Consider the following 56194-nt stretch of genomic DNA (forward strand, 5'->3'; position numbering starts at 1 on the left):
ATTGCCGCCGAACACCGCTGCGAATGCGGGCGATGCAACGGTGTCGGCATCGAAGCCGAGCGCATCCACCATCTCCGCCGAGTACGCCAGCAGGCGCGGCGCTGCGACCGGCGTCGGCAACACGGGCGACCACAGCGCTCTCTCCACCTGTCGACGGCGCCCACCGGCTTCGGCGTCACCCGGCAATGCGTGGACGAAGCGGTTGTCGAACCTCAGCGCATGCGCGAGCGGCACGGACGCCGGGGCGGTCCCGGTCATCGCCCCAGCTCGAACGGGCCGCCCGCTTCCAGCGCCCGCTGATAGGCCGGCCGCGCGTGGATGCGCTCGACGAAGCGGCGGATGTTCGGACCCACGCGATCGGCGGCGCGCACCACAGCCGCTTCCAGCGGAAAACTCATCTGGATATCGGCCGCGGTGAAGCGGTCGCTGGCGAACCACTGGTAGGCGCCGAGTTCGCGCTCGATGTATTGCAGATGCGTCGTCAACTGCGGGCCGACGAAACGCTGCATGGCCTTGTCGGCGATGCCGCGGGCGATCGGCTTGACGAAGAACGGCATCGGCGCAGTGCGCAGACGCCCGAACACCAGCGACAGCAGCAGCGGCGGCATCGCGGAACCTTCGGCGTAGTGCAGCCACTGGCGATAGCGCAGGCGCTCGTCCTCGTCGTCGGGGGCCGGCGACAGCGCATGATCGGTATCGAAACGCTCGACCAGCGCCTCGATGATCGCGCCCGACTCGACCAGGCGACGCCCGTCCATCTCGACCACCGGCGACTTGCCCAGCGGATGCACGTCGCGCAGCGCCTGCGGCGCCAGCATGGTCTTGGGATCGCGGGCGTAGCGTACCACTTCGTAGGGCTGGCCCAATTCTTCTAGCAGCCAGAGCACGCGCTGCGAGCGCGAGTTGTTCAGGTGGTGCACGCGGATCATGGGGGGCGGACTCGGAGCGGAATCGGGTCATGATGGGGGCGGTATCGCCCGGACCGAAGTGCGCTGGTGCACCGTCTTCCGCATCCGTTCCCGCAGGTGAACGCCAGCCATCGGCGTCGTGGAATCCCTTACCGCGCGACTGCGGCGTCGCGGGCCGCCCGCTACACTATGCGGTTCCCCGACCGGCTGCGCCGGCGCTAAGAGACCGAACCATGAGCGCCGAGTCGCCCATCACCGCTGCCGAGACCCCCAAGTTCACCGATCTCGCTCTGCCCGAGACCCTGCTGCGCGCGCTGACCGCCGTCGGTTACGAGTCGCCGTCGCCGATCCAGGCCGCGACCATTCCACCGCTGCTCGAAGGCCGCGATCTGCTGGGCCAGGCGCAGACCGGTACCGGCAAGACGGCCGCGTTCGCGCTGCCCGTGCTGGCGCGCATCGATCCCGCCCAGCGCAAGCCGCAGGCGCTGGTGCTCGCGCCGACGCGTGAACTGGCGATCCAGGTGGCCGAGGCGTTCCAGAAGTACGCGGCGTTCATGCCCGGCTTCCACGTGCTGCCGATCTACGGCGGCCAAGGCTACGCCCAGCAGCTGAGCGCGCTCAAGCGCGGCGTGCAGGTGATCGTCGGCACGCCCGGCCGCGTGATCGACCACCTCGAGCGCGGCTCGCTGGATCTGTCCGAACTGCGCGCCCTGGTGCTCGACGAAGCCGACGAGATGCTGCGCATGGGCTTTATCGACGACGTCGAGGCGGTGCTGAAGAAGACCCCGGACACGCGCCAGGTCGCGCTGTTCTCGGCGACGATGCCGAGCCAGATCAAGCGCATCGCCCAGACCTATCTGAAGAATCCCGTCGAGATCGCGATCAAGGCGACCACGACGACGGCCGCCAACATCCGCCAGCGCTACTGGATGGTGAGCGGCGTCAACAAGCTCGACGCGCTGACGCGCATCCTCGAGGCCGAGCCCTTCGACGCGATGATCATCTTCGCGCGCACCAAGCTGGCGACCGAGGAGCTGGCGCAGAAGCTCTCGGCGCGGGGCCTGTCGGCCGCGGCGATCAACGGCGATCTCGACCAGAAGCAGCGCGAGCGTGCGATCCAGAACCTCAAGGACGGCCGACTCGACGTGCTGGTGGCGACCGATGTCGCCGCGCGCGGCCTGGACGTCGACCGCATCAGCCACGTGCTGAACTACGACATTCCCTACGACACCGAGAGCTACGTGCACCGCATCGGCCGCACCGGCCGCGCCGGTCGCAGTGGCGAGGCGATCCTGTTCGTGGCCCCGCGCGAGCGCGGCATGCTCGGCGCGATCGAACGCGCGACGCGGCAGAAGATCGAGCAGATGCAGCTGCCGAGCGTCGAGACCGTCAACGAAGCGCGCGTGTCCAAGTTCCTCGAGAAGATCACCACCGCGCTGGGCAGCAGCGAGCTGGGCATGTTCCGCGAGCTGATCGAACGCTACGAGCGCGAGCACAATGTGCCCGCGGCCGAGATCGCCGCTGCGCTGGCCAAGGTGGTCCAGGGCGACACGCCGCTGCTGCTCGAGCCGCCGCGCAAGCCGGAGAAGCCCGCGTTCGAGCGCGAGTTCGTCGAACGTCCGGGTGGCCGCGAGGCCTCGCGTAGCGCGCGCGAGCCGCGTGAGCCCCGCGAACCGCGTGCGCCGCGCCCCGACACCGGTCCGCGTGATCCGGACGTCGGCATGGAGACTTTCCGCATCGAAGTCGGCTACGTGCACGGTGTGCAGCCGGGCAACATCGTCGGCGCGATCGCCAACGAAGCGGATCTTGAGAGCAAGTTCATCGGCCGCATCGACATCCGCGACGACTACAGCCTGGTCGACCTGCCGGAAGGCATGCCGCGCGAGCTGCTCGAGCACTTGAAGAAGGTGCGTGTCGGCGGCCAGCCGATCCGCATCCGCCGCGCCGAAGACGCCGACATGACCGCGGCCCCGCCGCGCGCCAAGCGTCCCTTCGGTGCGAAGCCGCCGGGTCACAAGCCCGGTGGTTTCAAGCCGGGCGGCCCGCGCAAGGGTCCGCCGCGTCGCGATCCGCGCTGAGGCGTCGCGGCGCCGTCAGGGCGTGAGGTTGTAAGACGTCAGTAGAGCTGCGCGTCGCCCCAGCGGACGCTGGGGCCCATTCCGATCTTTCACGACGAAGCTCGAGATCGAAGTGGAGTTCCCAGCGTGACCAGACGTGCCCGCTGGGATGAAGGACTGCGTTCTGCGTTGTTTCGCAGCGCGACCGTTCCGCTGTTTAGAATCGAAAGATGTCCCGCATCCTCGTCTTCCAGCACGTCGCGGCCGAACCGCTGGGCACGCTCGATCCGCTGATCCGCCGGCGCGGGCACCGCATCCGCTTCGTCAATTTCGAACGCGAGCCCGATGCGCAACCGAGCGTGGACCGCTATCGCGGTCTGGTCGTGCTCGGCGGGCCGATGAATGTCGAAGAGCGCGATGTGCGACCGCATCTGCTGACCGAGTTGCGTGCGATCGAACGCATGCTCGAACTCGGTCGTCCGGTGCTCGGCATCTGTCTGGGCGCGCAGTTGCTCGCGCATGTGCTCGGCGCGCCGGTCCGACGCATCGAACGCCCCGAGATCGGCTGGTATCCGCTGATGACCACCGATGCCGGCCGGCTCGATCCGGTGCTCGCACCGCTGGGCGCGACGTCGCCCGTGTTCCAGTGGCACGGCCGGCATTTCGAAGTGCCGTCGAGCGCCGTGCATCTCGCACGCACCGACAGCTGCGAGCAGCAGGCCTTCCGCTACGCCGACAATGCCTACGGCTTCCAGTTCCATCTGGAGATGGACCCGCCGCTGATCGAACGCTGGCTCGCGACGCCCGCCTATCGCGACGAGCTCGCGTCCTCCGGCCTGCCGCACGACGACGCCGCGATCCGCGCCCTCACGCAGACCCACATCGCCCCGATGCAGGCGCAGGCCGAAGCGGTATTCAACAATTTTCTCGATCTCGTCGGCCGTCCGGACAGGCGCTTCGTCTTGCCGTCCCGCGAATTCGGCTGAGGCATCCGGGCCAAGCAGGTCTTCCGTGGGAACGCGCTCCGACCCGACGCGATCAGCGGAGCTTGATCTCCGGCATCGGCATGTCAGGCAGACGCACGTCGGGGCCCAGCACGTGGAACAGTTCGCCCAACGTCGGCCAGCCGAACACCGGCGCGAGCCACCAGTAGGCGGCGATCACGATCAGCACCGTGACGATCAGCCGCAGCACCACACCGGCGACCTTGAAGGCCAGCCAGATACCGAGAATCACGAGAACGAAGCCGAGCCAGGTCATGCGGGCACGCCGTCGCGCAGCGGGTGCAGTTGCGGATCGAGCGCGACGCGGTTGTCGAAGACGAAGCAGCGTCCGTCGTAACCGAATCCGCCGACCTGCTCGAAGTAGCCGAGGATGCCGCCGTCGAGCTGCAGCACATTGCCCATGCCGTCGGCGCGCATCCACAGCGCGGCCTTCTCGCAACGGATGCCGCCGGTGCAGAAACTCACGACTGTCGCATCGCGCAGGTCGTTGCGATGCGGGGCGAGCGCGTCGGGCAGTTCGGTGAAGTTGTCGATCGGCAGCGTCAGCGCATCGGCGAAGGTGCCGAAGCCGAACTCCTCCCGGTTGCGCGTATCGAGCAGTACCAGGCGCTTGCCGGCATCGTCGTGACCCTGCGCGATCCAGCGTGCCAGCGTGTCCGGCGCCACATCCGGCGCGCGTGCAGGCGCGTCGAGCGGCAGGGCTTCTGGCCTGCGGAAGCTGATGATCTCCGGCTTGACCTTGACCTTGAGGCGGGCGAACGGCAGCGCTTCACTGCGGCTGCGCTTGACCTGCAGCGTCGCGAACCGCGCATCGCTGCGCACGGTGTCGACCAGCGTGTCGATGGCTTCGATGCTGCCGGCAAGGAAGAGATTGATGCCCTCGGGCGCGACCAGCACCGTCCCGCGCAGCCCACCCGCCTCTGCCAACGCATGCAGCCACGCGGCGACGGCGTCCGGATCGTCGAGGGCGACGAAATGGTAGGCGGCGAGGTTGTCGATCATGGGCGCAATTGTAGCGGGGCCGGCAGCAGACCTTTGCTCCGAAGCCCTCCCCCGCGTGCGAGGAGGGTCGGGTGGGGGCGAACCTTCAGATTAAGGCTCGCAACAGATACGCAAGGGCGTCTCACGAAACGGAAATGCGACGATCGCGGACTTCGCCCCCATCCCATCCGTCCCCCGCACGCGGGGCAAGGAGCCGTCCTGCGCATGTATCACCGCCTCGCGCAGAGACGGATCAACGCTCGTAGTTGTCCCGCACGAACCGGTCGAACAGCCGCACGCCATACGCCGACGCACCCGCTGGCGTCGTCGACAATTCGTTGCCGTCGCGCCAGGCCATGCCGGCGATGTCGAGGTGTGCCCACGGGCGACCGGCATCGACGAATTCGCCGATGAAGTGCGCCGCCGTGCCCGAGCCGGGACGGCCGCCGCCATTGCGCATGTCGGCGATCGGCGATTCCAGCAGCTTGCCGTAGCCCGGATGCATCGGCATGCGCCACACCGGCTCGCCGGCGGCGTTGCCGGCGCGTTCCAGCTGCGCGGCCAGGGCGTCGTCGCGGGTGAACAGGCCGGCGTAGTCGTTGCCCAGCGCGGTGACGATCGCACCGGTCAGCGTGGCGATGTCCACGATCACGCGCGGAGCGTCCTGGCGCTGCACGTACCAGAGTGCGTCGACCAGCACCATGCGGCCCTCGGCGTCGGTGCTGATGACTTCGTACGTCTTGCCGGCGGCGGTGCGGATCACGTCGCCCGGGCGCGTGGCCGACCCCGACGGCATGTTCTCCGCCAGCGCGGCCACCGCCACGGCATTGACCTTGGCGTTGCGGCCGGCGAGCGCGAGCACGGCGCCGGTCGCACTGGCGGCGCCGGTCATGTCGTACTTCATGCGCCACATGTTCTCGCTGGGCTTGATCGAGATGCCGCCCGAATCGAAGGTGATGCCCTTGCCGACGAACGCGACCGGCGCCTCGCCGCGCGTGCCACCGGCGTACCGCACCACCATCAGCCGCGGCGGCCGCACGCTGCCCTGCCCCACGGCGAGCAGGCTGCCCATGCCCAGGCGCTCCATCGCCGGCACGTCCAGCACTTCGATGCTGACGTTCGCCTTGCCCGCGAACGCTTCGCGCGTGCGGGCGACGAATTCTTCCGGCCCGAGCGCGTTGGCCGGCTCGGTGACCAGATCGCGGGCGAACTTCACGCCTTCGGCGACGGCCTTCCAGTCGCCGTCCCAGGCGCTCGCGGCGCCGGTGCCGGCCGGACTGCGCACGACCAGCGTGCCGGTGCCGGCCGCATCGTCGGGCGTGCCGGTGGTGCGGTACCGGTCGAAGCGGTATTCGCCCAGCGCTGCGCCGAATGCGAGCTGCGCAGCGGCACCCGCCTCGGCGCCCTCCCACAGCACGTCGACCTGCGGCGCCCTGCTGCGTGCGGCGAAGCGGCCGATCAGGCCACCGACATCCTCGATGCGTCGCGCATCCGGCGTGTCGCTGCCGGTCCCGACCAGCAGCACGCGATCGAAGCCGGCGATGCCCGGCAGATCGAGCTGGCTGTCGGCCTTCCCGCTGAAGCCCGCCGCGGTGATCGCACGCGTCAGCGCACCCTGGCTGCCGGCATCGATGCGCGCGAACGCGCCCGTGCGGGCCGTGCCCTCGGCAGCTTCCGGTACCGCCAGCACCAGCGTCCCACTGTCGGGCATCTCGCCCGCTTCGAAGCGGATCTCGCGCTGCGCGGCGGCAGGCAGGGCGGTGAGTGCGGCGATCAGGGCGATCGGGGCGGCGAACAGGGTGTGCGAGGACGTGCGGCGTGCGCGCATGGAATCTCCGGGCGATGGCTGGGGTCTGCCGCGCATGGACGCGGGCAACCGTCGACCTTAGCAAGCGTCACCGGACGCAGGCCGTGCCGATGGTCATGTACGTGCCGCGATTCGCCTGTTCATCGGGGCCGGTCGATGTCATGCAATGCATGCCGAGCCGCACGCACCCTGCGTTCGCTCTGCGAAGAAAAAAGGTGTGTAAAGCATGAGACATCCGGTATCGCGATCGCTTCAACAGCAACGCACGAACAAGGGACGACTACGTCTTCAGCGATCCGTCTTTCGCAAGATGGCTGCTCGCCCACATGTTGTCGACGAGATTCGGATAGCGACGACCCGCCTCGTCGGCACGCTGACGGGCGCACTTTTTCTGCGCGTCGGTCAGGGGTTCGCGCGCGGCGCGCGGTTTCGGATTCGGCCGCTTCCACGGCTTCGTCTTCGGCTTGGGATGCGCGCGATCGTTCGGCGTGGTCATGGGCTCGACTCTGGTTGCCCGCCCCCGCCCGGCGACATGACGCCGGCGCGGGCGGTAACGGACAGGCGCGCAGTTTCGCGTGGCAATCGTCGCCGCGGAGTGATGCGACCGCAGACAACCAGCGCGCCTCAGCGCGACAGCATGTAGCCAGGCACGGCCATGAGGCCGATCAGGAACACGATCGCGATCACGATCAGCACCACGCGCTTCGGATCGTTGCGCACGATGTCGCCGAACGTCTCGGCTGTGCCATCGCGCTCGGCCTGCGTCTGTGCGGCTTTTGCCTGCGCCTGGCGTTTCGCCTGGTATTCGGCCATCAGCGCCTTCGCGCGCGGCAGATCGTCGTTCTCCCGCAGCCAGATGCCGCCCAGCGAGATGCCGAACGGGCTCGGACGGGTCTGGTACCAGGGGATGCCGGCCTCGTCGAGAAACGCGCAGACATCTGCGGCTTCATCGTCGGGCACGTAACGCAGATTGAGCAGCAGTTTCGCCATGCGGCCATGATACCGGCACGGCGCCGCGCGGGCGCGTCAGCGCTTGGTCGTCACCGCGCGGCGCAGGTTGTGCCGGGCCTGCGCGTCGAGCCGTGCGTGGAAGCCGTCGTCGAGATAGATGCGCGGTCGGGCCAGCAGGGATTTCAGGAAACGCCGCCGGTTCACCGCATACAGCCAGCGCGGCACGTGGCGGTATTCGGCGGCGATGCCGCGATCGTAGGCGTCGAACGCGACATCGTCGGCAGCGAGAATCGCCATGTCGCAATCGAGGAAACGGCGCGCGTCGCCGGCCTGCGGATCGTCGGCGAAGTCGCCCGGCGACAGCTGTCCGTGACGCGCGGTCAGGCGGATGAGATGGGCGACGCGCGCCGTGTCGATGCCGGCATCGGGCAGCCAGCGCGTGATGGCATCGACCGCAAGATCCGCCGAACGCGCTTCGTTGTCGCCCGCGCGCGCGTCGTAGATCGCATCGTGATACAGGATTGCCAGCCGCACTTCGAGCGGCTGCGCCCAGCCGTCGCGCGCGGCGACCTCGTCGAAATGCCGCAGCAGCGTCTCGACGTGTCCGAAGTTGTGATACGCCCGCGGCGGCGTGGCGTAGGCCGATTCGAGCGCGGTCCGCATCTGTGCCGGTAATGGAAACACAGTGGTCTCTGGATTCGACATGACTTATCCCGCCTGCCAGGGACGCACGACCAGCAGCGCGCCGATGCCGACGAGCACGGCGCCGATCAGGCGCACCGCATCGACAGGACGCGGCTGCGCCAGTACGCCGTAGTGATCGAGCAGCAGCGAGCCGGCCAGTTGACCGGCGACGATCAGGCAGATCATCCCGGCCGCGCCGAGCCGCGGCACCAGCAGCGTGCCGCAGAACACGAACACCGCGCCGATCAGTCCGCCGCACCACAGCCAGGGCGGAAGACTCGTGAGCGTACGCATCGTCGGCAGCGGCGTGCGCGTGACCAGCAACACCAGCGCGAGCGCGAGCGTGCCGACCGCGAACGACAGGAACGACGCGAACAGTGCGCCCTGGGTCAGCGCGCCGACGCGTGCATTGAGCAGCGCCTGCAGCGGCAGCAGCATGCCCACGAGCACGGCCACGACGATGCTCAGCAGCAGCCAGTGATGCATGCGCGACTCCGCAGGGGGATGGCGCCCCAGTCTACCGCCCGGCCGGCAGATCGCCCGGCGCGCCGTCGCGCGGCAGCGTCCACAGCGCGATGAAACTCAGCACCGCCGCGCCGGCGAGATACCAGCCCACCGACGCCAGACCATACCGCTCGCCCAGCCAGGTCGCGATGTACGGCGCCAGCGAGGCACCGAAGATGCCGGCCAGATTGAATGCCAGCGAGGCGCCGGTGTAGCGCACCGCGGTCGGGAACTGCTCGGCCAGCAGCGTGCCCACCGGGCCGTAGGTCAGGCCCATGAGCCCGAGGCCGATCATCAGAAAGGCCAGCGTCGCGATGTGGCTGTCGGCGACGAACAGCGGCGCGAAGCACAGGCCGAACACGACGATGCCGGCGCTCGCGAGCAGCATCGCGCGGCGGCGGCCGAAGCGGTCGGCATACAGCGCGGAAATCGGGATCGTCGCCGCGAAGCAGACCACGCCGGCGAGCTGCAGCATCAGGAAATGCTCGCGCGAATAGCCGAGCTGCGACGTCCCCCAGCTCAGCGCGAACACCGTCATCAGATAGAACAGCACGAAGGTCGCCAGTGCGAGCAGCGTGCCCGCGACGACGCCGCGCCACTGGTTGACCAGCACTTCGCGCATCGGCAGGCGCACGCGCGCGCCCTTGTCGAGCACCTTCTGGAAATCCGGGGTTTCGGTGATGCGCAGGCGCACCCACAGTCCCACCAGCACCAGGACCGCGCTGGCCAGGAACGGGATGCGCCAGCCCCAGGCGAAGAACGCGTCGTCGCTCATCACCTCGGTCAGCACGAGGAAGATCGCCGTCGACAGGAAAAAGCCGAGCGGCGCGCCGAGCTGCGGAAACATGCCGTACCAGGCGCGCTTGCCCGGCGGCGCGTTCTCGGTGGCCAGCAGCACCGCCCCGCCCCACTCGCCGCCCAGGCCCAGGCCCTGGCCGAAGCGGCACAGCGCGAGCAGCAACGGCGCGGCGACGCCGATCTGCGCATAGGTCGGCAGCAGGCCGATGACCACCGTCGAGATGCCCATCGTCAGCAGCGCCGCGACCAGCGTTGCCTTGCGGCCGACGCGATCGCCGTAGTGGCCGAACACCGCCGAACCGATCGGCCGTGCGAAGAACGCGAGGGCGAACGTCGCCAGCGACTGCAGCGTGGCCGATGCGGGATCGGCCGACGGGAAGAACAGCTTCGGGAACACCAGCACCGCGGCGGTCGCGTAGATGTAGAAGTCGAAGAACTCGATCGTCGTGCCGATCAGGCTGGCGAACAGCACGCGGCCCTTGGCGGGCGCGGCGGTGGCAGGTGCGGTCATCGGAGTGCGCGAAACGGGGGAGCCGGCGATTCTGCCAGTCGCGCCTGGGTTCCTCGACCGTTGCGTACGCAACCTGTCGGACTGACCCGCGAGCCCCGGATCTTCGAGGCAGCCAGATTCCGCTGCCAGAGCGCTGCGCAACCTGCCCCTGGCAATCGAAAAAAAGGGCCGGTCATCGACCGGCCCTTCGAGTCACAGCAGAACGTGTCGCTGGATCAGTGCGCGTTCTTCATCGCGAGCTTGCGGGTGCGCATCACGTCGTGACAGGCGCGCACTTCCGGCAGCAGACGCACGACGACGTCGCGGGCGGCCGGCGGCGTGTCGGCGTCGCGCGACGCCTCGTCGAAGGCCTCGAGCAGACGATCCTCGGACTCTTCGAGCTCCGCGACGTAGCCGTATTCCTTGTCACCCAGCGTCGCACGGACCTTGCCGTACATCTGCTGCATGCTGCCGACGAAGGTGCCGGAATCTTCCGGCTTGCCACCCGCGGCCTGCACGGCGGCGCTGAGCTCGCTGACGATCTGCGACTTGGTGGTCGCGATGCGTGCGAACAGCGTCTTCAGCTCGGCGTCGTCGACCTTCTGCGCGGCTTCTTCATAGAAGTCCTTGCCGTCACGGGCAATCGCGATCAGGTCGTTGAGGGTGTGCGCGGTCTTGTTGGACATTGAGGTTCTCCATTCGGGGGAATCAGGGGGCGGCGTGTCGCTGCCGCATCGTCCGTGCGCCTGCCGGACAATGCCGGTGTCGCGGTGCGCGACCGGGAGTGCCGTGGCGCGGATCGATGCGACGCAAGGTATCGATCGCACGGGGAAAGAGGCGTGACGCGCAGGCGACGGTGGCGTGAATGCAGCGCGTTCTGGACGCAGCGAAGCCGGTGATGCTGAATGCCCCGAGTGGCGCGATATGCGGGATGGATAGCGCAAGGCGGCACCCATCGTTCGCTTCCGCCGTAAAGCTCCCGCTGACTCATTACGACAATGGGTTCCGCTGCGCTCTATCCGCCCCACGAGTCCGCGGGGTACGACAATCGAGATGGATCCAAGCTTGGCCAGACGTGCGTCGGTTGAGAGCCGCTGGGATGACGGGTCTGATCTTTGTCGGCTACAAGATTGCGAAGCGTAGAAAAAAGCCGCGCAGGAGACCGGCGCGGCTTCGTGAGCCTCGATGCGATTGGAACTCAGCGCTTGGCGCCCTGCTCCGGCAATGCGTAGTCGATTTCGTACGCCGGCGGCTCGCCGCCCGGACCCGTGAGGTAATGCGTCATCCACTGCATCAGGCGCAGCGAGTAGTCGTAGCGCGACGCGCCGCGGCTGTTGCCGTGGCCTTCGCCCGGATACAGCACCAGCCGCACCGGCGCCTGGCCGGCCAGCTGCAGGTAGCGGTACATCATGTAGGACTGCATCACCGGCACGCGCGGGTCGGCTTCGCCGTGCAGGATCAGCGTCGGCGTGCGCGACTTCTGCGCATGCGTGATCGGGCTCGTCTGGCGGTACATCTCCGGGCTTTCCCACGGCCAGGTCTGCATGTGCACGTTGTACTGCTCGTAGGGAATGTCGCCGGTGGTGACCAGGCTCGCCTGGTCGGAGATGCCGACGAACATCACCGAGGCCGCGAAGCGCTCGCTGTAGTACGTGGCGCCCCAGGCGCTGGCGTAGCCGCCGTAGGAGCCGCCGGTGATGCCGACCTTGTCGCGGTCCACCAGACCGGTTTCGACCAGATGGTCGACGCCGTCGACCACGTCGTCGAACTCTTTCATGCCCGGACGGCCATGGCCGAGCTTGGAGAACGCGACGCCGCGGCCGGTGCTTGAGCGGTAGTTAGGGAAGAACGATGCGAAGCCCTGCGCGGCGGCGACCTGCGCCGGCTGCGAATAGCCGTTGAGCCAGGCGTTGGAGAAATGCGATTCCGGACCGCCGTGCACCACCAGGATCAACGGCACGCGCGCGTTGCCGCGGCGCTCCAATGGATGCACGAGCAGGCCTTCGAGTTCGAGACCGTCACGCGCGGTGTAGCGCACGACTTCCTGACGCGCGAGACGCACATCCTTGAGCCACGGATTGCTGTCGGTCAGGCGACGCGCTTCGCCCGCGCCCGCAGCGAGATGGAAGACTTCTGACGGATGCGTGGGATCGCTGCCGACCAGCGCGATGTCGCCGCGCGGCGACACGCTCAGGCCCATGTGCACCGGGCCGCCCGCGGCCAGCACGGTGCGCGCATTGCCGCCATCGACCTGGATTTCGCCGATGCGGCTCTGCACGCCTTCATGGCTGAGGAACACCAGTGTCGTCGCATCGCGCCAGGCGACACCGCGCACGTGACCTTCGAGGCCGGGCAGCAGATCGCGCTGCGCCCCGCCGTCGCGACCGACCACGGTCAGGCGGCCTTCGCTGGGATCGTTCTTGTCTTCGGCCGAGATGATCGCCAGATGCGCGCCGTCCGGGCTCCAGGCCATGTCGCCGAGCTTGCCGGGGTTGTCGACGCGGCCCAGCTCGCGGCCTTCGACCGAATAGATGCGCACGCGCGCCTCGACCATGGTGTCGTCGGTCAGCTGGCGCGGGGTGACGACGACAGCGAGACGATCGCCGGCCGGGCTCCACTTCACCGCCTGCACGCTGCCTTCGATGGCGATGCGACGCAGCTCGGCCTCGCTGCCGAGCTCAGTGATCCACAGTTCGACCGGGCGCCAGTCTTCCTCGTAGACCTTCTGCGAGAAGCCCTTGTCGCGCAGCGCCTTGCGCGCGTCGCTCTCGCGCTGCGCCGACAGCAGCGCGGCGCGGCGGCCGTCGGGCGACAGGTCGTAGCTGGCGATGTCGCCGGCCAGCTTCGCCACGCGGGTCGACTCGCCGCCGCGCAGCGGAATCGTGTACAGGCCGCGGGTCTCGTCGCCTTCGCGCTTGGACAGATACGCCACGCGCTGGCCATCGGGCAGCCAGCGCGGCGATGCCACATCGACCTTGCCGGTGATGAAGCCACGGCTGTTGCCGGTGCGGTCCACGACGTGCAGCTCCGTGCGCGCCGGACCATCCGGATCGACGCCGAGCGTGCGCGGCACCGACAGGATGTACGCGACGTCCTGACCATCGGGGCTGATCTGCGCCTGGGTGACGGCGCGCGTCTGCGCGACCTGTTCGAGCGTCATCCCGCCCGTCTTCGTGGCCGCGCCCGCGAGCGGCGCGCCTGTGGCCAGCACGAGCGCGCAGGCGAGAGTCCAGATCCATCGTTGCATTCGGTGTTCCCCGTGAACGGTTGCAGTCGACCGGCGACTTTGCAGGGGAATGCGTGGGGGTGCAATGTCGCGGCGGGCATCCGCCCGTGTCAGCCACACCTCGAGTGGCTATCCGCATCCCGTCATCCCGGCGGAAGCCGGGATCCAGTGACGTCGAGGCGATGTCGCCGAGGGCTGCCGACCTGGCGGTACTCACGGTGCTGGATCCGCGGCAGGTCGCTGGATCCCGGCTGTCGCCGGGATGACGGATTGTTCGCCCCTGGTATGGTCTACCGCCCCGTCACCGTCCGATGCCGCACCATCCGCACCGCGATCCTCGGGAACACTTCGGGCAATAAAGACCGCACCGAAATCGGCACGCGCGTCGTCAGCGCTTCGGCATCGAGTGCGGGCAGTGCACCACGCCAGGCAAATGCGACGCGGTTGCTCATCTTCGGTTCGTCGACCACCAGCACGTGATCGGCGCCGAACGCGGCGCGCAGCTTTTCCACATGTGTTTCCGGGTCGCGCACGTAGAGATTGCAGGCCATCACGCCGGATGCGGTCAGCGCATCGCGGCAGGCGTCATAGAACGCCTGTGTGGAGAGTGCCGCCGGAATGCCGTGCTCGTCGTAGCCGTCGACCAGCAGCACGTCGAAACGGCCGCGGCGATCGGTGACGAAGCGCACACCGTCGTCGACGACCACCGACAGCCGCGCATCGTCGTCCGGAACGCCGAACGCGCCGCGTAGCGCGACCACGTGCGGATTGTTGTCGACCGCCTCGATGCGCGTGCCGGGCAAGTGCCGGTACGCGAACTTCGCCTGCGAACCTCCGCCGAGGCCGACCATGCCGAGCAGCGCCGGCGCCGGTTGCCACAGCAGCGCGGCGAACATCGTGCGGGTGTAGTCGATCAGCAGGCGGTCGGGATCGTTGCCGACCATGCGGCTCTGGGTCTGCCGGCGTACGAACTGCAGCGACACGAACCCGTCGTGCTCGCGTACATAGGGCTTGCGCGGCCCTGCGGCGCCACCGCGCAGCCGTTCGATCCAGCGGCCCAACAGGCCGCGTCCCTTCGTGTCCGTCATCGTGCTCAGCGGTTCGACCAGCCGTGCGGCACGTGGCCGGCGGCGACGTGCGGGCGCGCGGACTCGATGTTGTGCTGCGAATCATCGAAGAAGATGTCGGCGCCGAATGCATCGAGGAACGGGCCCTTCGGACGGCCGCCGAGGAACAGCGCTTCGTCCAGGCGCACGCCCCAGGCGCGCAGCGTGCGGATCACGCGCTCGTGTGCGGGCGCCGAGCGTGCGGTGACCAGCGCGGTGCGGATCGGGGCGTCCTTGCCGGCCGGATACGCGGCCTGCAGGTCGTGGAGCGCGGCCAAAAAGCCCCGGAACGGACCTCCGGTCATCTCCTCGCGCGCGCGCTCGCGTTCGTGCTTGTGGAACGCGTCCAGGCCGCCCTCCTGCGACAGGCGCTCGCCTTCGTCGCCGAAGATCACCGCGTCACCATCGAACGCGATCCGCAGCTGGTCGTTGCGATGCGCCGGAGCACGCGCCGGAATGATCGTCGCCGCGGCGACGCCGTTCTCCAGTGCGCGGCGCACCGAGTCGGGATTCGCCGACAGGAACAGCTGGGTGCCGAAGGGCTTGATGTAGGGCCAGGTCGGCTCGCCGGACGTGAACGTCGCGCGGGTGATGCCCAGGTTGTGGTGCTGGATCGAATTGAAGATCCGCAGCCCGCTGTCGGCCGAGTTGCGAGACAGCAGGATGACCTCGACGTGCGGTGCATCGGGCGGCGCGTCGATGTTCAGGGCCAGCAGCTTGCGCACCAGCGGGAACGCGATGCCCGGCTCGAGCACATCGTCCTCGTGGGCGCGCTGGTGTTCGGCGTAGGCCTCGATGCCCTGCGACTCGAACACGGCATGGCTGTCCTCGAGATCGAACAGGGCGCGCGTGGTGATCGCGACGGTGAGCGTGGGAACGGACAGATCGGGCATGGCGGATCGCAGAACGAAAGGGGCGGCGGTGTCCAGCGAGGCGCCGACGGTGCGAAGACCGTGACGCGGCCGGAACGGCCTACGCGAATTATGCGCGATCCCGGCACACGGGCCCCTGACCAACGGCACTGGGCCGCATCTGCGCGCGGGTGCAGCGTGGATCACAGTCCGCACCACGAGGAATGCGCCATGTCGCTGGTCCGCCTGTGTGCCCTCGCCCTGCTCGCGTTGCCGCTGTCCGCGGTCGCGGCGCCGCCGGACGACGATGCCTACGCCGAGGCCCGCCGCATCGTCGACGACCTGCAGCGCATCGTCGCCCCGACCGGCGTGCAGGAGACGCACACCGTGCGGATCGGCGGCATCGACCAGGTGATCACGGTGCGTGGCATGGATCGCGCGAATCCGATCCTGCTCTACGTTCACGGGGGACCGGCGGCGCCGATGATGCCGGCCTCGTGGACCTTCCAGAAGCCATGGGAGGACTACTTCACCGTCGTGCAGTGGGACCAGCGCGCAGCGGGCCGCACGCTGCGGGCGAACGATGCCGATGCGGTCGCGCCGACGATCGCGATCGACCGCTACGTCGGCGACGCGATCGAACTGATCGACTGGCTGCGCACGACCTACGGCAAGCGCAAGGTGATCCTGGTCGGTCACAGCTGGGGCAGCGTGATCGGCATGCGCGTACTGGCGGAGAAGCCCGAATGGCTGCACGCCTACGTCGGCATCGGTCAGATCATCCATCCGTGGAGCGACGAGACCATCGGCTACACGCATGCGCTCGACGCTGCGCGCAGCGAGGGCAACGCCACCGCGGTGGGCGAACTCGAAGCGCTGGCGCCCTACCCCGGCGCCGATCTGCGGGGCGGCCGCATCGACGCGCAGCGCAAGTGGGTCATCCACTACGGCGGCCACAGTGCGTACCGCGACAATTCCGACTACTACTTCCGCGCGCAACGGCTGTCGCCCGACTACACGCCCGAGGACCGGCGCGCGATCGCCGCCGGCAGCACGCTCACGCTCGACCGCATCCTCGGCCAGTGGCGCAGCGTCGATTTCCGCGGCCTGCAGCGCGTGCAGGCGCCGGTGGTGATGCTGCTGGGCCGGCACGACGACACCACGCCCTCACGACCGGTCGCCGACTGGATCGCCGCCGTGGATGCCCCGTTCAAGCATGCGAGGTGGTTCGAGCATTCGGCGCACTTCGCACCGATCGAGGAACCTGGGCGCACCCTGATGACGCTGGTGCAGCGCGTGCGTCCGCTCGCGGTGGCCGCCGGCGATGGCGCAGCGCTGGTCGACTGACGCCGATCAGACCACGAACTGCTCGCTGAGAATCCGCTCTTCGAGATTGTGTTCCGCGTCGAACAAAAGCGTCACGGTGCGCTCGCGGGATTCGCGGATCGTGACCTCGACGACATCGCGCACTTCGTGCGAATCGGCGGTCACGCTGACCGGGCGTTTGTAGGGATCGAGCACGCGGAAGCGCACTTCGGTCTCCGCACGCAGGATCGCGCCCCGCCAGCGACGCGGCCGGAACGGTGCGATCGGCGTCAATGCGACGACGCCCGCACCGAGCGGCAGGATCGGGCCGTGCGCGGAGAAGTTGTAGGCAGTGCTGCCGGCCGCGGTCGACAGGATCACTCCGTCGGCGACGAGTTCCTCCAGCCGGGTCACGCCGTTGAGATCGATCTGCAGATGCGCGGCCTGGCGCGTCTGCCGCAGCAGCGCGACCTCGTTGTAGGCGAGCGAGGTGACGGTCGCGCCGGATTCCGTTTCGGTGCGCATTTCCAGCGGACGCAGCACGGCCGGCTCGGCCGCCGCGATGCGCGCCAGCAGATCGGAGCCCGACGCGGGATCGTCCTGCCGGTAGTGATTCATCAGAAAGCCCACGGTCCCCAGCTTCATGCCGTAGACCGGTTTGCCGAGCTGACCGTGGCGGTGCAGCGTCTGCAGCATGAACCCGTCGCCCCCGAGCGGCACCAGCACGTCGGCAGCCTCGGGTTCGCACTGCCCGTGCAGGCCCGTCAGCACCGACAGGGCGCGTTGCGCGCCATCGGCCTGGCTGGCGATGAAAGCGATGCGGGGCGTTGCGGTCATCGGCGGGCCGGTGCGTGAACGTCGGCGCGCAGCTTAGCGCAGGCGCCGTACGGGGAGGTCGCGCATGCGGCCATACGCGTCCCGGCCCGCCCGGTGGTCGGGCGCGCCGGGCGCGATGGATGGCGGCCTACGAAACGCCGCGTCAGCTGCGCTGCACCAGCTGCGACACGCGCTGCACCGCGACCGAGGCGGTCGGATAGTCCAGCGACTTCTGCGCCGCGAGTTCGCCGAGCATCGCCAGGGTGAAACGCAGCGCGGAATCGTCGCGTTCCAGCCACGCCTGCACCTTGGCCTCCGGCGTGGCGCCCGGCATCGACAGCACCTGCGACACGAGCGCGCGGTGCTGCTGGCCGAGTTCCTCGCGCAGCACGCCACGTGCGACCGCATGCCAGCGACCGTCGACTTCCAGCGCGTCGATCTGCGCGGTGAGCCACGGCAGGTTCAGCGCTTCGCCGAGACGGAAGTGCAGACGCGCGACGTCGACCGGCTTCTGCTTGCGCTCGCTCGCGACCTCGATGATGTCCCACGCCGCTTCGAGATACGGCAGCGCCGCCAGCTCGATCGCGAGCGACTTCGGCACGCCCTTCTCGATCCACGCCTGCAGGCTGGCATCGTGTTCGGCGCGCTGGCCGTCGGCGATGATCTTGCTGCCGTCGCGGATCGCGTGGAAGCCGTCGTGGTAGCGGTCGACCGCGGTGGTGATGTCCGGCAGTGCGCCCGGGCGTGCCAGCAGCCAACGGGTGAATGCACGCTGCAGGTTCCAGATCACCTGCAGGGCGTCGACCTGCACCGACTCGGGCACCTTGCCGTCGAGCGCATCGATCTGGCCCCACAGCGCACGCGCCTCGATCGTCTCGCGGGTGATCGTGAACGCCTTGGCGACTTCACCCGGGCTGCGGCCGCTGTCTTCCTGCATGCGCAGCAGGAAGGTCGCGCCCATGCGGTTGATCATGGTGTTGGTGACCGCGGTCGCGATGATCTCGCGCTTCAGGCGGTGGCCTTCCATCAGCTCGGCGTACTTCTTCTGCAGCGGCTGCGGGAAGTAGCGCTGCAGCTCGCGCGACAGATACGGATCTTCGGGAATGTCGGAGTCGAGCATCTGGTCGAACGCGACCAGCTTCGAATACGACAGCAGCACCGACAGCTCCGGACGCGTCAGGCCCAGACCCTTGGCCTTGCGCTCGGAAATCTCGGCATCCGACGGCAGGAATTCGATCTGGCGATCGAGCAGGCCCTGCGCTTCCAGCGTGCGGATGAAGTGGCGCTTGGACCCCAGGCGCGACACGCTCATGCGCTCCATCAGGCTCAACGCCTGGTTCTGCCGGTAGTTGTCCCACAGCACCAGACCGGCGACTTCGTCGGTCATCGACGCCAGCAGCTTGTTGCGCGCCGGCAGCTTCATGCGGCCGTCCTGCACCAGAGCATTGAGCAGGATCTTGATGTTGACCTCGTGGTCGGAGGTGTCCACGCCGGCCGAGTTGTCGATGAAGTCGGTATTGAGCAGCACGCCGTGCAGTGCGGCCTCGATGCGGCCGAGCTGGGTCAGGCCCAGGTTGCCGCCCTCGCCCACCACCTTGCAGCGCAGGTCGCGGCCGTCGACGCGCAGCGCATTGTTAGCGCGGTCGCCGACGTCGGCATGGGTCTCGCTGGAGGACTTCACGTAGGTGCCGATGCCACCGTTCCACAGCAGATCGACCGGCGCGCGCAGGATCGCCGACATCAGCTCGTTCGGGCTGATCGACGTCGCATCGCCCTCGATGCCCAGCGCTTCGCGCGCTTCGGCCGAGAGCGGAATCGACTTCGCGCTGCGCGGCCACACGCCGCCACCCTTGGCGATCAGGCTCTTGTCGTAGTCCTCCCAGCTCGAACGCGGAATGGCGAACATGCGTTGGCGCTCGACGAAGGAGCGCGCAGCGTCCGGGTTCGGGTCGATGAAGATGTGGCGGTGATCGAATGCGGCGACCAGGCGGATGTGTTCGCTCAGCAGCATGCCGTTGCCGAACACGTCGCCGGACATGTCGCCGACACCGACCGTGGTGAAGTCTTCGGTCTGCGAATTGCGGCCCATCGCACGGAAGTGGCGCTTGACCGATTCCCAGGCGCCGCGCGCGGTGATGCCCATGCCCTTGTGGTCGTAACCGACCGAGCCGCCTGACGCGAACGCGTCGTCGAGCCAGAAGCCGTGCTCGCGGGCGATGCCGTTGGCGATGTCGGAGAAGGTCGCGGTGCCCTTGTCGGCGGCGACGACGAGATAGGGATCGTTGTCGTCATGGCGCACGACATCGTTGGGCGGCACGATCGCGCCTTCGACGATGTTGTCGGTGATCTGCAGCAGGCCGTTGATGAACAGCGAGTAGCAGGCGACGCCTTCGGCGAACTGCGCGTCGCGGTCGCCGCCGACCGGCGGACGCTTGACGATGAAGCCGCCCTTCGAGCCGACCGGCACGATGACGGTGTTCTTGACCATCTGCGCCTTGACCAGACCCAGCACTTCGGTGCGGAAATCCTCGCGGCGGTCCGACCAGCGCAGGCCGCCACGGGCGACCGGGCCGAAGCGCAGGTGGATACCTTCCACGCGCGGGCCGTAGACGAAGATCTCGCGGTACGGGCGCGGCTTCGGCAGTTCCGGCACGCGCGCCGAATCGAACTTGAAGCTGATCGTGTCGAGCAGGCCGCCGTCGCGGGCCTTCTGGTAGTAGCTGGTGCGCAGCGTCGCGTCGACGACGGCGAGATAGCTGCGCAGGATGCGGTCCTCGTCGAGGCTGGACACGCGATCGAGCAGCCCCTTGAGCGCGGCGCGCGCGGCTTCGTACTGCGTGTCGCGATCGCTGCCGCGGGCATCGAGCAGCGGCTGCAGCGCGGTCAGCGTCGCCTCGTCATTGCCGGACAGCGCCTGCAGCTGGGCGGCGAAGGCCTCGCGGCCGGCGTCGATCTGCGCGCGGCTCTCGGCGCCGGTCGCGGGATCGAAGCGCGATTCGAAGACTTCGACCAGCAGACGCGCGAGCAGCGGATAGCGTGCCAGCGTGTCTTCGACGTAGGCCTGCGAGAACGGCACGCCGACCTGCAGCAGGTACTTGCAGTAGCCGCGCAGCATCGCGATCTGGCGCCAGTCGAGATCGGCGCCCAGCACGAGACGGTTGAAACCGTCGTTTTCGGCATCGCCCCGCCACACGCGGTCGAAGGCCTCGGTGAAGGCCTGCGCGCGCGCGTCGACGTCGATCGCGCCGGTGGTGGCTTCGACGTAGAAGTCCTGCAGGAACAGCGTGGTGCCGTCGACCTCGATGCGGTTGGGATGCTCGGCGATCACGCGCAGGCCGAGGTTCTCCATCACCGGCAGCACGTCCGACAGCGGGATGTGCGCATCGCGGCGATAGAGCTTGAAGTGCAGCACCGACTCGCCGGTGGTCGGCAGCGGCTGGGTGTAGAAGCTCAGCTGCAGCGACTCGGACTCGGCGGTCGCGGCCAGCTTCTCGACGTCGGTCGCGGCTGCGGCCGGCGATGCGAACTCGATGTAGGCCGGCGACAGCGCACGGCCGAAGCGGCCCGCCAGGCGCAGGCCTTCCGCCTCGCCGTGACGGCGCACGAGTTCGTCGCGCAGATCGTCCTGCCAGTTGCGCACGATCGCCTGCAGCGCCTGCTCCAGCGCACCCTGGTCGATGTCGGACGCAACGCCGGCGCGCGGACGCACGATCAGATGCAGCTGCGCCAGCGGCGATTCGCCGAGCACGACGCTCGCATCGACGTGATCGGCCTGCATGACCTCGCGCAGCAGCTGTTCGATGCGGCGACGCACGTCAGTGTTGAAGCGGTCACGCGGAATGTAGACCAGCACCGAATAGAAGCGGCCGTAACGGTCCTTGCGCAGGAACAGGCGGCTGCGCACGCGTTCCTGCAGGCCGAGGATGCCGGTGCCCAGACGGAACAGCTCGTCGGGCGTCGACTGGAACAGCTCGTCGCGCGGCAGCGTTTCGAGCAGGTGCTTGAGCGCCTTGCCGCTGTGGCCGGTCGGCTTGAGGCCGGACTCGGTCATCACGTGTTCGAAGCGCTCGCGCACCAGCGGGATGTCCCACGGACGGCGCGTGTAGGCGCTCGAGGTGTACAGGCCGAGGAAGCGCTGTTCGCTGACCACGTTGCCGGCGTCGTCGTAGCCGAGGATGCCGATGTAGTCCATGTAGCCGGGACGGTGCACGGTGGAACGTGCACTGGTCTTGGTCAGGATCAGCGCATCGATCAGGCCTTCGCGGCGCAAGGCATCGGCGCCGAGCTCGCTGATCGGACGCGACTTCACCGCGCCGGGCGTGCGCAGCAGGCCCATGCCGCTGTCGGGCACGGCTTCCAGACGCGCATCGTCGCCCTTGCGCTTCACCTTGTAGGCGCGGTAGCCGAAGAACGTGAAGTGGTCGTTCGCGGCCCAGCGCAGGAACTCCTGGGCTTCGGCGCGGCTCGACTCCGACACCGGAATCTTCTGCGATTCCAGATCGGTCGCCATCTGCAGCATCTTCTCGCGCATCGACGGCCAGTCGGCAACGATCACCCGCACGTCGTCGAGCACGCCGCGCACCAGCGCCTCGATGCGCGCGTTGTCTTCGGGCGTCTGCCGGTCGATCTCCAGATGCATCACCGATTCGGCGTCGCCCTCGCCCACGCCGGTCAGACGGCCGGCACGGTCGCGCGTGATCGACAGCACCGGATGGCCCAGCACGTGCACGCCGATGCCCTGCTCGGCCAGCGCCATCGTCACCGAGTCGACCAGGAACGGCATGTCGTCGTTGACGACCTGCAGCACGGTGTGCGGCGACTCCCAGCCGTGGGTCTTCATCACCGGATTGAACAGCCGCACGTTCGCCGTGCCGGGCTTGCGCTTGCCGGCGAAGTCGAACAGGTCCGCGGCGAGCGCGGCCCAGCCGTCTGCGCTGTGCAGGGGCAGTTCGTCTTCGGTCATGCGGCGGTAGAAGGCCTGCGCGAACGCACCGGCATCCGCGTGCGCGGCCTTGCCCGCACGGCGGCGCACGGCGTCGAAGATCGGGTCGAGCAGGCCGAGGCCGGCGCGGCGCGGCGGCGCAGGCAGCACGCTGGCGGCCTTCTTCTTCGCCGGCGCGGCGGCCCTGGTGGCGGACTTGGAGGATTTCGCCGGCACTGCGGCCGCGGCGGATTTACCTGTCTTGCGCGATGAGGTCATGACGACAAACGTTCCGATGCAATGAGGCCCGCGTTCTCACGCGGGCCGACGGGAAGGAATCTCTCAATACGACGCGGCCGCACGGGCGGCCGGGTCGGGAACCACCGACGCCGCGCGGCCACGGGGGCGGCGCAGGCGACGGACACACACGGTGCTGGCGTGGAGAAGCGGCATGCGGATCAGCGCAGACCGGTCTCGTTGCGGGCGATCACCAGACGCTGGATCTCGCTGGTGCCTTCGTAGATTTCGGTGATCTTGGCGTCGCGGAAGTACCGCTCGATCGGCATTTCCTTCGAGTAGCCCATGCCGCCGTGGATCTGCAATGCCTGGTGGGTGATCCACATCGCGGCTTCCGATGCGGTGAGCTTGGCGATCGCGGCCTCGTTGCTGAAGCGCTTGCCCTCGCCCTTGAGCCAGGCCGCGCGCAGCGTGAGCAGCAGCGCCGCATCCAGCTTGCACTTCATGTCGGCGATCTTCGCCTGGGTCATCTGGAACGCGCCGATCGGCTGACCGAAGGCCTTGCGCTCCTTGACGTAGGCGATCGTCGCCTCGTACGCGGCGCGGGCGATGCCGATCGCCTGCGAGGCGATGCCGATGCGGCCGGCATCGAGCACGCCCATCGCGATCTTGAAGCCCTGACCTTCCTCGCCGAGCACGTCGCCGGCCTGGGCCACGTAGTCCTGGAATTCGATTTCGCAGGTCGCCGAGGCGCGGATGCCGAGCTTGGGCTCGGTCTTGCCACGATGGAACCCGTCGCGGCTGCCGTCGACGAGGAAGGCGGTGATGCCGCGCGCGCCCTTGTCGGGCTCGGTGACCGCGAACAGCACGAAGTACTTGGCGACCGGGCCGGAGGTGATCCAGCTCTTCTTGCCGTTGATCACGTACGTGCTGTCGGGCTGCTTGACCGCGCGGCACTTCATCGCCGTGGCATCGGAGCCCGACTGCGGCTCGGTCAGCGCGAACGCGCCGATCTCGCGGCCTTCGGCGATCGCGCGCACATACTCCTGCTTCTGCGCCTCGGTGCCGTGGGTCAGGATGCCGTTGCAGAACAGCGAGTTGTTGACCGACATGATCGTCGAGTGCGCGGCATCGGCCGCGGCCACCTCGACCATCGCCAGCACGTAGGAGATCGGGTCCATGCCCGCGCCGCCGTACTCGTCGGGCACTTCGATGCCCATCAGGCCGTTCTCGCCGAGCACCTTCATGTTCTCGACGGGGAAGTCACCGGTCCGGTCGTGATGTTCGGCGCTGGGTGTGATCCGCTCCTGGGCGATCCGTCGCGCAATGTCCTGGATCATCAACTGCTCTTCGCTGAAACCGAACTCCACGGCGTGCAACTCCTGCTCGAAAACGATCCGGCGATTGTAACGTTCCAACCCGGTAAAACACCCGCAAAACCGGTTCCGCAGTGCAGCATGAATCGACCGGAAACAGCGCGGCGGACGCGACGCTTCGCATCATGCAAACGGTGTATGACAGGCGCCGGATCGCGTGACCGTAGCGTGACGCCGACGCCCGACAACCTTGACCCCACCGCCGCGCGCCCCGACAATTATCTCTATATCGCGATATGGAGATATTGATGGATCTGGAGGCCTGGTCCGCGCGCCTGAAAGTGCTCGCCGATCCCACGCGTGTGCGCCTGCTCGCCCTGCTCGAAGTCGAAGAGCTGACGGTGGCCGAGCTGTCCTCGATCACCCGCCTCGCGCAGCCGCGCGTGTCCACGCATCTGGCGCGGTTGAAGGAAGCCAACCTCGTGCGCGACCGCCGCGCCGGCGTGTCTGCCTACTACCGCTTCGACGACGCCGCGCTCGATCCCGCGCAGCGTGCGCTGTGGCAGGCGCTGTCGACCGGCAGCGACGATCCGCTGCTGCGGCAGGACGCCGAACGCACGCCTGCGGTGCTGGCGACGCGCGCCGCCGACCAGAGCTGGGCCGACACCGTGGCCGGCGACATGGAGCGGCACTACTCGCCCGGCCGCACCTGGGAAGCGCTCGCGCGCTCCGCGCTGCCGCTGCTGGAGACCGGCGACGTGCTCGACATCGCCTCGGGCGACGGCGTGCTGGCCGAGCTGCTGGCGCCGCATGCGCATCGCTACGTCTGCCTGGACGCCAGCCGGCGTGTGGTCGCGGCGTCGACCGAACGGCTCAAGCGCTTCACCAACGTCGAAGTGCGCGAAGGCGACATGCACGCCCTGCCCTTCGAGGCCGGCAGTTTCGATCTCGTGGTGCTGATGCACGCGCTGACCTATGCGACCAAGCCCGCCCAGGCCGTCACCGAAGCCGCGCGCGTGCTGCGACCGGGCGGGCGTCTGCTGCTGTCGAGCCTGGACCGGCACGGTCACGAAACCGCGGTGCAGGCCTACGGCCACGCGAACCTCGGCTTCCCGGACAAGGAACTGCGCCGCTTCGTCACCAAGGCCGGGCTGGAGATCCACAGCGCCGAAACCGTCACCCGCGAGAAGCGTCCGCCGCATTTCCAGGTGATCTCGATCATCGCGAGGAAGCCATGACCACGTGGCTGCACCCCGAACGCGTCGCGGCGCTCGATGCCGCGCTGGCCAACCGCATCCTCGTGCTCGACGGCGCGATGGGCACGATGATCCAGCGCTTCGAACTGACCGAAGCCGACTATCGCGGCGAGCGCTTCGCGCAGGGCTACGACGCGCTGCATGCGGCGCAAGGCCACGCGCACGGTGCCGGCTGCGGCTGCGATAGCCATGACCAGCGCGGCAACAACGACCTGCTCACGCTCACGCGGCCCGACATCATCCAGGGCATCCACGCCGACTACCTCGCCGCCGGTGCGGACATCGTCGAGACCAACACCTTCAATTCGACCGCGGTGTCGCTGGCCGACTACCGTCTGCAGCACCTGGTCCACGAACTCAACGAAACCGGCGCGGCATTGGCGCGCGCGGCCTGCGACGCCGCGCAGGCACAGACGCCGGATCGCCCGCGCTTCGTCGCCGGCATTCTCGGGCCGACCAGCCGCACCGCGTCGATCAGCCCGGACGTCAACGATCCCGGCTATCGCGCCGTGACCTTCGACGAACTCGTGTCGATCTACCGGGATGCATCGCACGGCCTGATCGACGGCGGTGCCGACATCCTGATGGTCGAGACCGTGTTCGACACGCTCAACGCCAAGGCGGCGCTGTACGCAATCGAGACCGTGTTCGACGAACGCGGCGGGCGTCTGCCGGTGATGATCTCCGGCACGATCACCGACGCCTCCGGCCGCACGCTGTCCGGACAGACCGCCGAAGCGTTCTGGTACTCGCTGCAGCACGCGCGTCCGCATGCGGTGGGCCTGAACTGCGCGCTCGGTGCGAAAGACCTCCGCCCGCACGTCGAAACGCTGTCGCAGGTCGCGCAGACGTACGTGTCCTGTCATCCGAACGCCGGCCTGCCGAATGCGTTCGGCGGCTACGACGAAACGCCCGAGGACATGGCCGAGGTGCTGCGCGAATTCGCGACCGCCGGTCTGTTGAACATCGTCGGCGGCTGTTGCGGCACGTCGCCCGACCACATCCGTGCGATCGCCGAGGCCGTCGCCGATGTGGCCCCGCGCCGACCGCCCGCGACATTGGACGTCGCCGCATGACGCGTCCCCGCCACACCCGCCTGTCCGGCCTCGAGCCGCTGATCGTCACGCCGGAACTGCTCTTCATCAATGTCGGCGAGCGCACCAACGTCACCGGCTCGGCGGCGTTCCGCAAGCTGATCAAGGAGAACCGCTACCCCGAGGCCGTCGAGGTTGCGCGCCAGCAGGTCGAAGGCGGCGCGCAGATCCTCGACGTCAACATGGACGAGGGCATGCTCGATTCCGAGCATGCGATGACGACGTTCCTCAACCTGATCGCCGCCGAGCCCGACATCGCGCGCATTCCGGTCATGGTCGACTCCTCGAAGTGGACCGTCATCGAAGCCGGCCTCAAATGCCTGCAGGGCAAGGGCGTGGTCAATTCGATCTCGCTCAAGGAAGGCGAAGCCGCGTTCCTCGAACAGGCGCGCAAGGTGCTGCGCTACGGCGCGGCGGTCGTGGTCATGGCCTTCGACGAGGTCGGCCAGGCGGACACGAAGGACCGCAAGGTCGAGATCTGCACGCGCGCCTACAAGCTCTTGACCGAAGTCGTCGGGTTTCCGCCCGAGGACATCATCTTCGACCCCAACATCTTCGCGATCGCGACCGGCATCGCCGAGCACGACAATTACGCGGTCGACTTCATCGAAGCGACCCGCGAGATCAAGGCGACGCTGCCGCACTGCCACGTCTCGGGTGGCGTCTCCAACGTGTCGTTCTCGTTCCGCGGCAACGAGGTCGTGCGCCAGGCGATCCACGCGGTGTTCCTGTTCCATGCGATCAAGGCCGGCATGGATTTCGGCATCGTCAACGCCGGCGCGATGCCGATCGTCGACGATCTCGATCCCGAACTGCGCGAGTGCGTCGAGGACGTGGTGCTCAACCGCCGCAGCGATTCGACCGAGCGCCTGCTCGATCTCGCCGAGCGCTACAAGGGCAAGAAGGGCGCGGCGCGGGTCGAGAACACCGCCTGGCGCGAGGCACCGGTGCAGCAGCGGCTCACCCACGCGCTGGTGCACGGCATCGACCAGTACGTGGTCGAAGACACCGAGGAAGCGCGGCAGTCGTTCACGCGTCCGCTGGATGTCATCGAAGGCCCGCTGATGGCCGGCATGAACGTCGTCGGCGATCTGTTCGGCGCCGGCAAGATGTTCCTGCCGCAGGTGGTCAAGTCGGCGCGCGTGATGAAGAAGGCGGTGGCCTACCTGCTGCCCTACATCGAAGCCGAGAAGCTGCGCACCGGCGACGCGGGCAAGAACAACGGCCGCGTGCTGATGGCGACGGTCAAGGGCGACGTGCACGACATCGGCAAAAACATCGTCGGCGTAGTGCTCGCCTGCAACAACTTCGAAGTCGTCGATCTCGGCGTCATGGTCGCCACCCAGACCATCCTCGACAAGGCGCGCGAAGTGCAGGCGGACGTGATCGGTCTGTCGGGCCTGATCACGCCCTCGCTGGAGGAAATGAGCCACGTCGCCCGCGAGATGAAGCGCCAGGGTTTCGAAACGCCGCTGCTGATCGGCGGCGCGACGACCTCGCGCGCCCACACCGCGCTGAAGATCGCACCGCATTACGCCTCGCCGACCGTCTGGGTGAAGGACGCCTCGCGCGCGGTCGGCGTGGTGCAGTCGCTGATCAGCCCGGAACTGCGCGGCGCCTTCGTCGCCGCCAACGATGCCGACTACGCCGAGATCCGCCAGCGTCATGCCAATCGTGGCGACGCGAAGCGGCTGGTCTCGCTGGCCAAGGCGCGTGCGCAGCGCTTCGACGGCGACTGGGGCCAGTACACGCCGCCCACGCCCCACAAGCCCGGCGTGCACGTGTTCGACGACTATCCGCTCGAGGACCTGGTCCCGATCATCGACTGGACGCCGTTCTTCAACGCCTGGGAGCTGTTCGGCAAGTACCCGGCGATCCTCAGCGACGAGGTCGTCGGCCCGCAGGCCACCGAACTGTTCAACGACGCGCAGGCGATGCTGCGCAGGATCGTCGACGAGAAGTGGCTGACCGCGAAAGCCGTGTTCGGCCTGTGGCCGGCCAACAGCATCGGCGACGACGTGGTGCTGCAGCACGAGCGCGGCGACGCCACGCTGCACTTCCTGCGCCAGCAGGTCGACAAGCCGGTCGAACGGCCGGACTTCTGCCTCGCGGACTTCATCGCGCCACAGGACAGTGGCAAGCAGGACTGGATCGGCGCGTTCGCGGTCACGGCCGGCATCGGCATCGATCCGCACGTCGCCCGTTTCGAGGCCGCGCACGACGACTACAACGCGATCCTGCTCAAGGCGCTGGCCGATCGTCTGGCCGAAGCGCTGGCCGAGCGGCTGCACCAGCGCGTACGCACCGACTACTGGGGCTATGCGACCGACGAAGACCTCGACAACGATGCGCTGATCGCCGAGAAGTACCGCGGCATCCGCCCGGCCCCCGGCTATCCGGCGTGTCCGGAGCACAGCGAGAAAGGCCGGCTGTTCGAGCTGCTCGATGCGACCGCGCACACCAGCATGACGCTGACCGAAAGTTTCGCGATGCTGCCGACCGCCGCGGTCTCGGGCTACTACTTCAGCCATCCGAAGAGCCAGTACTTTGTTGTAGGCCGCGTGTCGAAGGAACAGGCGCAGGACTACGCGAAGCGCAAGGACGCCACGCTCGCGCAGGTCGAACGCTGGCTCGCGTCGAACCTCGACTACGACCCGGAATAGCCCCCGCGCGGAGCCATGGACACGCGACCGCCACCTGGCGGTCGTTAGGCTGGACCGTCCCTTCATCGCACAAGGACGCCCGCATGTCCCCACGCCCCGGCGCGCTCGTCGCGCTCGCCGCCACGGTCTGCCTCGCCGCCTGCAGCGGCCCCGCACAGAACGCCGCCGACACCGGCGCATCCAGCGCTGCGTCCGATCCGGATACCGGCGTGATCGTCATCGACAACGCACGCGTGTTCGACGGCGCACGCGACCTGGGTGAAGTGTCGCTGGTGATCCGCGACGGTCTGATCGAACGTATCGCCGAGGCCGGCGCGAACGATCTGCCCGAAGACGCTGAACGCATCAACCATCGCGGCCGCTTCGTCATCCCGGACCTGGTCAACGACCACGCGCACGTCGGCAACACACGCGGCACCGCGCACGGCGATCGCTTCTACACGCAAGATCAGGTTTCGGCCGACCTGCGCAAGTTCCAGGCCTACGGCATCACCACGGTCGCATCCTTGGGCATGAACGGCAGTGCGTTCGGCGAGATCCGCGCTGCGATCAACGCAGACCCGATGCTGGGCGCCCAGCTTTACGGCGCAGGCGGCGGTGTCGGCACGCCTGATGGCGCGCCGCCGGCCGCGAACATGGGTCTGTCGGATGATCCCGTCGCCCGTCCCGCCGATGCGGAAGGCGCCCGCGCGGCCGTGCGCGCGCAAGCCGAATCCGGCGTCGATCTGATCAAGCTCTGGGTCGACGATCTCGGCGGCAAGTCGCCGCAGATGACGCCCGAGGTCTACAAGGCCGCGATCGAGGAAGCGCATCGCCACGATCTGCTGGTGGCCGCGCACATCCATGATCTGGTGCCGGCTGCCGATCTCGTCGCCAGTGGCGTCGACATCATCGCCCACGGCATCCGCGACCAGGCGATCGGTGCGCCGCTCATCGACGCGATGAAGGCCGCGGGCACCGGCTACATCGCCACGCTGCAGATCGACGAAGCGAACTACATCTACGCCGAGCAGCCGGACTGGCTGGACACACCGTTTCTGCGCAACGCCCTGCCCGCCTCGGTGCGCGCGCAATGGTCGGATGCGTCATGGCGCGAAAAGAAACTTGCCGATCCGGCGACGCAGACCCACCGCGACGCGCTGGCGGTGAATCTCGCCAACCTGTCGACGCTGCGCGAGGCCGGCGTGCGTATCGGCTTCGGCACCGATGCCGGCGCACTGCCGCACCGCGTGCCGGGCTTCGCCGAGCATCGCGAACTGGAACTGATGGTCGACCAGGCCGGCTTCAGCCCCGAACAGGCCCTGGTCGTCGCCACGAGCGCGGCCGCGCAGCTGCTGCGCTTCGACGATCGCGGTCTGCTGCAGCCGGGCAAGCGCGCCGACTTCATCGTGCTGTCGGCCGATCCGCTGGCCGACATCCGCAATACGCGCAGTATCGAAGCGGTGTGGCAGGCCGGTCGCAAGGTCGCCGGCCCGATCGCCGACTACGACGCGCAGGCGCGGGACTGATCGACGCGCGAACGCGATCCGCGCTTCGGCGCGGGTCGCGACGTGGGCGCTGCGAGACGATCAGGGCAACAGGAAGGACACGCCGAAGCCGCCGGTCCAGTCGTCCTCGTCTTCGGCGAATCCGCGCAGCACCGACAGATCCAATTGCACCGCAGGCGCGACGCGCCAGGTGATGCCGGTGCCCAGCGCGCGCGAACGCTGCGCGCCGGTGCCGAGCCCGGCTTCCACGTACGCACCGACGGTGTCGGTCGACAGGAAGGTGTAACTCGGCGAGACCGTCCAGCCGGTGCCGTTCTCGTCGCGCGTGCCGTTGACGTAGAACGCGAGATCGCCGGTCGCGACGCTGACACCGAGATCCTGCTGCGCACGCTCGGCGCGGAGGTCGGTCGCGCCGGTCAGCACGCCCTGCCGCGCGAGCACCGCCCACTGCGTGTCGTCGTTCGAACCCGGCAACACCCACTTCAGCGCAATGCTGCTGTCGCCACCGCCGTGCACGCGTTCGCGTGCATCGGCGCTGCGCGTGCGCTCCCACACCCGGCTGTCGCTGCCGATCTGCAGCTCAAGATCTTCGGCAAGACCCACCCGCAACAGACTCGCGGCGGCGTAGCGCGTGGTGCGCACGCCGTCGCTGTCGTCATGGCCGATGTCGGGCAGGCCCTGCTCCCAGGCGATCTGCCCGGGCGCCAGCACCGAGGGCGAGAAGCCGATGCCGGGCCGGTCGAACTCGACCTCGGACGCGTCCTGCGCCTGCGCGGCCGCGCAGACCGAGGCGAGCAGGCCGATCGCGCCTGCACGCATCGCGAGCCGCATGGACGCGGACGTGCTCACCAGACGAGATCGTCCGGCACCTGGTACATCGGATCGCTGTAGGGATCGTCCGCGGCGGGTGCATCGGGATCGATCCGCAGCGCGACCGACGGCGCGAAGATCGCACCGGCCTCTTCCAGCACCGCGGCGGTCACCAGCAGGTAGCGGCCGTTGAGCTGCACGACGCCGAGCTCGCCCGCGTTGAGCGCCTTGAGCTGGGCCTCGTCGACGTGGATGCGCTTGATCTTGCCGCCGTACTCGAAATGACGGGCGATCTCGGCCTCTTTGATGTTGAGCGACTTGTCGGCCAGGAACACCTCGAGCTTCGCGCGCGCCTCGCGGCGCAGTCGGGCCTCTTCCTGTTTGACGCGCTCGGCCTCGATGCGCTCGTCCTTCTCGCGCTGGGCGCGGATGGCGAAGGCCTTGGCCAGATCGATGTCTTCGCGCGGCGGGCGCTTGCCCTGCGGCGCGCCGCGACGCTCACTGTTCGCGCGCGGCTTGCCGTCGCTACGCGGCGCACCGCTGTTGCGGGCCTGCGGACGCGCGGTGGTGTCGCCACGCGGCGCGCCGGGCTTGCCGTCGGCATTGCGGCCGGCAGGCCGCGGGCCGCGCCGGTCGTCGGGCCGCGGACGACGCTCGTCGCGGCGGGAACTGGGCTTGGGCGCAGCCGGTGCCGGCGCCTTGAATCCGAGGCCGAGCAGCTGGTCGCGGAGGGAATCGGTCATCGCTGTCGACCTCAGTAATGCGGGGGTGGCGGTTCTTCCGACGCGTCGGGGAACTGCACGGTGCGCGCCTGGCGCAGGTCGTCCATCATCCGGCGCAGCAGCCCGGTCTGGGCGCTCAGCTCGAGTCGCGCCTGGCTCAGCGCATCGTTGAGCTCGCCGATGGTCTGCTCCTGGAACGCGAGTCGCGTTTCCAGTTCGGTGACGCGCGATTCCAGCGCGTCGTGTCCGGTGTCGTTCATTGCATTCTCGATGGACCGGCGCGCCGCACGGGGCGGCGCACCGGCCGGGGTCTTACTTGACGATGTCCTGCAGCTCGACTTCGAACACCAGCGCCTGGTTCGGGCCGATCGGACCCGAGCCCATCTCGCCGTAACCCAGCGCCGCCGGAATCCACAACTCGTACTTGCTGCCGACCGGCATCAGCTGCAGGCCTTCCTGCCAGCCCGGGACGACCTGGTTGAGCGCGAACTGCGCCGGCTCGCCGCGATCGATCGAGCTGTCGAAGGTCTCGCCATTGAGCAGCGTGCCCTTGTAGTGCACGCGCACGGTGTCGTTCGGGCCCGGCTTGGGACCGGTGCCTTCGGTGATCACGCGGTACTGCAGGCCCGATGCGGTGGTCTGCACGCCTTCGCGCTTGCCGTTCTCGGCGAGGAACTTCTCGGCCTCGGCGGCGTTGGTCTTGGACTTGGCTTCCATCTCCGCGACCTGCTTGGCCTGCATGCGCTCACCGAACTTCTGCATGATGCCCATGGCCTGCTCGTCGCTGATCTCGATGGCCTTGTCGTCGAGCGTTTCGCTGATCGCGCGCTGCAGCGTCTTGACGTCGATCTCGTCCTTGATCTGCTTGAGCTGCTCGCCCATCTGGTTGCCGATGATGTAGCTGATCTGCTCGCGCTCGCCCTTGAGGCCGGCGATCTCGCCGCCTTCGGCCGGCGTTTCGGCGGCCGCGCCTTCGGCCGGCTTGCCGGTTTCCTTGTCGATCGGCTTGCAGGCGATCATCGCCAGCGGCAGGACGGCGGCGAGGCCGGCGATGGCGAGGCGCTTGGTGTTCTTCATGCGGTCAAAACTCCGGGATGAGGGATCTGGAACGGACGGCCGCTGACAGCGGACGGCGGGAGGTGAACGGTGAATCCAGGAACGGAAGATCAGAGGATGTCGATCAGTTCGACATCGAAGACGAGCGTCGAGTTCGCCGGAATGTTCGGCGGACTGCCGCGCACCCCGTAGGCCAGCTCGCCGGGAATCCAGAAGCGGTACTTGCCGCCGATCGGCATCAGCTGCAGACCTTCGGTCCAGCCGGCGATGACCTGGTCGAGGCCGAACACGGCCGGTTCGCCGCGGCTGTAGGAGCTGTCGAACTCGGTGCCGTCGAGCAGCGTGCCGCGGTAGTGCACGCGCACGCGGTCGCCGGCGCGCGGACGCGGGCCCTGCCCCTGCTTCTCGACGCTGTACTGGATACCCGAGGCGGTCGCGAACACGCCGGCCTTGCCGCGGTTGGCGGTCATGAAGGCGATGCCGGCCTGGCGGTTGTCGTCGGCGGCGCGCGCGGTGCGCAGCTGGCCACGCGTGATCATCGCCTGGCGCGCCTGGGTGATCTCGTCGGCCGACAGCGTCGGCGGCTTGCCGTCGATCGTGTCGCGGACGCCGCGCATCAGCGGCGCGATGGCGATCTCGTCGCGCATCGCGGTCAGCGAACGCCCCACATCGGCGCCGATCATCTGGCCGACCTTGGCACGATCCACCGCGGGCGGTTCGCTGCCCGGCGGCAGGCCCGGCACCGGACGTCCGCTGCGCGAGGCGACGCGTTGCGCCAGCGCCTGGCCGATGCGCTGCGTCTCCGCCTGCTCGAGCGCGGGCGGCTTGCCGGCGAGCGCGGCTGCCACCGCGGCTTCGAACGCGGCCAGATCGAGATCGGGCGTCACCTGCGCGAGCTGGGCGGCCATGTCCATGCCGACCACGTAGCTGCTCCTGTCGCGATCGGTGCCTTCGGCGGCGACGGCCAGCGTGGCCACCGGTGCCAGCAGCAACGCAAGGGCTGCGGCACGCATCTGATTCAACATCCGCATGGTTCTCCTGCCCCGGATACGGAGCGATGCAGCCCGCTATTGTCGCGGGCGCGCGGCGGCGGAGCAATCGCGCCCGCCGCGGGCTTCAGCGGGCGGCGGGCCTGGGCGCGGCCAGCGCGCGCTCGATCGCAGCGAGGATCTGCGGATCATCCGGCTTCGTACGGCTGCCCCACTGGCCCAGCACCCGCCCGTCGCGACCGACCAGATACTTGTGGAAGTTCCACTGCGGCGCCTGGCCAGTGGCCTCGGCCAGTTGCTTGAACAGGGGCGTCGCGTCGGGACCGATCACGTGCACCTTCTGGAACATCGGGAACTTGACGCCATAGGTCAGCGTGCAGAACTCCTGGATCGCCGCCTCGTCCTCGAATTCCTGTTCCTTGAAGTCGCCCGACGGAAAGCCCAGCACCGCGAACCCGCGTGGGCGCAGGCGCGCATGCATGGATTCGAGCGCTTCGTATTGCGGGGTGAAGCCGCACTTGCTCGCGGTATTGACGATCAGCACCACATCGCCACCGTAGGCACGGCGCAGATCTACGGTCTCGCGGACCGCGAGCTGGCGGAACTGGTGATCGAGCACGCCACGCGGCGCCGCCGGGCCCTGCGCGAACGCAGCGCCCGCCACCAGGGTCGCTCCCACTGCCAGCGCCACGCGCCGGAACCACCGATTGCCACGCATGTCGCGATCTCCTGGACGGCCGGTGAACCGTGCCATCAGTTGGGTAGAAATTTCGGAATGACGCGTTGACACCTGCTGCGGTGGTGTTATAGTAACCTACAACACCTACCCACTAGAGCAGGACGGTCCTCATGAACCGCAGGCTCCACACCCCGATCATCGCATGCACCGCCTCCGCTCTGGCGCTCTCGGCCGGCCTGCTGTTCGCCGGTCCGGCGCTGTCGGCCGGCGAGCTCGTACCGCAGCCCGTCACCGTCGCGGTGGCCGCGAAGGCCCGCGCCCAGGCCGAGCGCACTGCGACGACGACCGACATCGAAGCGGAGACCCCGCGTCCCCGCACCCGCCGTGCGCGCAGCGGCTTCGCCCTGCCGTACTTCTCGTTCGCGCGGGGCGCTGGTGGAAGGAGCTGAGGCCATGGCCAATATCGAATGGAGCGACGGCGCTCCCATCTACCGCCAGCTGAAGGAACGCGTCATCGCGATGATGCTCGACGGCGTCCTCAAGCCCGGCGACGCGCTGCCCTCGGTGCGCCAGGTGGCCGCCGACTACCAGCTCAACCCGATCACCGTGTCCCGCGCCTACCAGGAACTCGCCGACGAGGCGCTGGTGGAGAAGCGCCGCGGCCTGGGCATGTTCGTCACCGAGGAAGCCTCGAAGAAGCTGCGCAGCAGCGAACGCGAGCGGTTCCTGCACGACGAATGGCCGCAGGTGGTGGAACGGATCGAACGCCTGGGGCTGTCGACCCGGGACCTGCTGCAGTCCATCGGCAATGGAGCCAACGAATGAACGCCGTCATCGACACCCCGGTGATCACCGCGCGCAACCTCAGCAAGACCTACAAGGGCGCGCGTGCGCTCGACGGCGCCAGCTTCCAGATTCCGGCCGGCCGCATCGTCGGCCTGATCGGCCCCAACGGCGCCGGCAAGACCACCGCGCTCAAGGCGCTGCTGGGCCTGATCCGCTTCGACGGCGAGATGTCGGTGCTGGGCCGCGACCCGCGCACCGAGCGCGATGCGCTGATGAACGATGTCTGCTTCATCGCCGACGTCGCGGTGCTGCCGCGCTGGATGCGGGTGCGCGACGCGATCGATTTCGTCGAAGGCGTGCATCCCCGTTTCGACCGCGCCCGCTGCGAGCGCTTCCTGGCCAATACCAAGCTGAGCCCGAAGCAGCGTGTGCGCGAGATGTCCAAGGGCATGATCGTGCAGCTGCATCTGGCCCTGGTGATGGCGATCGACGCCAAGCTGCTGGTGCTCGACGAGCCGACGCTCGGCCTCGACATCCTCTACCGCAAGCAGTTCTACCAGCGCCTGCTGGAGGATTACTTCGACGAGCAGAAGACGATCATCGTCACCACGCACCAGGTCGAGGAGATCGAACACATCCTCACCGACGTGCTGTTCATCCAGAACGGCAGGATCGTGCTCGACGCGCCGATGGACGATGTCGGCGAACGCTTCGTCGAAGTGCTGGTCAACGCCGAACACCTCGACGCCGCCCGCGCCCATCGTCCGATCGACGAACGCGCCCTGCCCTTCGGCAAGACCGTGATGCTGTTCGACAACGTGCCCGTGTCCACCCTGTCGACGTACGGCGAAACCCGCACCCCGGGCCTGGCCGACCTGTTCGTGGCCACGATGAAAGGAGCCTACGCATGAATGCCGCCGCCGAATCCGTGGACACCCCGGTGCCGTCCCGCACGTTCGCACCGACCCACCCCACCCACCGCTTCCGTCTGCTGCTGCGGCGCGAGTACTGGGAGCACCGTGGCGGCATCTTCTGGGCGCCGATGATCGCCGGTGGCGTATCGCTGCTGCTGTCGCTCGGCCTGCTGGTCGCCGGCATCGTGTTCGCCCACAAGGCGGTCGCGGAGGGCAACCTCGTCCAGCACAACGGTGTGACCATCAACGGTCTGGATCTGGGCACCCTGGCCCAGCAGCTGACCAGCGATGATCTCTACCAGCTGTCGGAAGGCATCACGATCACGCTGGCGCTGTCGGCCACCTGGCCGTTCCTGGTGATGATCTTCGTCGCGTTCTTCTATTGCTTGGGCGCGCTCTACGACGACCGCCGCGACCGCAGCGTGCTGTTCTGGAAGTCGCTGCCGGTGTCCGACACGGCCACCGTCCTATCGAAGGTCGCGACGGTGACGCTGGTGATTCCCCTGTTCGCCACGCTGTTCGCGATCGTCATCATGTTCGCGTTCCTGATCGCCCTGAGCATCGCCGCAGCGGCGCACGGCGCAAATCCGTTCCCGCTGCTGTGGGGCAATGGCTCGGTGTTCATGCTCTCGGGGCAGTTCCTGGCGGCGATTCCGGTGTATGCGGCCTGGATGTTCCCGACAGTCGGCTGGCTGCTGCTGTGCTCGGCCTGGGCCAAGAGCAAGCCGTTCCTCTGGGCGCTGCTGATCCCGCTGGCCCTGGGCGTCGCGACGTCGATGACCGGCCTGCTGCAACTGATCGGGCTGGAGCGCCACTGGCTCTGGGGCAACGTGATCTCGCGGATGCTGCTGGGCACCGTACCGGTGACGGGACGTGATCTGGCATACGCCCAGTCCGGTTCGGTGCAGGCCAGCGAGATGTTCTCGATCCCCGGCATGTACAGCAACTTCCTCGAGCCCTCGATGTGGGTCGGCCTCATCGCCGGTGCCGTGATGATCGCGATCTCCATCCGCCTGCGCCGCTGGCGCGAGGAAGGCTGAGCCACCCCGTTTCTCCTCGCCATCGCCTGATTCCGGAGACCACCCATGAAAGCTGCAGCCTTCACCGCATTCGCCCTTGCCCTGTGTCTGCCGCTGGCCGCCTGGTCGGCGCCGCCCGAGAGCGGCGGCGTGCGCGAGGAGATCCGCCGGGATCTGGAAGACGCCCGGCGTGACATCCGCACCGATCTCGCCAAGGCCCGCGCCGAACTCGACACCGAGAATCTCGACGTGACCCACAGCCTGCAGGCCAATGGCGATGCGCGCCGCAACCGTAAGACGAAGACGGAACCGGCGCTGCCGAAGGCCGAGATCACCCCGCAGGGCGACTTCCTGATCGAGGGCGAGGCCGTCGCCATCGATGCGGCGCAGCGCCGCCAGTTGCTCGACTACCGCGGCATGGTCATCGAGGTCGCCAAGGCCGGGATCGACATCGGCGAGGTCACTGCACTGGCCGCCGTGGATTCCGTCGACCGCGGCGTGTTCTCGCTGATGGTCGGTGCGATGACCGGCAGCCTGGAGCGGCGCATCGAGCGGACCGTGCGCAATACCGTCGGCCCCGGCGTGCTGCTGATCTGCGACCGCATGCCTGCATTGCGCGACGCGCAGCAACGTCTCGCCAGCGATCTGCCGGAATTCCGGCCCTACGCCCGGCTCGAAGCCCGGGACGCCGACAGCTGCCGCAACGAGGTCCGCCGCGAGTTCGCGGGGCGCTGAGGTCGCGATGGCCGGACGGCTCGCGCAGACCCATCGATTCAGGGTAGCGTCAGCCACCACGCATCCCGGCCCCGCACTGCCGCGGGACGGTCACTTCGCCAAGGAGTCCACGACATGACGCCAGCTCACACCGCTCGCCCGCTGCTCGCCACGCTCATTGCCGCATCGCTCGTTTTGCCGTTCGCCGCGCAGGCCGAAGACAGCCCGCAGTGCCGGCACAGCCAGCCGCGCGACCTGGCGCTGCAGCTCGACGGCGTGCGCACGGTGCGCTTCGAGATCGGCAACAGCAAGTTGCGCGTGGAAGGCGCCGCACGTCCGGACGCGACGCTGCGCGGCCGCGCCTGCGCATCGAGCGAAGCCATGCTGGCGTCGCTGGTGCTCGAGCAGCAGCGCTCGGGCGACACCCTGACCGTCATCGCGCGCCGCACGTCGAATTCGACCGGTTGGATGGGCAACCAGTACGCCTACATGGATCTGTCCGGCCAGGTGCCGGCAAACGTGCTGGTGCAGACCGTCGTCGGATCCGGCGATGTCTGGGTGACCGGGGTGTCCGCGGCGAGCGCCGATGTCGGATCCGGCGATGCCGAACTGCGCCGCATCGAGGGCCGCGCGACCGCCAAGGTCGGCTCGGGCGACATCACCGTCGACGAGGCCGGCGAACTCAAGGTGCTGTCGATCGGCTCGGGCGACGTCGAAGCCCGCCGCATCCGCGGCGCGGTCGAAGTCGGCAGCATCGGCTCGGGCGATTTCAAGCTCGAAGGCGCGGGTGGCGACGTCCGTATCGGCAGCCTCGGCTCCGGCGACATCGACCTGCGCGACGTGCAGGGCAGCGTGCACGTCGGCTCGATCGGCTCGGGCGACGTCGATGCCCGCGGCATCGGCGGCGATCTCGAAGTCGCGGCCAAGGGCAGCGGCGAGGTCTCGCACCGCGACGTGCGCGGCACAGTCAGCGTGCCGCGCAAACGTTGACCTTCCTACAGAGACATATCCGGAGTCCGACCATGCAGACCTTCCCGTCCCGCGCCCTGCCCCTGGCCCTGCTGCTCGCCTGCGCGGGCACGCTGACCGCCTGCGGGCGTGACGAAGCACCCGCACCCGCGAGCGGTGACGCCACCACGGCGCCGGCCGAGGAAGGTTTCGTGGCCCGCACCACCCGCCGCGCGCTGGAAACGGCGCGCCAGGATCTGGTCGAGAAGAACATCAGCGTCGGCGGCAGCGGTGGCGGCGGACTGAACGTCAACGGCTTCCGCTTCGGCGGCGACGACACGCGCACGTCCAACCTGCCGAAGGCGGAGATCAGTCCGGCTGGCGATTTCCTGGTCGACGGCAGGACGGTCGAGATCGACGCCGCGCAACGCGAACTGCTACTGGCGCATCGCGCCAACATCATCGCGATCGCCGAGGCCGGCATCACGATCGGTATCCAGGGCGCCCAGCTCGGCGCCGAAGCCGCGAAGGGCGCGATCGCCAGCGCGCTGTCGGGCGAGTCCGCGGACTTCGAGAAGCGCATGGAAGCCGAGGGCGCGAAGATGGAGGCCGAAGCCGACAGGCTGTGCGACAACCTGCCGCCGCTGCTCGCCTCGCAGCAGGCCCTCGCGGCCGCGCTGCCGGCCTTCCAGCCTTACGCGACGATGGATGCGATCGACGTCGAGGACTGCCGCAAGGACACCGTCGTCCATCGCGACAACGAAGCCGCGGAAGCGGATGCCGCGGCCGAGCCGACATCGAAATGACGCTGGCACCTGGCGCCAGGTGCACGAAACGAAAAAGACCGGCCATTGGCCGGTCTTTTCTTTGTTGAAACCCTTGAAGACTCAGCCGCCGCCGCTGGCGCCTTCGTGGATGCCGCCCTTGGTCAGTTCGGCGGGATCGAGCAGGGTATCGAGTTCCGTATCCGACAGTCCGCTGTCCTCACGGGCGATGTCGAGCACAGGACGCTGTTCCTTGTAGGCGCGCTTCGCGATTGCCGCCGCCTTTTCGTACCCGATGATCGGGTTGAGCGCGGTGACCAGGATCGGGTTGCGCGCGAGCGCGGCGTCGACGTTCTCGCGGCGCACCTTCAGGCCGGCGATCGCGTCGTCGGCCAGCAGCCGGGTGACGTTCGACAGCAGCTGGATCGATTCGAGCAGATTCGCCGCGATCAGCGGCAGTGCGACGTTGAGCTGGAAGTTGCCGGTCTGCCCGGCCACGGTGATCGCCGCGTGGTGGCCGATGACCTGCGCGGCGACCATGACGGTGGCCTCGGGAATCACCGGATTGACCTTGCCCGGCATGATCGAGCTGCCCGGCTGCAGCGCCGGCAGTTCGATCTCGCCCAGACCGCCGAGCGGCCCGGAGTTCATCCAGCGCAGATCGTTGGCGATCTTGATCAGCGCGACCGCGAGCGCGTTGAGCTGGCCCGACAGTTCGACGGCGTCGTCCTGTGTCGCGATGCCTTCGAACTTGTCTTCGGCCGAGTCGAAACTGGTGCGCGTCAGCGTCGACAACGTACGTGCGACCTTCTTGCCGAATTGCGGATGCGCGTTGATGCCGGTGCCGATCGCGGTACCGCCGATCGGCAGGCGGCGCAGACGCTTGAGCGCGTCGCTCAGGCGCGCTTCGGCGGACGCCAGTTGCGAGGACCACGCGCCGAATTCCTGCGCGAAGGTCAGCGGCATCGCATCCATCAGATGCGTGCGGCCGGTCTTGACCACCTTGCCGAGCGAACGGCCGCGCTTGTCGATCGTGCGGCGCAGATGCTTGAGGGCAGGCAGCAGGTCTTCGACGACGGCGAGCTGCGCCGACACGCGGATCGCGGTGGGCACCACGTCGTTCGAGCTCTGGCCCAGATTGACGTGATCGTTGGGATGCACCTTGCGCGTCGCGGTCGACGCCAGCGTCGCGATGACCTCGTTGGCATTCATGTTCGACGAGGTGCCCGAGCCGGTCTGGTAGATGTCGACCGGGAAATGCGCATCGTGCTTGCCGTCGGCGACTTCGAGCGCGGCAGTGCGGATCGCCTTGCCGGCTTTCTCCGGCAGCAGGCCCAGACCCGCATTGACCTCGGCGGCCGCGGCCTTGACCAGGCCCAGCGCACGGATGAAACCGCGCGGCATCGGCCGGCCGGAAATCGGGAAATTCTGCACGGCGCGCTGGGTCTGCGCGCCCCACAGGGCGTCGGCAGGCACCTGCAGTTCGCCCATGCTGTCGTGTTCGGTACGGAACGCAGTCGCGTCGTGGGTCTTGCGCATCGATTCGGCTCCAGGAGGGGGAATGACTCGGCTGGCACGGTCGCTGGCGTCGTGTCCGCAGGATACGCGAGGGCCGTACAGGCTAAAATGACGGCTTCGCCCGCTGCGCCCCACGCCTCCCATGTCCGACACCCAGAAGACCGAAGCCGCCCTGCTCGCCCTGTCGCCGCTCGACGGCCGCTACGCCACCAAGGTCGATGCACTGCGTCCGATCTTCTCGGAGTACGGCCTGATCCGCGCCCGCGTGCGGGTGGAGATCGAGTGGCTGCTGGCGCTGGGCGACGAGCCGGGCATCGCCGAACTGCCCGCGTTCGACGACGCGCAGCGCGCCCGCCTGAAGTCGCTGGCCGAGGACTTCTCGGTCGGTGATGCCGCGCGCGTCAAGGCGATCGAACGCACCACGAACCACGACGTCAAGGCAGTCGAGTACTTCATCAAGGAGCAGCTCAAGGATGATGCCGCGCTGGCGCCCTCGCTCGAGTTCGTGCATTTCGCCTGCACCAGCGAGGACATCAACAATCTGTCCTACGCCCTGATGCTGTCCGAAGCGCGCCGGGACGTGCTGCTGCCGACGCTCGACACACTGATCCAGACGCTGCGCACAATGGCCCACGACCACGCCGCGCTGCCGCTGCTGTCGCGCACCCACGGCCAGACGGCATCGCCGTCGACGGTCGGCAAGGAACTGGCGAACGTCGTCGCCCGTCTGCAGCGCCAGAGCGAACAGCTGTGGGACGTCGCGCTGACCGGCAAGATCAACGGCGCGGTCGGCAACTACAACGCACACGTCGTCTCGTATCCGGATGTCGACTGGCCGGCGTTCTCGCAGCGCTTCGTCGAATCGCTGGGCATCGAGTTCAATCCCTACACCACCCAGATCGAGCCGCACGACTGCGTCGCCGAGATCAGCGACGTGCACAAGCGCATCAACACGATCGGCATCGATCTGTGCCGCGACATCTGGGGCTACATCTCGCTGGGCTATTTCAAGCAGGCCTTGAAGGAAGGCGAAGTCGGCAGCTCGACGATGCCGCACAAGGTCAACCCGATCGATTTCGAGAACGCCGAAGGCAACTTCGGCATCGCCAATGCGTTGTTCGAACATTTCGCCGCCAAGCTGCCGATCAGCCGCTGGCAGCGCGACCTGACCGACTCCACCGTGCTGCGCGCGCTGGGCACCGCATTCGGCCACACGTTGATCGCACTCGATGCGCTGCAACGTGGCCTGGGCAAGCTCAGCGTCAACCCCGAGCGCCTGGCCGCCGATCTCGACGCCTCGTGGGAAGTGCTGGCCGAAGCCGTGCAGACGGTGATGCGCCGCCACGGCCTGCCCAACCCCTACGAGCAGCTCAAGGCCCTGACCCGCGGCCAGGGCATCACCGCCGAGTCGATGCGCAGCTTCGTCGACGGGCTGGACCTGCCGGCCGAGGACAAGGCGCGCCTGCGTGAGCTGGTGCCGGGCGGCTACACCGGCCTGGCCGAACAGCTCGCCCGCGAAATCTGACCGTCCGACAGCGCGACGCGGACTGAACATTCGCGTCGCTAGGCTCGCGGCGACTTCACTTGCCGACGGGACCGCCATGCGACATCTGCCGCTGCTGCTCTGCCTCACCGCCTTCTCGTTGACCGCCTGCGATCGACAGCCGTCACCGGCCGACGCGTCGGCTGGCGCATCGCCGACGCAGACCGCGTCGCAGGTTGCATCCGCGGCGGTGTCCGGCGTGCTGACCGATCCGGCCAGCGGGGCGCAGTGCAGCGGCCAGGACGTGGCGATCACCCGAGACGGCTTCGATCTCGTCCTGAACGGCGACTGCGGCGCCGTGGTAATCACGGCGTCCGATGGCGCGGTCAATGTCGAACATGCGACCTCGGTGCGGGTGGAAGGCAGCCAGGTGACCGTGCTCAACAGTCATGTCGGCAACGTCGACGTCCGCGGCACCGACAACACCTTGAACCTGACCGAGGTTGACGCGCTGGAGATCTCCGGCGATCGCAACACGGTGCTCGCGCGGCGGATCGACCGGGTGACGTTCAGCGGCGCCTCGAACGTCGTCAATCCCGACAACACGCCGGCGCTCGAGGATTCGGGCACCGGCAATCGCGTGATGTGACGCGGCGCGAAGACCCATGCGCATCCTGCTCAATCTCGACGTCGACGATCTCGACCGCGCACTGGCGTTCTACGTCGCCGCGTTCGGACTGGCGCCGGCGCGGCGCTTCGGCGAACACGGCGTGGAGCTGCTGGGCGCCGATGCGCCGCTGTATCTGCTGCGCAAGTCGGCAGGCAGTACCGGCGCAGGCAACGCACCGCGTGATTACGCACGGCACTGGATGCCGCTGCACCTCGATGTCGTCGTCGACGATCTCGATGCGGCGTTGACCCGGGCGCTCGCCGCCGGCGCCGTGCAGGAAGGCGCCATCCGCGACGAGGCCTACGGGCGGATCGTGCAGCTGGCCGATCCGTTCGGGCATGGATGGTGTCTGCTGGCCTTCAGTGCGCGCGGGTATGACGCGGTTGCGACATGACGCGATGGGATGCGAAATAGCTGGCTACGCTCTGGTCGTCATCGCGGCGAAGGCCTGGATCCAGTGACTTGTCTCTATCAACGCGCCGAAGTCACTGGATTCAGGCCTGCGACGGAATGACGGGATTCAGGCGTCTGACGAATCCAACCTCGTCAGGGAAACGGGAGAGAAGTGCTTGAAGAAGCACTGTGCGTACCGCTGAACCCGTCGAGCCCGCCCCCGTTTTCGCGTAGGCTCCCCGCCCATGAGCAGAGCCCCCCTCCCCTTCGAAATCGACGCCCGCCGCTTCCCCGGCGACGGCCCGCTGGGCATGCCCGCCGAGCAGTTCCTGCGCAATTACTGGCAGAAGCGGCCCTTGCTGATCCGCAATGCGTTTCCGGACCTCGAAAGCCCGCTGCAGCCCGAGGATCTCGCCGGCCTGGCCTGCGAGGAAGTGGCGCTGTCACGGCTGATCCGCCACGACCGGGCGCGCGATGGCTGGCAGGTGGAGACAGGACCGTTCGACGAGGATCTGTTCCCCGGCCTCGGTGATCGCGACTGGACACTGCTGGTGCAGGACGTCGACAAGTGGGACGCCGATGTCGCCGCGTTGCTGCCGCATTTTTCTTTTCTGCCGCGCTGGCGCATCGACGACATCATGGTCAGCTTCGCCGCGACCGGCGGTTCGGTCGGTGCGCACGTCGACCAGTACGACGTATTCCTGCTGCAGGGCCAGGGCCGCCGCCGCTGGCAGATCGACGCGTCCGACGCGATGGGCCGGGGCGTGCCGCCGCAGGCGTTCCGCGACGATGTCGAACTGCGGCTGCTGCGCGAGTTCACGCCGACCCACGAGTGGGTGCTCGGTCCCGGCGACATGCTGTATCTGCCGCCGATGGTGCCGCACCACGGCGTGGCCGAGGATCCCTGCCTGACGTTCTCGGTCGGCATGCGCGCGCCGTCGGTCAGCGAACTGATGGGCGACTACATCGACACCTTGGCCGCGGACGCCGACGAATCGATCCGCTATCACGACGAGACCCTGCAGCCGCCGGCCGATCCGAACGAGATCGATGCCGACGCGATGGCGCGCGTCGTCGAAGCGCTCAATGTGATGCGCATGAAGGACCCCGATCGCCTCGGCGACTGGTTCGGCAGCTTCATCACCGGCTACCGCAATGCGCAGCAGGTGGTGGCCGGCGGCGCAGCGCCGCCGCGCATCGAACTCGAGTGGCTGCTGTCGCAGGGCCAGGCCGTGCTGCACCGCAATCCCTTCAGCCGGATGGCCTGGCGTCGTGCCGGGGACGGCGCGCGCCTGTTCGTGTCCGGCACGGCGTGGCCGCTGCCGCTACGCGATGCGCGCACGCTGGCCGCCGAAGCGCAGATCGACGGCCGCGCGTATGCGGCGCTGTCGGGTGCGGGACGCGAGACGGTGCTCGAACTGCTGGCCGAGGGGCACTACACCCTGCTGGATGCGGATTCCGAATGAGCGCGGCGGCGCCGTTCCGGGTCGCCATCGTCACCGGTGCCGGTGACCTGGCAGCGGCGCACGCGGTGCGCACCGCGGTCTTCGTCGGCGAACAGGGCGTGCCCGCGGACCTCGAACGCGATGCGCTCGATGCCCTGAGTCGGCATGTCCTCGCGACCGCTGCCGATGGCACCCCGATCGGTGCCGGTCGCATCGCACCCGACGGCCGCATCGGCCGGCTCGCGGTGCGCAGCGACTGGCGCGGTCGCGGTGTCGGCGATGCGATGCTGCGTGCACTGCTCGATGCCGCGCGCGATGCCGGCCTGCGCGAGACCTATCTGCATGCGCAACTGCAGGCGATGGCGCTGTACGCACGTGCCGGATTCGTCGCCGAAGGCGCACGTTACGAAGAAGCCGGCATCGCGCATCGCACGATGCGCCGCCTCGCCGGCGCGACGTTCCCGGTCGACGATCTCGCCGCGGCCGTCGATGCGACTGTCACCCTCGTGTCCGCCGCGCGCCGCGCGCTGTGGCTGCGCACCCGCGATCTCGACCCCGGCCTCTACGATCATCCCGACGTGCTCGCCGCCCTGCGTCGCTTCGCGACCGGTGGCCGCGGCGTGCAGATCCAGGTGCTGCTCCACGATCCCGCCACCGTGCAGCGACGCGGCTCCGCATGGCTGGCGTTGTCGCAGCGGCTGAGCAGTGCGTTCGCCTTCCGCGCGGTCGAGGATCCGGTGGACCGCGAGTACGCCGGTGCGTTCCTGGTCAACGACGCCGGCGGCTTCCACGTGCGCGCGCTCGGACATCGCGTCGATGGTGAAGCGGCGACCGATCTGCCAGGCCGCGCACGTCAGCTGGCGCAGCAGTTCGCGCCGGTGTGGGAACGTTCACGCGCCTGCAGCGAGTTCCGCGCACTGGGGATCTGAGGCGTTTGCGTCGTTTCGACGTCGTCCGGGCACGCCGCGGACGCTGCGTTGCGCGCGCGCCGGGGGCCGCCGATGGTGCATCGCGGCGAACGACGCGCGTATACTGTGCGGCGTCGTTTCGCGCCAGATCCCGCCTGTTTTCCGGAGATCGCTCCGGGTCCGGCCCTGCCCCCCTCCAAACGAGCCCGAATTCCCCGACGTGGACAGTCTCCTGAAGCAGTTTGCGCAGTCCTCCCAGTTCGGCGCCAATGCCGCCTTTATCGAAGACCTGTACGAGCAGTACCTCGTCGATCCCGACAGCGTCGGTTCGGACTGGAAACGGTGGTTCGACGCTTTCAAGGGTCGTGAAGCCGGCGATGTTCCCCATTCCGCAGTGCTCTCGGCCGTGGCCGAAGCAGGCCGCAAGGCCGCCCGCGGCATCGTCGAGGCGACGCCTGGCGGCGCCGGCGACGAACGCGAGCGCCACGTCGGCCGTCTGATCACGGCGTACCGTTCGCGCGGCCACCTCGGCGCGAAGCTCGATCCGCTGGATCTGGCGCCGCCGCTCAATCCGCCGGATCTGGGCCTGGCCTTCCATCAGCTGACCGATGCCGACCTCGACGACGAGTTCAGCACCGGCGGCGTGGCCGGCCAGCCGCGGATGAAGCTGCGCGACCTGCTCGCGCTGCTCAAGACCACCTACTCCAGCCAGATCGGCGCGGAGTTCATGCACATCCCCGACTTCGAACAGCGCAGCTGGCTCTACCAGCGCCTGGAGAATGCCGGTGGCCGCTTCGCCCGCAGCGAAGCGGAGAAGAAGCGCATCCTCGAGCGCCTGACGGCGGCCGAGGGTCTCGAGCGCTATCTGCACACCAAGTACGTCGGCCAGAAGCGCTTCTCGCTCGAAGGCGGCGACGCGCTGATTCCGCTGCTCGACAGCGTGATCCAGCGCGCCGGCAAGGAAGGCGTCAAGGACATCGTGATCGGCATGGCCCATCGCGGCCGTCTCAACGTGCTGGTCAACACGCTCGGCAAGAACCCGCGCAAGCTGTTCGACGAGTTCGAAGGCAAGTTCGACCACCACGACACCGATCGCGCCCACACCGGCGACGTGAAGTACCACATGGGCTTCTCGGCCGATCTGGCCACGCCCGGCGGTCCGGTGCATCTGGCGCTGGCGTTCAACCCGTCGCACCTGGAAATCGTCAACCCGGTGGTCGCCGGCAGCGTGCGTTCGCGCCAGCACCGCCGTCGCGACACCGAGCGCAAGCTCGTGCTGCCGGTGCTGCTGCACGGCGACGCGGCCTTCGCCGGCCAGGGCGTCAACATGGAGCTGTTTCAGATGTCGCAGGCCCGCGGTTTCGCGGTCGGCGGCACGGTGCACGTGGTCATCAACAACCAGGTCGGCTTCACCACCAGCGATCTGCAGGACGCGCGCTCCACGCTGTACTGCACCGATGTCGCCAAGATGGTCGGCGCGCCGATCCTGCACGTGAATGCCGATGATCCGGAAGCGGTCGTCTACTGCGCCGAGCTCGCCTACGACTTCCGCCAGCAGTTCGGCAAGGACGTGGTCATCGATCTCGTCTGCTACCGCCGTCACGGCCACAACGAGGCCGACGAGCCGGCAGCAACCCAGCCGCTGATGTACCAGGTCATTCGCAAGCACCAGACCCCGCGCGAGCTCTACACCGCGAAGCTGGTCGCCGAAGGCGTGATGGCCGAGGCCGATGCGAAGGCGATCGTCGACGGCTACCGCAACAAGCTCGACGCGGGCGAAGTCACGGTCGAGCTGGCCGACGCCAAGCCGAGCGACTACGAACTGACGATCGACTGGGATCCCTATCTCGCCGGCCGCCTGACCGACACGCTCGACACCACCGTCTCGGTCGACAAGCTGAAGGCACTGGCGACGCAGATCACCACGCTGCCCGAGTCCGTCACCCTGCAGGCGCGCGTCGCCAAGATCTACGACGACCGCCGCAAGATGGCCACCGGCGAACAGCCGGGCGACTGGGGCTTCGCCGAGAACCTCGCCTACGCCACCCTGCTCGACGCCGGCCACCGCCTGCGCCTCGTGGGCCAGGACAGCGGTCGCGGCACGTTCTTCCACCGCCACGCGGTGCTGCACGACCAGAAGACCGGCGGCAACTACATGCCGCTGCGCGAACTGGTGCAGAACCCCGAAGACGCAACGATCATCGACTCGCTGCTCAGCGAGGAAGCGGTCATGGCGTTCGAGTACGGCTACGCGTCGTCGGAACCGGGCACGCTGTGCATCTGGGAAGGCCAGTTCGGCGACTTCGCCAACGGTGCCCAGGTGGTCATCGACCAGTTCCTGTCGTCGGGTGAAGCCAAGTGGGATCGCCTCTGCGGTCTGGCGCTGTTCCTGCCGCATGGCTACGAAGGCCAGGGCCCCGAGCACAGCTCGGCGCGTCTGGAGCGCTTCCTGCAGCTGTGCGCGCTGGAGAACATGATGGTCTGCGTGCCGACCACGCCGGCGCAGGCCTTCCACATGATCCGGCGCCAGCTGTGCATGACCACGCGCAAGCCGCTGGTCGTGATGACGCCGAAGTCGCTGCTGCGCCACAAGCTGGCCGTCTCGACGCTCGAGGAACTGGCCAACGGCGAGTTCCAGCACCTGATCCCCGACACCGACGCAGACCCGAAGAAGGTCACGCGTGTGGTCGCGTGTTCGGGCAAGGTCTACTACGACCTGCTGGAAGAGTCGCGCAAGCAGGGCCTCGACAACGTCGCACTGCTGCGTGTGGAACAGCTGTATCCGTTCCCGCGCGAACTGCTGGCTGCCGAGCTCAAGCGCTTCCCGAAGGCCACTGAAGTCGTCTGGTGTCAGGAAGAACCGCAGAACCAGGGCGCCTGGTACCAGATCAAGCATCACCTCGAGTTCTGCTCGGGTGCCAAGCAGTCGGTGCATTACGCCGGTCGCGCACGTTCGCCCTCGCCCGCCGTCGGTCATTTCAACGACCACGTCGCCGAGCAGACGCAGCTGATCGCCGATGCGCTGGTGAACGATCTCGCCGGCAAGGTCCTCGCCGAGTAATCCGGCGCGTACCCCGCTCACCCATTCCCCACATTCAACGCTTTTCCAGGAAGCCACATGGCCACTGAAATCAAAGTCCCGGTCCTGCCCGAATCCGTCTCCGACGCGACCATCGCCACCTGGCACAAGAAGGCCGGCGATGCGGTCAAGCGCGACGAGAACCTCGTCGACCTGGAGACCGACAAGGTCGTCCTCGAAGTGCCGTCGACCGTCGATGGCGTGCTGAAGGAAATCAAGTTCGAAGAAGGCGCGACGGTCAACAGCGCGCAGGTCATCGCGATCATCGAGGAAGGCGCAGCTGCCGAAGCGCCGGCCGCCGAATCGGGCGCCAAGGACAAGGAAGCGCCGGCCGCCGGTGCCGAGGAAGTGCAGCCGAAGTCGGAGGCCAAGCAGGCCGACGACAAGGCGCCGGCCTCGACCAAGCCGCAGACCTCGTCGGGCAAGAACGACGGCCTGCCACCGGGCGCACGCTTCACCGCCGAGAGCAAGGGCATCGACGCCTCGCAGGTCGAAGGCACCGGCCGCCGCGGCGCGGTGACCAAGGAAGACCTGCTCAACTACGCCTCGGGCAAGACCCCCGGCGTGTCCGGCGGCGCACGTCCGGAAGAGCGCGTGCCGATGACCCGCATCCGCAAGACCATCGCGGCGCGCCTGATGCAGTCGAAGGAATCGATCGCAATGCTGACCTCGTTCAACGAGGTCAACCTGGGCAAGGTGATGGCGCTGCGCAAGGAGCTGGGCGAACAGTTCCAGAAGGACCACGGCATCAAGCTCGGCTTCATGAGCTTCTTCGCCAAGGCCGCCGCCAATGCGCTGGCCAAGTATCCGGTCGTCAACGCCTCGGTCGACGGCAACGACATCATCTATCACGGTTACGCCGACATCTCGGTCGCCATCTCGACCGACCGCGGCCTGGTGACGCCGGTGCTGCGCAACGTCGAGCGCCAGGGCTTCGCCGAGATCGAGCAGGGCATCGCCGATTACGCCAAGAAGGCGCGCGACGGCAAGCTGGGCCTGGACGATCTGCAGGGCGGCACGTTCACGATCACCAACGGTGGCACCTTCGGCTCGCTGATGTCGACGCCGATCGTCAACCCGCCGCAGTCGGCGATCCTCGGCATGCACTCGATCAAGGAGCGCGCCATCGTCGAGAACGGCCAGGTGATCGCCGCGCCGATGATGTATCTGGCGCTGTCCTACGACCACCGCATCATCGACGGCAAGGACGCGGTGCTGTTCCTGGTCGACATCAAGAACCAGCTGGAAAACCCGCACCGCATGCTGCTCGGCATGTGATGCGCCGCGAGCCCCCTCCACGGAGGGGGTTCGCACTTGTGGCGCCCGCGCCGCACCCCCAAATTCGCCACATCGGCATCCTGCCCTCCACCGCAGGCATCGAAAGAAGGAATTCCCCCATGGCTGAACAATTCGACGTCGTCGTCATCGGTGCCGGTCCGGCCGGTTACCACGCCGCCATCCGCGCCGCGCAGCTCGGCAAGACCGTCGCCTGCATCGACGCCGCGCTGGGCAAGGACGGCAAGCCGGCCCTCGGCGGCACCTGCCTGCGCGTGGGCTGCATTCCGTCGAAGGCGCTGCTCGATTCCTCGCGCCAGTTCTGGAACATGGGCCACATCTTCGGCGACCACGGCATCAGCTTCAAAGACGCGAAGATCGACGTCGAAGCGATGATCGGTCGCAAGGACAAGATCGTGAAGCAGTTCACCGGCGGCATCGCGATGCTGTTCAAGGCGAACAAGGTCACGCCGTACTACGGCTTCGCCACGCTGCATGCGAACCGTCTGGTCAAGGTGAAACAGCACGACGGTTCGGAGATCGAGCTGACCGGCGCCAACGTCATCATCGCCGCGGGTTCGGATTCGATCGAACTGCCGTTCGCGAAGTTCGACGGCGACACCATCGTCGACAACGTCGGCGGTCTGGACTTCACCGAAGTGCCCAAGCGCCTGGCCGTCATCGGCGCCGGCGTGATCGGTCTGGAACTCGGCAGCGTGTGGAAGCGCCTCGGCAGCGAGGTCACGATCCTCGAAGCCCTGCCCGACTTCCTGGCCGCAGCCGATGCCGAAGTCGGCAAGGTCGCGCTGAAGGAATTCAAGAAGCAGGGCCTGGACATCAAGCTCGGCGCGAAGGTCTCCAAGACCGAGATCACCGGCAAGGGCAAGAAGAAGGAAGTCGTCGTCAGCTATACCGACGGCAGCGGCGAGCAGACGCTCACCGTCGACAAGCTGCTGGTCGCCGTGGGCCGCAAGGCCGCGAGCAAGGGCCTGCTGGCCGACGACAGCGGCGTGAAGCTGACCGATCGCGGCCAGATCGAAGTGGACGACCACTGCCACACGGGCGTCGATGGCGTGTGGGCGGTCGGTGACTGCGTGCGCGGCCCGATGCTGGCGCACAAGGGCTTCGAGGAAGGCATCGCAGTGGCCGAACTCATCGCCGGCCTGCCGGGTCACGTCAACTTCGACACGATTCCGTGGGTCATCTACACCGAGCCGGAGCTGGCCTGGGTCGGCAAGACCGAGCAGCAGCTCAAGGCCGAAGGCATTCCGTACAAGGCGGGCAGCTTCCCGTTCGCCGCCAACGGCCGTGCGGTCGCGATGATCGAGGCGACGGGCTTCGTGAAGGTGCTCGCGCACGCCGAGACCGATCGCGTGCTCGGCATGCACCTCGTCGGCGCCAACGTCTCCGAGCTCGTGCACGAAGGCGTGCTGACGATGGAGTTCAGCGGCTCGGCCGACGACCTCGCCCGCATCTGCCACGCGCATCCGTCGCTGTCGGAAGTGGTGCACGACGCGGCGATGGCGGTCGACAAGCGGGCGATTCACAAGGCGAACTGAGCGCCATCGTCTTGACCTAGGAAGGCTCCGCCCAGGCGGGGCCTTCCTGCTTTCCGGCCCGGCAAACCGTCTGCACGACACCGGGCGATCACCTCCGACTACAAGGACATCCCTGATGAAATCGATCTGTGTCTACTGCGGCTCCAACGCCGGCAGCAAGCCCGTCTATGCCGAACGCGCGATGGCGCTGGGCGACCGGCTCGCGAAAGACGGCCTCCGCCTGGTCTACGGCGGCGGCAACGTCGGCCTGATGGGCACCGTGGCCAACGCCGTGCTCGAAGCCGGCGGGCAAGTGACCGGGGTGATCCCTCAGCAGCTCGCCGACTGGGAAGTCGCGCACCGCGGCCTCACCGAACTCGAGATCGTCGATTCGATGCACGCCCGCAAGATGCGCATGTTCGAACTCTCCGACGGTTTCGTCGCCCTGCCCGGCGGCTTCGGCACGATGGAAGAGATCTTCGAGATGCTGACCTGGCGCCAGCTCGGCATCGGCAACAAGCCCTGCGCCTTCCTCGACATCGACGGCTTCTACGCGCCGCTGATCGGGATGATCGACCGCATGGTCGAAGAGCGTTTCCTGCACCCCGACCAGCGCGCCGACCTGTGGTACGGCAGCGACATCGACGAGATGCTGGCGTGGATGCAGGCGTACGAGCCGGCGCAGGCGAGCAAGTGGATCGATGAGAAGCGGCGCAGTGTTGTGAAGTGAGTTGTTTGCGGGCTGACCGAGCGGACGCCCGTCACTTCAATTCCAAGTCGCTGGATCCCGGCATTCGCCGGGATGACGAGCGATAAATCTGACGCGCACAGACTCCGTCGTCCCGGCGAATACCGGGACCCAGCGACTGACCGCACTGCCACCCGCTGACTAGCATCGAATAACGATGTTCCGGGGAGCGAGCGCATGCAGGGACGGATTCCTTGCGTCTACATGCTGGCGAGCGGCCGCAACGGCACGCTCTACATCGGAGTGACCTCGGACCTCATTCAGCGTGTCTGGCAACACAGAAACGAGTTGGCCGCCGGCTTCACCCGGCGACACGGAATCCACACACTCGTCTGGCACGAAGTCCACGAAACAATGGAATCCGCGATTGCACGCGAAAAGTCACTCAAAGAGTGGAAGCGTGCCTGGAAACTCGCGCTGATCGAAGACACCAATCCATATTGGCACGACCTGTATCCTGACCTCATCTGACGCCACCGAGGTCTTGAGCATGCCCATCCCCGCCCGTTTCGACGCCTTCCGCATCCACAACGACGACGCCGGTTATCGCAGCGGCATCGAGCAGATCGCCATCGATGACCTCGCAGACGGCGAGATCGACATCGCGGTCGCGCATTCGTCGGTGAATTTCAAGGACGCGCTGGCGGGCACCGGCAAGGGCAAGATCCTGCGGCGCTTTCCGCTGGTCGGCGGCATCGACGTTGCCGGCCACGTCGTCGCCTCGCGCGACCCCGCGTTCAAGGAAGGCGATGCGGTGCTCGTCACCGGCAGCGGCCTGTCCGAGACGCGCGACGGCGGCTACACGCAGTACGCGCGTATCGAGGCCAAGTGGGCCGTGCCTCTGCCCGCCGGGTTGAGCCTGCGCGAGAGCATGATCCTCGGCACTGCCGGGTTCACCGCCGCGCTCGCATTGCTGCGCATGCACGAGAACCGGCAGACGCCCGCCCTCGGCCCGCTCGCGGTGACCGGCGCGACCGGCGGCGTGGGGTCGCTCGCGGTCGACATCTTCAGCAGCGCGGGCTTCGAAGTGCATGCCGTCAGCGGCAAGGCCGAGCATGCGAATTATCTGAAAATGATCGGCGCATCCGAGGTGCTGGGACGCGATGCGCTGGGCACGGCGCGCCCGATGGAATCGGCGCGTTTCGGTGGCGGCCTCGACAACGTCGGCGGCCCGATGCTGGTCAGTCTGCTCGCGCAGACCGAGCCTTACGGCAACGTCGCCAGCGCCGGTCTCGCTGCGAGCGCGGACCTCGGTGCGACCGTGATGCCCTTCATTATCCGCGGTGTTTCGCTGCTCGGCGTCGCATCGGCAGGTACCGCGCGCGATGTGCGAGATGCGGTCTGGCAGCATCTCGCCAGCGACTGGAAGCCGCGTCATCTCGATGCGATCTGCACACGCGAGGTCGGTCTGTCGGAACTGCCGGACGTGTTCGAAACGATGCTCGACGGCGGGTCGTTCGGTCGGACGCTCGTCACGCTTTGATATCAGCTGCGCGCGCGAGCAATGAATGCGCGGATAGAATCGCAGTCGTCATATCGAGGGGGAATCGATGGCACGCATTCTGATCGTGGACGACTCGCCGTCCCAGCTGATGGGCATCCGGCGCATCGTCGAAAAGCTCGGCCACGAGGCACTGACCGCGGAGGACGGCCAGGCCGGCGTCGACGCGGCCAAGCGCGAATTGCCGGACCTCATCCTGATGGATGTGGTGATGCCGAACCTCAACGGTTTCCAGGCCACGCGTTCGATCACGCGCGAGCCGACGACCGCGCACATCCCGGTGATCCTGGTGACCACCAAGGACCAGGACACGGATCGCGTCTGGGGCATGCGCCAGGGCGCGAAGGCCTATCTCACCAAGCCCTTCAGCGAAGTCGAGCTGTCGGACGCGATCCTCAAGACGATCGGAGGCGGCGCCGCGTCGGCTGTCTGAGTCCGCGCTGATGCAGTCAGATCAGGATGATGCGGCCGGGTTGGCCGCTCTCGATGATCCGATTCCTGCCCCTGCAGGCTGGGCATTGGCCGTCTACTTCTTCCCCACCGCAAACGAATCGCGCAGCGCCTCGTAGGCCGCGACCTGCTGCATGTCGTTCGCGACCGGCGCCTGGATCTCGAGTTCGACGATCTGGTCGCCATCCGGCGCACCGCCGGCGCCCGGCAATCCACGGCCGCGCAGACGCAGCTTGCGTCCGGCTTCCGAACTCGCCGGGATCTTCAGATCCACATGCCCGCCGAGCGTCGCCACGCTGATCGTCGCGCCGAGCGCCGCATCCCACGGCGCGATCGGCAGCGTGTGGATGATGTTGCGACCGTCGACTTCGAAATCCGGATGCGCGGCGTATTCGATTTCCAGCAGCAGATCGCCACCGTGCTGGCCCTGCCGCGGCAGACGCACGACCTGGCCCGGCCGGATGCCGCGCGGAATCTTCACCTCGAAGGTCTTGCCCATGACCGGCACGCGCACGCTGTCGCCGCGGTAAATGGTCTCCAGCGTCACCGCCAGCCGCGCGCGCGTGTCGCCGCGCGGCTGCGGGCCACCGCGACCGGGCTGTTGCGGACCGGCATAACCGCCCGCGCGCCGGCCGAACATCTGTTCGAAGAAATCGCTGAACCCGCCGCCCGCGCCACCGCCGGCGAAGATCTCGTCGAAATCCACGCCGCCCGGTCCGCCACCGAATCCGCCCGGCGGCGGCTGCACGTCGTCGCCGGGCCGGTAGCCGCGCGCGCGCAGGCTGTCGTAGGCCTTGCGCTTCTCCGGGTCGCGCAGCGCCTCGTAGGCCTCGTTGACCGACTTGAAGGTGTCTTCGGCCCCCGGCTCCTTGCTGACGTCCGGATGGTACTTGCGCGCGAGCCGGCGGTAGGCGGTCTTGATTTCCGCGTCGCCCGCGTTCGGCTCGACGCCGAGAATCTCGTAGTAATCCTTGAACTGCATCTGTTTTGCGTCCGGTGCGGGCGCTTGCCCGTCAGGAATGGAACGCCACGATCGGCGACGGCCCGCAGGATACCTGCAGGCCGTCGCCGCGTCGTGGATACCGCGGCTGCAGATGACGCAGCCGCGGTCGATCGACCGTTACTGGCGCGTGCCCGCCTCCGGCGCTGCGCCGACCTGGATGCGGCGCGGCGTGGACTCGGCGCGCTTGGGAATGCTGATCTCGAGCACGCCGTGATGGCCGCTGGCGGTGATCGCATCGGCGTCGGCGCTGTCGGGCAGCGTGAAGCGACGATGGAAGCGACCGGTGTTGCGCTCGACGCGCGAGAACCGCACTTCATTGG

52 protein-coding genes (2 of these 52 only partly in view) are annotated in these 56194 nt (G+C 68.0%); 26 read left to right on the forward strand and 26 right to left on the reverse strand.

The window, feature by feature from the left end; genetic code table 11:
• Both AC3A5T_RS12365 and AC3A5T_RS12370 read right to left on the reverse strand, forming a co-directional pair.
• Positions 1 to 258: the 5' portion of a protein adenylyltransferase SelO gene (locus AC3A5T_RS12365; RefSeq protein WP_487628830.1), read on the reverse strand. The gene continues 1335 nt to the left of window position 1, outside the view; the window shows 258 of its 1593 coding nt (coding positions 1–258); its start codon is at positions 256 to 258; the stop codon falls past the left edge of the window.
• Entirely contained in the window at positions 255 to 929 is a 675-nt protein-coding gene (locus tag AC3A5T_RS12370; RefSeq protein WP_487628831.1) for a glutathione S-transferase, read from the reverse strand. Before AC3A5T_RS12370 ends, AC3A5T_RS12365 begins: the two co-directional genes overlap by 4 nt.
• 212 nt (positions 930 to 1141) lie before the next feature.
• Here AC3A5T_RS12370 and AC3A5T_RS12375 point away from each other — a divergent pair, with 212 nt between their 5' ends.
• Entirely contained in the window at positions 1142 to 2986 is a 1845-nt protein-coding gene (locus tag AC3A5T_RS12375) for a DEAD/DEAH box helicase (RefSeq protein ID WP_487628832.1), read from the forward strand.
• Between the two features lie 209 nt (positions 2987 to 3195).
• Positions 3196 to 3951 (forward strand): type 1 glutamine amidotransferase, encoded by a 756-nt coding sequence (locus AC3A5T_RS12380; protein WP_487628833.1) that lies wholly within the window; start codon positions 3196 to 3198, stop codon positions 3949 to 3951.
• Positions 3952 to 4003: 52 nt separating this feature from the next.
• On the opposite strand, the gene AC3A5T_RS12385 is transcribed toward AC3A5T_RS12380, so the two are convergent.
• From AC3A5T_RS12385 to AC3A5T_RS12440, 12 genes are all read right to left on the reverse strand, one after another.
• Positions 4004 to 4225: a hypothetical protein gene (locus AC3A5T_RS12385; protein ID WP_332077451.1), complete on the reverse strand. Its 222-nt coding sequence runs from the start codon at positions 4223 to 4225 to the stop codon at positions 4004 to 4006.
• Entirely contained in the window at positions 4222 to 4971 is a 750-nt protein-coding gene (locus AC3A5T_RS12390) for a sulfurtransferase (RefSeq protein ID WP_487628834.1), read from the reverse strand. Before AC3A5T_RS12390 ends, AC3A5T_RS12385 begins: the two co-directional genes overlap by 4 nt.
• 232 nt (positions 4972 to 5203) lie before the next feature.
• Positions 5204 to 6778 carry a leucyl aminopeptidase gene (locus AC3A5T_RS12395; RefSeq protein ID WP_487628835.1) on the reverse strand — a complete coding sequence of 525 codons (1575 nt, stop codon included), beginning with the start codon at positions 6776 to 6778 and terminating at the stop codon, positions 5204 to 5206.
• A gap of 259 nt (positions 6779 to 7037) precedes the next feature.
• A complete protein-coding gene (locus AC3A5T_RS12400) occupies positions 7038 to 7253 on the reverse strand; it encodes a hypothetical protein (protein ID WP_487628836.1) in 216 nt (71 codons plus the stop codon).
• A gap of 128 nt (positions 7254 to 7381) precedes the next feature.
• Positions 7382 to 7747, reverse strand: coding sequence for a DUF6164 family protein (locus AC3A5T_RS12405; RefSeq protein WP_487628837.1), 366 nt, complete (start codon positions 7745 to 7747; stop codon positions 7382 to 7384).
• 36 nt (positions 7748 to 7783) lie between these two features.
• Positions 7784 to 8413, reverse strand: coding sequence for an HD domain-containing protein (locus tag AC3A5T_RS12410; protein WP_487628838.1), 630 nt, complete (start codon positions 8411 to 8413; stop codon positions 7784 to 7786).
• Positions 8414 to 8416: 3 nt separating this feature from the next.
• Positions 8417 to 8878, reverse strand: coding sequence for a DMT family transporter (locus AC3A5T_RS12415; RefSeq protein ID WP_487628839.1), 462 nt, complete (start codon positions 8876 to 8878; stop codon positions 8417 to 8419).
• 31 nt (positions 8879 to 8909) lie between these two features.
• Positions 8910 to 10205, reverse strand: a complete 1296-nt coding sequence (locus AC3A5T_RS12420; protein WP_487628840.1) for an MFS transporter — start codon at positions 10203 to 10205, stop codon at positions 8910 to 8912.
• A gap of 215 nt (positions 10206 to 10420) precedes the next feature.
• Positions 10421 to 10870, reverse strand: coding sequence for a PA2169 family four-helix-bundle protein (locus AC3A5T_RS12425; RefSeq protein ID WP_232134830.1), 450 nt, complete (start codon positions 10868 to 10870; stop codon positions 10421 to 10423).
• Positions 10871 to 11382: 512 nt separating this feature from the next.
• Positions 11383 to 13431 (reverse strand): S9 family peptidase, encoded by a 2049-nt coding sequence (locus tag AC3A5T_RS12430; protein WP_487628841.1) that lies wholly within the window; start codon positions 13429 to 13431, stop codon positions 11383 to 11385.
• A 269-nt stretch (positions 13432 to 13700) separates the two neighbouring features.
• Entirely contained in the window at positions 13701 to 14498 is a 798-nt protein-coding gene (locus tag AC3A5T_RS12435) for a spermine/spermidine synthase domain-containing protein (protein ID WP_487628842.1), read from the reverse strand.
• Between the two features lie 5 nt (positions 14499 to 14503).
• Positions 14504 to 15409 carry a 5'-nucleotidase gene (locus tag AC3A5T_RS12440; protein WP_332077461.1) on the reverse strand — a complete coding sequence of 302 codons (906 nt, stop codon included), beginning with the start codon at positions 15407 to 15409 and terminating at the stop codon, positions 14504 to 14506.
• A gap of 189 nt (positions 15410 to 15598) precedes the next feature.
• Between AC3A5T_RS12440 and AC3A5T_RS12445 the strand changes: the two genes are divergently transcribed.
• Positions 15599 to 16714, forward strand: a complete 1116-nt coding sequence (locus tag AC3A5T_RS12445; RefSeq protein WP_487628843.1) for an alpha/beta fold hydrolase — start codon at positions 15599 to 15601, stop codon at positions 16712 to 16714.
• Between the two features lie 6 nt (positions 16715 to 16720).
• On the opposite strand, the gene AC3A5T_RS12450 is transcribed toward AC3A5T_RS12445, so the two are convergent.
• The 3 genes from AC3A5T_RS12450 to AC3A5T_RS12460 form a co-directional block, all read right to left on the reverse strand.
• Positions 16721 to 17509: an NAD kinase gene (locus tag AC3A5T_RS12450; RefSeq protein ID WP_332077463.1), complete on the reverse strand. Its 789-nt coding sequence runs from the start codon at positions 17507 to 17509 to the stop codon at positions 16721 to 16723.
• A 142-nt stretch (positions 17510 to 17651) separates the two neighbouring features.
• Entirely contained in the window at positions 17652 to 22688 is a 5037-nt protein-coding gene (locus tag AC3A5T_RS12455) for an NAD-glutamate dehydrogenase (RefSeq protein WP_487628844.1), read from the reverse strand.
• 179 nt (positions 22689 to 22867) lie between these two features.
• Positions 22868 to 24016 carry an acyl-CoA dehydrogenase family protein gene (locus AC3A5T_RS12460; protein WP_487628845.1) on the reverse strand — a complete coding sequence of 383 codons (1149 nt, stop codon included), beginning with the start codon at positions 24014 to 24016 and terminating at the stop codon, positions 22868 to 22870.
• A gap of 254 nt (positions 24017 to 24270) precedes the next feature.
• Here AC3A5T_RS12460 and AC3A5T_RS12465 point away from each other — a divergent pair, with 254 nt between their 5' ends.
• The 4 genes from AC3A5T_RS12465 to AC3A5T_RS12480 all read left to right on the forward strand — a co-directional run bounded on the left by AC3A5T_RS12465 (position 24271) and on the right by AC3A5T_RS12480 (position 30483).
• Complete coding sequence (locus AC3A5T_RS12465) at positions 24271 to 25200, forward strand: ArsR/SmtB family transcription factor (protein WP_232134822.1); 930 nt, start codon at positions 24271 to 24273, stop codon at positions 25198 to 25200.
• Positions 25197 to 26294, forward strand: a complete 1098-nt coding sequence (locus AC3A5T_RS12470; protein ID WP_487628846.1) for a homocysteine S-methyltransferase family protein — start codon at positions 25197 to 25199, stop codon at positions 26292 to 26294. The genes AC3A5T_RS12465 and AC3A5T_RS12470 overlap by 4 nt, the downstream gene beginning before the upstream one ends.
• The gene (gene metH / locus AC3A5T_RS12475) at positions 26291 to 28975 is read left to right on the forward strand and encodes a methionine synthase (RefSeq protein ID WP_487628847.1); all 2685 of its coding nucleotides are present in this window, start codon (positions 26291 to 26293) and stop codon (positions 28973 to 28975) included. Before AC3A5T_RS12470 ends, metH begins: the two co-directional genes overlap by 4 nt.
• Before the next feature lie 83 nt (positions 28976 to 29058).
• Positions 29059 to 30483, forward strand: a complete 1425-nt coding sequence (locus AC3A5T_RS12480; protein ID WP_487628848.1) for an amidohydrolase family protein — start codon at positions 29059 to 29061, stop codon at positions 30481 to 30483.
• Positions 30484 to 30543: 60 nt separating this feature from the next.
• Here AC3A5T_RS12480 and AC3A5T_RS12485 read toward each other — a convergent pair whose 3' ends face one another.
• The 6 genes from AC3A5T_RS12485 to AC3A5T_RS12510 form a co-directional block, all read right to left on the reverse strand.
• The gene (locus tag AC3A5T_RS12485; protein ID WP_487628849.1) at positions 30544 to 31311 is read right to left on the reverse strand and encodes a transporter; all 768 of its coding nucleotides are present in this window, start codon (positions 31309 to 31311) and stop codon (positions 30544 to 30546) included.
• The gene (locus tag AC3A5T_RS12490; RefSeq protein WP_487628850.1) at positions 31308 to 32015 is read right to left on the reverse strand and encodes a DUF2058 domain-containing protein; all 708 of its coding nucleotides are present in this window, start codon (positions 32013 to 32015) and stop codon (positions 31308 to 31310) included. The genes AC3A5T_RS12485 and AC3A5T_RS12490 overlap by 4 nt, the downstream gene beginning before the upstream one ends.
• Positions 32016 to 32026: 11 nt before the next feature.
• The gene (locus tag AC3A5T_RS12495; RefSeq protein WP_310238660.1) at positions 32027 to 32254 is read right to left on the reverse strand and encodes a SlyX family protein; all 228 of its coding nucleotides are present in this window, start codon (positions 32252 to 32254) and stop codon (positions 32027 to 32029) included.
• A gap of 52 nt (positions 32255 to 32306) precedes the next feature.
• Positions 32307 to 33071 (reverse strand): BamJ family beta-barrel-assembly machinery protein, encoded by a 765-nt coding sequence (bamJ, locus tag AC3A5T_RS12500; protein ID WP_487628851.1) that lies wholly within the window; start codon positions 33069 to 33071, stop codon positions 32307 to 32309.
• Positions 33072 to 33160: 89 nt separating this feature from the next.
• Positions 33161 to 34063, reverse strand: a complete 903-nt coding sequence (locus AC3A5T_RS12505; RefSeq protein ID WP_487628852.1) for an FKBP-type peptidyl-prolyl cis-trans isomerase — start codon at positions 34061 to 34063, stop codon at positions 33161 to 33163.
• A 103-nt stretch (positions 34064 to 34166) separates the two neighbouring features.
• A complete protein-coding gene (locus AC3A5T_RS12510) occupies positions 34167 to 34757 on the reverse strand; it encodes a glutathione peroxidase (RefSeq protein ID WP_487628853.1) in 591 nt (196 codons plus the stop codon).
• 131 nt (positions 34758 to 34888) lie between these two features.
• Here AC3A5T_RS12510 and AC3A5T_RS12515 point away from each other — a divergent pair, with 131 nt between their 5' ends.
• The 7 genes from AC3A5T_RS12515 (at position 34889) to AC3A5T_RS12545 (ending at position 39905) form a co-directional block, all read left to right on the forward strand.
• Positions 34889 to 35167: a hypothetical protein gene (locus AC3A5T_RS12515; RefSeq protein ID WP_487628854.1), complete on the forward strand. Its 279-nt coding sequence runs from the start codon at positions 34889 to 34891 to the stop codon at positions 35165 to 35167.
• Between the two features lie 4 nt (positions 35168 to 35171).
• On the forward strand, positions 35172 to 35543 hold the full coding sequence (locus tag AC3A5T_RS12520; protein WP_310150180.1) for a GntR family transcriptional regulator: 372 nt from the start codon (positions 35172 to 35174) through the stop codon (positions 35541 to 35543).
• Positions 35540 to 36415 carry an ABC transporter ATP-binding protein gene (locus AC3A5T_RS12525; RefSeq protein ID WP_487628855.1) on the forward strand — a complete coding sequence of 292 codons (876 nt, stop codon included), beginning with the start codon at positions 35540 to 35542 and terminating at the stop codon, positions 36413 to 36415. Before AC3A5T_RS12520 ends, AC3A5T_RS12525 begins: the two co-directional genes overlap by 4 nt.
• Complete coding sequence (locus AC3A5T_RS12530) at positions 36412 to 37458, forward strand: hypothetical protein (RefSeq protein ID WP_487628856.1); 1047 nt, start codon at positions 36412 to 36414, stop codon at positions 37456 to 37458. The genes AC3A5T_RS12525 and AC3A5T_RS12530 overlap by 4 nt, the downstream gene beginning before the upstream one ends.
• A gap of 45 nt (positions 37459 to 37503) precedes the next feature.
• Positions 37504 to 38172, forward strand: coding sequence for a hypothetical protein (locus AC3A5T_RS12535; protein ID WP_487628857.1), 669 nt, complete (start codon positions 37504 to 37506; stop codon positions 38170 to 38172).
• A gap of 114 nt (positions 38173 to 38286) precedes the next feature.
• Positions 38287 to 39141 (forward strand): DUF4097 family beta strand repeat-containing protein, encoded by an 855-nt coding sequence (locus AC3A5T_RS12540; RefSeq protein WP_487628858.1) that lies wholly within the window; start codon positions 38287 to 38289, stop codon positions 39139 to 39141.
• 32 nt (positions 39142 to 39173) lie between these two features.
• The gene (locus AC3A5T_RS12545; RefSeq protein WP_487628859.1) at positions 39174 to 39905 is read left to right on the forward strand and encodes a hypothetical protein; all 732 of its coding nucleotides are present in this window, start codon (positions 39174 to 39176) and stop codon (positions 39903 to 39905) included.
• An 81-nt stretch (positions 39906 to 39986) separates the two neighbouring features.
• Here the strand turns inward: AC3A5T_RS12545 and AC3A5T_RS12550 are convergent, their stop codons facing one another.
• Positions 39987 to 41402 (reverse strand): class II fumarate hydratase, encoded by a 1416-nt coding sequence (locus AC3A5T_RS12550; RefSeq protein ID WP_487628860.1) that lies wholly within the window; start codon positions 41400 to 41402, stop codon positions 39987 to 39989.
• 121 nt (positions 41403 to 41523) lie between these two features.
• Between AC3A5T_RS12550 and purB the strand changes: the two genes are divergently transcribed.
• From purB to AC3A5T_RS12610, 12 genes are all read left to right on the forward strand, one after another.
• The gene (gene purB / locus AC3A5T_RS12555; RefSeq protein WP_487628861.1) at positions 41524 to 42906 is read left to right on the forward strand and encodes an adenylosuccinate lyase; all 1383 of its coding nucleotides are present in this window, start codon (positions 41524 to 41526) and stop codon (positions 42904 to 42906) included.
• 76 nt (positions 42907 to 42982) lie between these two features.
• Positions 42983 to 43513: a DUF3060 domain-containing protein gene (locus AC3A5T_RS12560; protein WP_487628862.1), complete on the forward strand. Its 531-nt coding sequence runs from the start codon at positions 42983 to 42985 to the stop codon at positions 43511 to 43513.
• 16 nt (positions 43514 to 43529) lie between these two features.
• Positions 43530 to 43928, forward strand: coding sequence for a VOC family protein (locus tag AC3A5T_RS12565; RefSeq protein WP_487628863.1), 399 nt, complete (start codon positions 43530 to 43532; stop codon positions 43926 to 43928).
• Positions 43929 to 44172: 244 nt separating this feature from the next.
• A complete protein-coding gene (locus tag AC3A5T_RS12570; protein ID WP_487628864.1) occupies positions 44173 to 45393 on the forward strand; it encodes a JmjC domain-containing protein in 1221 nt (406 codons plus the stop codon).
• Positions 45390 to 46301 (forward strand): GNAT family N-acetyltransferase, encoded by a 912-nt coding sequence (locus AC3A5T_RS12575; RefSeq protein ID WP_487628865.1) that lies wholly within the window; start codon positions 45390 to 45392, stop codon positions 46299 to 46301. The genes AC3A5T_RS12570 and AC3A5T_RS12575 overlap by 4 nt, the downstream gene beginning before the upstream one ends.
• A 199-nt stretch (positions 46302 to 46500) precedes the next feature.
• Positions 46501 to 49341 (forward strand): 2-oxoglutarate dehydrogenase E1 component, encoded by a 2841-nt coding sequence (locus tag AC3A5T_RS12580; protein WP_487628866.1) that lies wholly within the window; start codon positions 46501 to 46503, stop codon positions 49339 to 49341.
• Positions 49342 to 49398: 57 nt separating this feature from the next.
• Positions 49399 to 50637, forward strand: coding sequence for a dihydrolipoyllysine-residue succinyltransferase (gene sucB, locus AC3A5T_RS12585; protein WP_487628867.1), 1239 nt, complete (start codon positions 49399 to 49401; stop codon positions 50635 to 50637).
• A gap of 119 nt (positions 50638 to 50756) precedes the next feature.
• Positions 50757 to 52193, forward strand: a complete 1437-nt coding sequence (lpdA, locus tag AC3A5T_RS12590; protein WP_487628868.1) for a dihydrolipoyl dehydrogenase — start codon at positions 50757 to 50759, stop codon at positions 52191 to 52193.
• Positions 52194 to 52308: 115 nt separating this feature from the next.
• On the forward strand, positions 52309 to 52902 hold the full coding sequence (locus AC3A5T_RS12595) for an LOG family protein (protein ID WP_487628869.1): 594 nt from the start codon (positions 52309 to 52311) through the stop codon (positions 52900 to 52902).
• A 195-nt stretch (positions 52903 to 53097) separates the two neighbouring features.
• Positions 53098 to 53391 (forward strand): GIY-YIG nuclease family protein, encoded by a 294-nt coding sequence (locus tag AC3A5T_RS12600; protein WP_487628870.1) that lies wholly within the window; start codon positions 53098 to 53100, stop codon positions 53389 to 53391.
• 19 nt (positions 53392 to 53410) lie between these two features.
• Positions 53411 to 54403 carry an acrylyl-CoA reductase family protein gene (locus tag AC3A5T_RS12605; protein ID WP_487628871.1) on the forward strand — a complete coding sequence of 331 codons (993 nt, stop codon included), beginning with the start codon at positions 53411 to 53413 and terminating at the stop codon, positions 54401 to 54403.
• A gap of 67 nt (positions 54404 to 54470) precedes the next feature.
• Positions 54471 to 54854, forward strand: coding sequence for a response regulator (locus AC3A5T_RS12610; RefSeq protein ID WP_487628872.1), 384 nt, complete (start codon positions 54471 to 54473; stop codon positions 54852 to 54854).
• 93 nt (positions 54855 to 54947) lie between these two features.
• Here AC3A5T_RS12610 and AC3A5T_RS12615 read toward each other — a convergent pair whose 3' ends face one another.
• Together AC3A5T_RS12615 and AC3A5T_RS12620 are read right to left on the reverse strand one after the other, a co-directional pair.
• Positions 54948 to 55853: a DnaJ C-terminal domain-containing protein gene (locus tag AC3A5T_RS12615; protein ID WP_332077493.1), complete on the reverse strand. Its 906-nt coding sequence runs from the start codon at positions 55851 to 55853 to the stop codon at positions 54948 to 54950.
• Positions 55854 to 55991: 138 nt separating this feature from the next.
• Positions 55992 to 56194, reverse strand: the final stretch of a protein-coding gene (locus tag AC3A5T_RS12620; protein ID WP_425497202.1) for an Hsp20/alpha crystallin family protein. Its footprint extends 301 nt past the window's final position; only the last 203 of its 504 coding nucleotides appear in the window; its start codon lies off the right edge, out of view; the stop codon is at positions 55992 to 55994.

This window comes from Luteimonas sp. Soil_C_16 (genome assembly GCF_057657295.1).

Bases quoted from the DNA above. Each gene is read 5' to 3' on its own strand.
- AC3A5T_RS12370 (WP_487628831.1), bottom strand. From the start codon at position 929: ATGATCCGCGTGCACCACCTGAACAACTCGCGCTCGCAGCGCGTGCTC.
- AC3A5T_RS12375 (WP_487628832.1), top strand. From the start codon at position 1,142: ATGAGCGCCGAGTCGCCCATCACCGCTGCCGAGACCCCCAAGTTCACC.
- AC3A5T_RS12380 (WP_487628833.1), top strand. From the start codon at position 3,196: ATGTCCCGCATCCTCGTCTTCCAGCACGTCGCGGCCGAACCGCTGGGC.
- AC3A5T_RS12385 (WP_332077451.1), bottom strand. From the start codon at position 4,225: ATGACCTGGCTCGGCTTCGTTCTCGTGATTCTCGGTATCTGGCTGGCC.
- AC3A5T_RS12390 (WP_487628834.1), bottom strand. From the start codon at position 4,971: ATGATCGACAACCTCGCCGCCTACCATTTCGTCGCCCTCGACGATCCG.
- AC3A5T_RS12395 (WP_487628835.1), bottom strand. From the start codon at position 6,778: ATGCGCGCACGCCGCACGTCCTCGCACACCCTGTTCGCCGCCCCGATC.
- AC3A5T_RS12400 (WP_487628836.1), bottom strand. From the start codon at position 7,253: ATGACCACGCCGAACGATCGCGCGCATCCCAAGCCGAAGACGAAGCCG.
- AC3A5T_RS12405 (WP_487628837.1), bottom strand. From the start codon at position 7,747: ATGGCGAAACTGCTGCTCAATCTGCGTTACGTGCCCGACGATGAAGCC.
- AC3A5T_RS12410 (WP_487628838.1), bottom strand. From the start codon at position 8,413: ATGTCGAATCCAGAGACCACTGTGTTTCCATTACCGGCACAGATGCGG.
- AC3A5T_RS12415 (WP_487628839.1), bottom strand. From the start codon at position 8,878: ATGCATCACTGGCTGCTGCTGAGCATCGTCGTGGCCGTGCTCGTGGGC.
- AC3A5T_RS12420 (WP_487628840.1), bottom strand. From the start codon at position 10,205: ATGACCGCACCTGCCACCGCCGCGCCCGCCAAGGGCCGCGTGCTGTTC.
- AC3A5T_RS12425 (WP_232134830.1), bottom strand. From the start codon at position 10,870: ATGTCCAACAAGACCGCGCACACCCTCAACGACCTGATCGCGATTGCC.
- AC3A5T_RS12430 (WP_487628841.1), bottom strand. From the start codon at position 13,431: ATGCAACGATGGATCTGGACTCTCGCCTGCGCGCTCGTGCTGGCCACA.
- AC3A5T_RS12435 (WP_487628842.1), bottom strand. From the start codon at position 14,498: ATGACGGACACGAAGGGACGCGGCCTGTTGGGCCGCTGGATCGAACGG.
- AC3A5T_RS12440 (WP_332077461.1), bottom strand. From the start codon at position 15,409: ATGCCCGATCTGTCCGTTCCCACGCTCACCGTCGCGATCACCACGCGC.
- AC3A5T_RS12445 (WP_487628843.1), top strand. From the start codon at position 15,599: ATGTCGCTGGTCCGCCTGTGTGCCCTCGCCCTGCTCGCGTTGCCGCTG.
- AC3A5T_RS12450 (WP_332077463.1), bottom strand. From the start codon at position 17,509: ATGACCGCAACGCCCCGCATCGCTTTCATCGCCAGCCAGGCCGATGGC.
- AC3A5T_RS12455 (WP_487628844.1), bottom strand. From the start codon at position 22,688: ATGACCTCATCGCGCAAGACAGGTAAATCCGCCGCGGCCGCAGTGCCG.
- AC3A5T_RS12465 (WP_232134822.1), top strand. From the start codon at position 24,271: ATGGATCTGGAGGCCTGGTCCGCGCGCCTGAAAGTGCTCGCCGATCCC.
- AC3A5T_RS12470 (WP_487628846.1), top strand. From the start codon at position 25,197: ATGACCACGTGGCTGCACCCCGAACGCGTCGCGGCGCTCGATGCCGCG.
- metH (WP_487628847.1), top strand. From the start codon at position 26,291: ATGACGCGTCCCCGCCACACCCGCCTGTCCGGCCTCGAGCCGCTGATC.
- AC3A5T_RS12480 (WP_487628848.1), top strand. From the start codon at position 29,059: ATGTCCCCACGCCCCGGCGCGCTCGTCGCGCTCGCCGCCACGGTCTGC.
- AC3A5T_RS12490 (WP_487628850.1), bottom strand. From the start codon at position 32,015: ATGACCGATTCCCTCCGCGACCAGCTGCTCGGCCTCGGATTCAAGGCG.
- AC3A5T_RS12495 (WP_310238660.1), bottom strand. From the start codon at position 32,254: ATGAACGACACCGGACACGACGCGCTGGAATCGCGCGTCACCGAACTG.
- bamJ (WP_487628851.1), bottom strand. From the start codon at position 33,071: ATGAAGAACACCAAGCGCCTCGCCATCGCCGGCCTCGCCGCCGTCCTG.
- AC3A5T_RS12505 (WP_487628852.1), bottom strand. From the start codon at position 34,063: ATGCGTGCCGCAGCCCTTGCGTTGCTGCTGGCACCGGTGGCCACGCTG.
- AC3A5T_RS12510 (WP_487628853.1), bottom strand. From the start codon at position 34,757: ATGCGTGGCAATCGGTGGTTCCGGCGCGTGGCGCTGGCAGTGGGAGCG.
- AC3A5T_RS12515 (WP_487628854.1), top strand. From the start codon at position 34,889: ATGAACCGCAGGCTCCACACCCCGATCATCGCATGCACCGCCTCCGCT.
- AC3A5T_RS12520 (WP_310150180.1), top strand. From the start codon at position 35,172: ATGGCCAATATCGAATGGAGCGACGGCGCTCCCATCTACCGCCAGCTG.
- AC3A5T_RS12525 (WP_487628855.1), top strand. From the start codon at position 35,540: ATGAACGCCGTCATCGACACCCCGGTGATCACCGCGCGCAACCTCAGC.
- AC3A5T_RS12530 (WP_487628856.1), top strand. From the start codon at position 36,412: ATGAATGCCGCCGCCGAATCCGTGGACACCCCGGTGCCGTCCCGCACG.
- AC3A5T_RS12535 (WP_487628857.1), top strand. From the start codon at position 37,504: ATGAAAGCTGCAGCCTTCACCGCATTCGCCCTTGCCCTGTGTCTGCCG.
- AC3A5T_RS12540 (WP_487628858.1), top strand. From the start codon at position 38,287: ATGACGCCAGCTCACACCGCTCGCCCGCTGCTCGCCACGCTCATTGCC.
- AC3A5T_RS12545 (WP_487628859.1), top strand. From the start codon at position 39,174: ATGCAGACCTTCCCGTCCCGCGCCCTGCCCCTGGCCCTGCTGCTCGCC.
- AC3A5T_RS12550 (WP_487628860.1), bottom strand. From the start codon at position 41,402: ATGCGCAAGACCCACGACGCGACTGCGTTCCGTACCGAACACGACAGC.
- purB (WP_487628861.1), top strand. From the start codon at position 41,524: ATGTCCGACACCCAGAAGACCGAAGCCGCCCTGCTCGCCCTGTCGCCG.
- AC3A5T_RS12560 (WP_487628862.1), top strand. From the start codon at position 42,983: ATGCGACATCTGCCGCTGCTGCTCTGCCTCACCGCCTTCTCGTTGACC.
- AC3A5T_RS12565 (WP_487628863.1), top strand. From the start codon at position 43,530: ATGCGCATCCTGCTCAATCTCGACGTCGACGATCTCGACCGCGCACTG.
- AC3A5T_RS12570 (WP_487628864.1), top strand. From the start codon at position 44,173: ATGAGCAGAGCCCCCCTCCCCTTCGAAATCGACGCCCGCCGCTTCCCC.
- AC3A5T_RS12575 (WP_487628865.1), top strand. From the start codon at position 45,390: ATGAGCGCGGCGGCGCCGTTCCGGGTCGCCATCGTCACCGGTGCCGGT.
- sucB (WP_487628867.1), top strand. From the start codon at position 49,399: ATGGCCACTGAAATCAAAGTCCCGGTCCTGCCCGAATCCGTCTCCGAC.
- lpdA (WP_487628868.1), top strand. From the start codon at position 50,757: ATGGCTGAACAATTCGACGTCGTCGTCATCGGTGCCGGTCCGGCCGGT.
- AC3A5T_RS12595 (WP_487628869.1), top strand. From the start codon at position 52,309: ATGAAATCGATCTGTGTCTACTGCGGCTCCAACGCCGGCAGCAAGCCC.
- AC3A5T_RS12600 (WP_487628870.1), top strand. From the start codon at position 53,098: ATGCAGGGACGGATTCCTTGCGTCTACATGCTGGCGAGCGGCCGCAAC.
- AC3A5T_RS12605 (WP_487628871.1), top strand. From the start codon at position 53,411: ATGCCCATCCCCGCCCGTTTCGACGCCTTCCGCATCCACAACGACGAC.
- AC3A5T_RS12610 (WP_487628872.1), top strand. From the start codon at position 54,471: ATGGCACGCATTCTGATCGTGGACGACTCGCCGTCCCAGCTGATGGGC.
- AC3A5T_RS12615 (WP_332077493.1), bottom strand. From the start codon at position 55,853: ATGCAGTTCAAGGATTACTACGAGATTCTCGGCGTCGAGCCGAACGCG.